This window comes from Rhodococcus sp. P-2 (genome assembly GCF_016598535.1).
GTDB lineage: Bacteria > Actinomycetota > Actinomycetes > Mycobacteriales > Mycobacteriaceae > Rhodococcus_F > Rhodococcus_F baikonurensis.
Genome location: NZ_CP066779.1, coordinates 288,357 through 346,027 on the forward strand (window position 1 = coordinate 288,357; position 57,671 = coordinate 346,027).

Annotated in this window: 57 protein-coding genes and 1 pseudogene (2 of these 58 cut by a window edge); 14 read left to right on the forward strand and 44 right to left on the reverse strand. The window is 63.2% G+C overall.

All coding sequences use genetic code 11. From position 1 onward, the window contains the following. The 5 genes from I7X09_RS01350 to I7X09_RS01370 all read right to left on the reverse strand — a co-directional run. Positions 1-172, reverse strand: the 5' end (the start) of a protein-coding gene (locus I7X09_RS01350) for an alcohol dehydrogenase catalytic domain-containing protein (RefSeq protein ID WP_200315203.1). The gene continues 971 nt to the left of window position 1, outside the view; the window shows 172 of its 1,143 coding nt (coding positions 1-172); it begins with the start codon at positions 170-172; its stop codon lies off the left edge, out of view. Between the two features lie 28 nt (positions 173-200). Then, complete coding sequence (locus I7X09_RS01355) at positions 201-1,559, reverse strand: M16 family metallopeptidase (RefSeq protein WP_003942169.1); 1,359 nt, start codon at positions 1,557-1,559, stop codon at positions 201-203. A gap of 134 nt (positions 1,560-1,693) precedes the next feature. Next, entirely contained in the window at positions 1,694-3,964 is a 2,271-nt protein-coding gene (locus I7X09_RS01360; RefSeq protein ID WP_003942275.1) for a polyribonucleotide nucleotidyltransferase, read from the reverse strand. A 431-nt stretch (positions 3,965-4,395) separates the two neighbouring features. Beyond that, positions 4,396-4,665, reverse strand: coding sequence for a 30S ribosomal protein S15 (gene rpsO, locus I7X09_RS01365; RefSeq protein WP_007735061.1), 270 nt, complete (start codon positions 4,663-4,665; stop codon positions 4,396-4,398). Positions 4,666-4,846: 181 nt separating this feature from the next. Further along, on the reverse strand, positions 4,847-5,827 hold the full coding sequence (locus I7X09_RS01370; RefSeq protein ID WP_095970749.1) for a bifunctional riboflavin kinase/FAD synthetase: 981 nt from the start codon (positions 5,825-5,827) through the stop codon (positions 4,847-4,849). A gap of 117 nt (positions 5,828-5,944) precedes the next feature. Between I7X09_RS01370 and I7X09_RS01375 the strand changes: the two genes are divergently transcribed. After that, the gene (locus tag I7X09_RS01375) at positions 5,945-6,691 is read left to right on the forward strand and encodes a metal-dependent transcriptional regulator (protein ID WP_095970650.1); all 747 of its coding nucleotides are present in this window, start codon (positions 5,945-5,947) and stop codon (positions 6,689-6,691) included. Between the two features lie 10 nt (positions 6,692-6,701). Here I7X09_RS01375 and I7X09_RS01380 read toward each other — a convergent pair whose 3' ends face one another. From I7X09_RS01380 to rimP, 12 genes are all read right to left on the reverse strand, one after another. After that, the gene (locus tag I7X09_RS01380; protein WP_200315205.1) at positions 6,702-7,178 is read right to left on the reverse strand and encodes a GNAT family N-acetyltransferase; all 477 of its coding nucleotides are present in this window, start codon (positions 7,176-7,178) and stop codon (positions 6,702-6,704) included. After that, positions 7,175-8,095, reverse strand: a complete 921-nt coding sequence (gene truB / locus I7X09_RS01385; protein WP_200315207.1) for a tRNA pseudouridine(55) synthase TruB — start codon at positions 8,093-8,095, stop codon at positions 7,175-7,177. The genes I7X09_RS01380 and truB overlap by 4 nt, the downstream gene beginning before the upstream one ends. A 24-nt stretch (positions 8,096-8,119) precedes the next feature. Further along, the gene (locus I7X09_RS01390) at positions 8,120-8,779 is read right to left on the reverse strand and encodes a 4'-phosphopantetheinyl transferase family protein (protein WP_200315209.1); all 660 of its coding nucleotides are present in this window, start codon (positions 8,777-8,779) and stop codon (positions 8,120-8,122) included. Between the two features lie 13 nt (positions 8,780-8,792). Next, positions 8,793-9,716 (reverse strand): metallophosphoesterase family protein, encoded by a 924-nt coding sequence (locus I7X09_RS01395; RefSeq protein WP_003942180.1) that lies wholly within the window; start codon positions 9,714-9,716, stop codon positions 8,793-8,795. Beyond that, the gene (locus I7X09_RS01400; protein WP_234036767.1) at positions 9,701-11,104 is read right to left on the reverse strand and encodes an MATE family efflux transporter; all 1,404 of its coding nucleotides are present in this window, start codon (positions 11,102-11,104) and stop codon (positions 9,701-9,703) included. Before I7X09_RS01400 ends, I7X09_RS01395 begins: the two co-directional genes overlap by 16 nt. A 10-nt stretch (positions 11,105-11,114) precedes the next feature. Continuing rightward, the gene (locus tag I7X09_RS01405) at positions 11,115-12,107 is read right to left on the reverse strand and encodes a DHH family phosphoesterase (protein WP_095970656.1); all 993 of its coding nucleotides are present in this window, start codon (positions 12,105-12,107) and stop codon (positions 11,115-11,117) included. Positions 12,108-12,119: 12 nt separating this feature from the next. Further along, a complete protein-coding gene (rbfA, locus tag I7X09_RS01410) occupies positions 12,120-12,599 on the reverse strand; it encodes a 30S ribosome-binding factor RbfA (RefSeq protein WP_095970657.1) in 480 nt (159 codons plus the stop codon). A 943-nt stretch (positions 12,600-13,542) separates the two neighbouring features. Further along, positions 13,543-13,833, reverse strand: a complete 291-nt coding sequence (locus tag I7X09_RS01415; protein ID WP_003942205.1) for a DUF503 domain-containing protein — start codon at positions 13,831-13,833, stop codon at positions 13,543-13,545. A 113-nt stretch (positions 13,834-13,946) separates the two neighbouring features. Then, on the reverse strand, positions 13,947-16,883 hold the full coding sequence (gene infB / locus I7X09_RS01420) for a translation initiation factor IF-2 (RefSeq protein ID WP_095970658.1): 2,937 nt from the start codon (positions 16,881-16,883) through the stop codon (positions 13,947-13,949). 108 nt (positions 16,884-16,991) lie between these two features. Continuing rightward, positions 16,992-17,342 carry a YlxR family protein gene (locus I7X09_RS01425; protein WP_095970750.1) on the reverse strand — a complete coding sequence of 117 codons (351 nt, stop codon included), beginning with the start codon at positions 17,340-17,342 and terminating at the stop codon, positions 16,992-16,994. Between the two features lie 44 nt (positions 17,343-17,386). Beyond that, entirely contained in the window at positions 17,387-18,418 is a 1,032-nt protein-coding gene (gene nusA / locus I7X09_RS01430; protein ID WP_003942738.1) for a transcription termination factor NusA, read from the reverse strand. After that, complete coding sequence (gene rimP, locus I7X09_RS01435; RefSeq protein WP_200315213.1) at positions 18,415-19,035, reverse strand: ribosome maturation factor RimP; 621 nt, start codon at positions 19,033-19,035, stop codon at positions 18,415-18,417. The genes nusA and rimP overlap by 4 nt, the downstream gene beginning before the upstream one ends. A gap of 271 nt (positions 19,036-19,306) precedes the next feature. Here rimP and I7X09_RS01440 point away from each other — a divergent pair, with 271 nt between their 5' ends. Both I7X09_RS01440 and I7X09_RS01445 read left to right on the forward strand, forming a co-directional pair. Beyond that, the gene (locus tag I7X09_RS01440) at positions 19,307-19,759 is read left to right on the forward strand and encodes a hypothetical protein (protein ID WP_200317608.1); all 453 of its coding nucleotides are present in this window, start codon (positions 19,307-19,309) and stop codon (positions 19,757-19,759) included. Next, positions 19,756-20,211, forward strand: coding sequence for a ferritin-like domain-containing protein (locus tag I7X09_RS01445; protein ID WP_124566248.1), 456 nt, complete (start codon positions 19,756-19,758; stop codon positions 20,209-20,211). The genes I7X09_RS01440 and I7X09_RS01445 overlap by 4 nt, the downstream gene beginning before the upstream one ends. Positions 20,212-20,265: 54 nt before the next feature. Here I7X09_RS01445 and I7X09_RS01450 read toward each other — a convergent pair whose 3' ends face one another. Then, on the reverse strand, positions 20,266-21,690 hold the full coding sequence (locus I7X09_RS01450; protein WP_124566249.1) for an MFS transporter: 1,425 nt from the start codon (positions 21,688-21,690) through the stop codon (positions 20,266-20,268). A gap of 83 nt (positions 21,691-21,773) precedes the next feature. Between I7X09_RS01450 and I7X09_RS01455 the strand changes: the two genes are divergently transcribed. From I7X09_RS01455 to I7X09_RS01465, 3 genes are all read left to right on the forward strand, one after another. Further along, positions 21,774-22,409 (forward strand): TetR/AcrR family transcriptional regulator, encoded by a 636-nt coding sequence (locus I7X09_RS01455; RefSeq protein ID WP_021333000.1) that lies wholly within the window; start codon positions 21,774-21,776, stop codon positions 22,407-22,409. Between the two features lie 93 nt (positions 22,410-22,502). Beyond that, a complete protein-coding gene (locus I7X09_RS01460) occupies positions 22,503-23,000 on the forward strand; it encodes a nuclear transport factor 2 family protein (protein WP_200315215.1) in 498 nt (165 codons plus the stop codon). Then, entirely contained in the window at positions 22,997-23,830 is an 834-nt protein-coding gene (locus I7X09_RS01465; protein ID WP_200315217.1) for an SDR family NAD(P)-dependent oxidoreductase, read from the forward strand. Before I7X09_RS01460 ends, I7X09_RS01465 begins: the two co-directional genes overlap by 4 nt. On the opposite strand, the gene I7X09_RS01470 is transcribed toward I7X09_RS01465, so the two are convergent. Further along, positions 23,792-24,790 carry a DMT family transporter gene (locus I7X09_RS01470; protein WP_200317609.1) on the reverse strand — a complete coding sequence of 333 codons (999 nt, stop codon included), beginning with the start codon at positions 24,788-24,790 and terminating at the stop codon, positions 23,792-23,794. The genes I7X09_RS01465 and I7X09_RS01470 overlap by 39 nt on opposite strands. Before the next feature lie 50 nt (positions 24,791-24,840). Continuing rightward, positions 24,841-26,136 (reverse strand): MFS transporter, encoded by a 1,296-nt coding sequence (locus I7X09_RS01475; RefSeq protein WP_234036768.1) that lies wholly within the window; start codon positions 26,134-26,136, stop codon positions 24,841-24,843. Positions 26,137-26,294: 158 nt separating this feature from the next. Between I7X09_RS01475 and I7X09_RS01480 the strand changes: the two genes are divergently transcribed. Beyond that, positions 26,295-26,720, forward strand: coding sequence for a pyridoxamine 5'-phosphate oxidase family protein (locus I7X09_RS01480; protein WP_095970664.1), 426 nt, complete (start codon positions 26,295-26,297; stop codon positions 26,718-26,720). 76 nt (positions 26,721-26,796) lie between these two features. Here the strand turns inward: I7X09_RS01480 and I7X09_RS01485 are convergent, their stop codons facing one another. From I7X09_RS01485 to I7X09_RS01505, 5 genes are all read right to left on the reverse strand, one after another. After that, complete coding sequence (locus I7X09_RS01485; RefSeq protein WP_200315219.1) at positions 26,797-27,576, reverse strand: nuclear transport factor 2 family protein; 780 nt, start codon at positions 27,574-27,576, stop codon at positions 26,797-26,799. After that, positions 27,573-29,303: an acyl-CoA dehydrogenase family protein gene (locus tag I7X09_RS01490; RefSeq protein ID WP_200315221.1), complete on the reverse strand. Its 1,731-nt coding sequence runs from the start codon at positions 29,301-29,303 to the stop codon at positions 27,573-27,575. The genes I7X09_RS01485 and I7X09_RS01490 overlap by 4 nt, the downstream gene beginning before the upstream one ends. A gap of 58 nt (positions 29,304-29,361) precedes the next feature. Next, complete coding sequence (locus I7X09_RS01495; protein WP_200317613.1) at positions 29,362-30,021, reverse strand: rhomboid-like protein; 660 nt, start codon at positions 30,019-30,021, stop codon at positions 29,362-29,364. Positions 30,022-30,043: 22 nt separating this feature from the next. Continuing rightward, complete coding sequence (locus tag I7X09_RS01500; RefSeq protein WP_095970668.1) at positions 30,044-30,715, reverse strand: O-methyltransferase; 672 nt, start codon at positions 30,713-30,715, stop codon at positions 30,044-30,046. A 79-nt stretch (positions 30,716-30,794) separates the two neighbouring features. Next, entirely contained in the window at positions 30,795-32,540 is a 1,746-nt protein-coding gene (locus I7X09_RS01505) for a proline--tRNA ligase (protein WP_095970669.1), read from the reverse strand. A 55-nt stretch (positions 32,541-32,595) separates the two neighbouring features. Here I7X09_RS01505 and yaaA point away from each other — a divergent pair, with 55 nt between their 5' ends. Beyond that, positions 32,596-33,339 (forward strand): peroxide stress protein YaaA, encoded by a 744-nt coding sequence (gene yaaA, locus I7X09_RS01510; RefSeq protein WP_007735009.1) that lies wholly within the window; start codon positions 32,596-32,598, stop codon positions 33,337-33,339. A 12-nt stretch (positions 33,340-33,351) separates the two neighbouring features. Here yaaA and I7X09_RS01515 read toward each other — a convergent pair whose 3' ends face one another. The 10 genes from I7X09_RS01515 to mqo form a co-directional block, all read right to left on the reverse strand. After that, complete coding sequence (locus I7X09_RS01515) at positions 33,352-34,860, reverse strand: protein adenylyltransferase SelO (RefSeq protein ID WP_200315223.1); 1,509 nt, start codon at positions 34,858-34,860, stop codon at positions 33,352-33,354. A gap of 35 nt (positions 34,861-34,895) precedes the next feature. Then, complete coding sequence (locus tag I7X09_RS01520; RefSeq protein ID WP_200315225.1) at positions 34,896-35,324, reverse strand: CBS domain-containing protein; 429 nt, start codon at positions 35,322-35,324, stop codon at positions 34,896-34,898. A gap of 80 nt (positions 35,325-35,404) precedes the next feature. Further along, on the reverse strand, positions 35,405-36,871 hold the full coding sequence (locus tag I7X09_RS01525) for an MFS transporter (protein ID WP_200315227.1): 1,467 nt from the start codon (positions 36,869-36,871) through the stop codon (positions 35,405-35,407). Positions 36,872-36,930: 59 nt separating this feature from the next. Continuing rightward, positions 36,931-38,157 (reverse strand): uroporphyrinogen-III C-methyltransferase, encoded by a 1,227-nt coding sequence (gene cobA, locus I7X09_RS01530; protein ID WP_007735001.1) that lies wholly within the window; start codon positions 38,155-38,157, stop codon positions 36,931-36,933. After that, entirely contained in the window at positions 38,154-38,567 is a 414-nt protein-coding gene (locus I7X09_RS01535) for a cobalamin biosynthesis protein (RefSeq protein WP_124566261.1), read from the reverse strand. Before I7X09_RS01535 ends, cobA begins: the two co-directional genes overlap by 4 nt. Then, complete coding sequence (locus I7X09_RS01540; RefSeq protein ID WP_124566262.1) at positions 38,551-39,927, reverse strand: cobyrinate a,c-diamide synthase; 1,377 nt, start codon at positions 39,925-39,927, stop codon at positions 38,551-38,553. The genes I7X09_RS01535 and I7X09_RS01540 overlap by 17 nt, the downstream gene beginning before the upstream one ends. Continuing rightward, entirely contained in the window at positions 39,921-40,535 is a 615-nt protein-coding gene (cobO, locus tag I7X09_RS01545; RefSeq protein ID WP_019748043.1) for a cob(I)yrinic acid a,c-diamide adenosyltransferase, read from the reverse strand. The genes I7X09_RS01540 and cobO overlap by 7 nt, the downstream gene beginning before the upstream one ends. Positions 40,536-40,556: 21 nt before the next feature. Continuing rightward, positions 40,557-42,521, reverse strand: coding sequence for a magnesium chelatase subunit D family protein (locus tag I7X09_RS01550; protein WP_234036769.1), 1,965 nt, complete (start codon positions 42,519-42,521; stop codon positions 40,557-40,559). 224 nt (positions 42,522-42,745) lie between these two features. After that, the gene (locus I7X09_RS01555) at positions 42,746-43,222 is read right to left on the reverse strand and encodes a GNAT family N-acetyltransferase (protein WP_003942808.1); all 477 of its coding nucleotides are present in this window, start codon (positions 43,220-43,222) and stop codon (positions 42,746-42,748) included. A gap of 11 nt (positions 43,223-43,233) precedes the next feature. After that, positions 43,234-44,712: a malate dehydrogenase (quinone) gene (mqo, locus tag I7X09_RS01560; RefSeq protein WP_234036990.1), complete on the reverse strand. Its 1,479-nt coding sequence runs from the start codon at positions 44,710-44,712 to the stop codon at positions 43,234-43,236. Between the two features lie 206 nt (positions 44,713-44,918). On the opposite strand from mqo, the gene I7X09_RS01565 reads away from it, so the two are divergent. Together I7X09_RS01565 and mtr are read left to right on the forward strand one after the other, a co-directional pair. Next, positions 44,919-45,968, forward strand: coding sequence for an alpha/beta hydrolase (locus I7X09_RS01565; protein WP_200315231.1), 1,050 nt, complete (start codon positions 44,919-44,921; stop codon positions 45,966-45,968). Further along, on the forward strand, positions 45,965-47,341 hold the full coding sequence (mtr, locus tag I7X09_RS01570) for a mycothione reductase (protein ID WP_020969385.1): 1,377 nt from the start codon (positions 45,965-45,967) through the stop codon (positions 47,339-47,341). The genes I7X09_RS01565 and mtr overlap by 4 nt, the downstream gene beginning before the upstream one ends. Positions 47,342-47,419: 78 nt before the next feature. Here mtr and I7X09_RS01575 read toward each other — a convergent pair whose 3' ends face one another. Continuing rightward, positions 47,420-47,965, reverse strand: a complete 546-nt coding sequence (locus I7X09_RS01575) for an alpha/beta fold hydrolase (protein WP_200315233.1) — start codon at positions 47,963-47,965, stop codon at positions 47,420-47,422. 243 nt (positions 47,966-48,208) lie between these two features. Then, on the reverse strand, positions 48,209-48,910 hold the full coding sequence (locus tag I7X09_RS01580; protein WP_234036770.1) for a TetR/AcrR family transcriptional regulator: 702 nt from the start codon (positions 48,908-48,910) through the stop codon (positions 48,209-48,211). 26 nt (positions 48,911-48,936) lie between these two features. Between I7X09_RS01580 and I7X09_RS01585 the strand changes: the two genes are divergently transcribed. Next, positions 48,937-50,082: a hypothetical protein gene (locus I7X09_RS01585; RefSeq protein ID WP_200315235.1), complete on the forward strand. Its 1,146-nt coding sequence runs from the start codon at positions 48,937-48,939 to the stop codon at positions 50,080-50,082. Beyond that, the gene (locus tag I7X09_RS01590) at positions 50,075-51,106 is read left to right on the forward strand and encodes a phosphotransferase family protein (RefSeq protein ID WP_200315237.1); all 1,032 of its coding nucleotides are present in this window, start codon (positions 50,075-50,077) and stop codon (positions 51,104-51,106) included. Before I7X09_RS01585 ends, I7X09_RS01590 begins: the two co-directional genes overlap by 8 nt. Before the next feature lie 33 nt (positions 51,107-51,139). Here I7X09_RS01590 and I7X09_RS01595 read toward each other — a convergent pair. The 3 genes and pseudogenes from I7X09_RS01595 to I7X09_RS01605 all read right to left on the reverse strand — a co-directional run bounded on the left by I7X09_RS01595 (position 51,140) and on the right by I7X09_RS01605 (position 53,070). Beyond that, positions 51,140-51,945: pseudogene (locus I7X09_RS01595) on the reverse strand (enoyl-CoA hydratase/isomerase family protein). Continuing rightward, entirely contained in the window at positions 51,942-52,562 is a 621-nt protein-coding gene (locus tag I7X09_RS01600; protein WP_200315239.1) for a TetR/AcrR family transcriptional regulator, read from the reverse strand. The pseudogene I7X09_RS01595 and the gene I7X09_RS01600 overlap by 4 nt, the downstream one beginning before the upstream one ends. Before the next feature lie 46 nt (positions 52,563-52,608). Next, positions 52,609-53,070, reverse strand: coding sequence for a PPOX class F420-dependent oxidoreductase (locus I7X09_RS01605; protein ID WP_200315241.1), 462 nt, complete (start codon positions 53,068-53,070; stop codon positions 52,609-52,611). Between the two features lie 121 nt (positions 53,071-53,191). Between I7X09_RS01605 and I7X09_RS01610 the strand changes: the two genes are divergently transcribed. Further along, positions 53,192-54,061: a PhzF family phenazine biosynthesis protein gene (locus I7X09_RS01610; protein ID WP_234036771.1), complete on the forward strand. Its 870-nt coding sequence runs from the start codon at positions 53,192-53,194 to the stop codon at positions 54,059-54,061. A gap of 88 nt (positions 54,062-54,149) precedes the next feature. Further along, a complete protein-coding gene (locus tag I7X09_RS01615) occupies positions 54,150-54,575 on the forward strand; it encodes a DUF6069 family protein (RefSeq protein ID WP_200315245.1) in 426 nt (141 codons plus the stop codon). Here I7X09_RS01615 and I7X09_RS01620 read toward each other — a convergent pair. The 4 genes from I7X09_RS01620 to map form a co-directional block, all read right to left on the reverse strand. Beyond that, a complete protein-coding gene (locus I7X09_RS01620) occupies positions 54,572-55,405 on the reverse strand; it encodes a GAF and ANTAR domain-containing protein (protein WP_200315247.1) in 834 nt (277 codons plus the stop codon). The genes I7X09_RS01615 and I7X09_RS01620 overlap by 4 nt on opposite strands. Before the next feature lie 76 nt (positions 55,406-55,481). After that, complete coding sequence (locus tag I7X09_RS01625) at positions 55,482-56,051, reverse strand: RNA polymerase sigma factor (RefSeq protein ID WP_021333021.1); 570 nt, start codon at positions 56,049-56,051, stop codon at positions 55,482-55,484. 84 nt (positions 56,052-56,135) lie between these two features. Then, the gene (locus tag I7X09_RS01630) at positions 56,136-57,647 is read right to left on the reverse strand and encodes a cobyric acid synthase (protein ID WP_200315249.1); all 1,512 of its coding nucleotides are present in this window, start codon (positions 57,645-57,647) and stop codon (positions 56,136-56,138) included. A gap of 8 nt (positions 57,648-57,655) precedes the next feature. Further along, a protein-coding gene (map, locus tag I7X09_RS01635; RefSeq protein ID WP_095970687.1) for a type I methionyl aminopeptidase crosses the window boundary here: on the reverse strand, positions 57,656-57,671 show its final stretch. It continues 842 nt past the right edge of the window; only the last 16 of its 858 coding nucleotides appear in the window; its start codon lies beyond the right edge, outside the window; its stop codon occupies positions 57,656-57,658.

Genomic DNA, 57,671 nt, shown 5'->3' on the forward strand with positions numbered 1-57,671 from the left:
TCCCGTCGACGACGGAGAGGTCGGAGTGACAAAGCCCCGCAACTTCGATCTTGACGAGGATCTCACCCGGACCCGGGGATTCGAGATCGAGTTCCGAAATCGAAATCGGAGTCGACTCCGCAAAGGGACGCTCCCGGCCGATCTCTTCGAGCACTGCACCACGGATCTTCAACTGCACACCCCGATTTCGATAGTTCGAACTACTTACCCACGATCCCGCGTACCGACGCGGGGAGGTCACGAACCCGCTTGTACGGGCCGACGACGGCGGCCGCAAACGGCCTCGTCAAGAGCACCTGCGCCACCTCGAGCACCTCTTCGGAGGTGACTGCGTCGATGGTCGCGAGTGTCTGCGCGACACTGCGATGGTTGCCGTAGTTCAGTTCACTGCGACCGATACGGTTCATACGTGAGCCCGAATCTTCCAGTGCCAGAACCAATCCGCCGCGTAGCGATCCCTTGGCGCGGGCGATCTCGGCATCGGTGATTCCGTCCGTCGCAACGTTTGCGAGTACCTCGCGGATCACTGTGGCAACCTCACCGAGGTTCTCCGGCTGACAACCGGCATATACGGAGAACGCTCCGGTGTCCGCGAAGGTGTCGACGCCGGAATAGACGGAGTACGCAAGCCCACGCTTCTCCCGAATCTCTTGGAAGAGACGAGAACTCAGCCCGCCGCCCACTGCGGCGTTGAGAACCGACAGCGCCCAGCGATGACCCTCGTGCCGGCCGAAGGCGCGTACTCCCAGCGCAAGATGGACCTGCTCGCTGTCGCGGTGGGTCAAGCTCAGTTCAGGCATCGTGCGCAATCGCAAAGTGCCCTCGCGCCGCGGCGCCGGCTTGACTCCACGCTCGAGGTGCCCGGCGAATGCGCGGCGAGCGAGCGTCACAACCTGCTTGTGGTCGACGTTGCCCGCTACGGCCAGCACCATCCGCTGCGGCGTGTAACGCCGAACATGGAAGGAATGCAACTGATTGCGCGACATCGACTCGATCGATTCGACGCTGCCGATGATCGGACGACCGACGGGATGATCACCGAACAACGCGGTCAGAAACGCGTCGCCGAGCAGGTCTTCCGGATCGTCGTCGCGCATCGCGATCTCTTCGAGCACTACTTGGCGCTCGACATCGACGTCCGCAGTTCTGCAACGCCCGCGCAGTACGACGTCGGCAACGAGGTCCACCGCCATGGGAAGGTCGTCGTCGATCACGTGCGCGTAGAAACAGGTGTGTTCCTTCGACGTGAATGCATTGAGTTCGCCGCCCACACCATCCATGACCTGCGCGATGTCCAATGCAGTCCGTGACGGCGTCGACTTGAACAGCAGGTGCTCGAGAAAGTGCGCGGCCCCGGCCACACTCGGCTGCTCGTCTCGGGAGCCGACCCCGACCCACACACCGACGGAGGCAGAACGCACACCGGGAATGAACTCGGTGACGACGCGCAGGCCGCCGGGAAGGACCGTGCGCTGCACTCCGGATTCGGGAGTCGCATCGATCGGCGATTTCAGCACAGCGCTGCGGCTGCGCGTGGTGTTGGGAGTGGTCTTTGCCATGAAAAGGTTCAGCAGTCCTCGGTGCAAGTGTTGTAACAGGTACGTACAGGCTCGTGTCTACGTGTCTACAGACAGTACAGATGCGGCCCCGCACGGAAATCCGCGCGGGGCCGCATCAGAGTACGAAGTGAGATCTACTCGGAAGCAGCCTCGTCGGCGGCCGGAGCGGCAGCCTCGTCGTTGCCCTCTTCGACCGGGATCAGCGAGATCTTGCCACGTGCATCGATGTCGGCGATCTCGACGCGGATCTTGGATCCGACGTTGACCACGTCTTCGACCTTGGCGATGCGCTTACCGCTGCCCAGCTTCGAGATGTGCACCAGTCCGTCGCGTCCCGGCAGGAGCGAAACGAAGGCACCGAAGGCGGTGGTCTTGACGACCGTGCCCAGGAACCGCTCGCCGACCTTGGGGAGCTGCGGGTTGGCAATGGCGTTGATCATGTCGATCGCGGCCTGTGCAGACGGTCCATCGGTGGCGCCGACGAACACGGTGCCGTCGTCTTCGATGGAGATGTTGGCACCGGTCTGCTCGGTGATGGAGTTGATCATCTTGCCCTTGGGGCCGATGACCTCACCGATCTTGTCGACGGGGACCTTGATGGCCGTCACGCGGGGAGCGAACGGGCTCATCTCGTCCGGGGTGTCGATGGCTTCCGCCATGACCTCGAGGATCGTGGTCCGTGCATCCTTCGCCTGCGAGAGTGCACCGGCGAGAACCTGCGACGGGATGCCGTCGAGCTTCGTGTCCAGCTGCAGGGCCGTGACGAAGTCCTTGGTACCTGCGACCTTGAAGTCCATGTCACCGAAGGCGTCTTCGGCGCCGAGGATGTCGGTCAGAGCGACGTAGCGGGTTTCACCGTCGACCTGGTCGGAGACCAGGCCCATGGCGATACCGGCAACCGGAGCACGCAGCGGCACACCGGCGTTGAGCAGTGCGAGCGTGGAAGCACACACCGAGCCCATCGAGGTGGAACCGTTGGAGCTCAGAGCCTCGGAGACCTGGCGAATCGCGTACGGGAACTCTTCGACGCTGGGCAGAACCGGCATGAGAGCGCGCTCGGCAAGTGCACCGTGACCGATTTCGCGACGCTTCGGCGAACCGACGCGACCCGTCTCACCGGTGGAGTACGGCGGGAAGTTGTAATGATGCATGTAGCGCTTGGTGGTCTCGGGGCCGAGCGAGTCGACCTGCTGAGCCATCTTGACCATGTCGAGAGTGGTGACACCCAGGATCTGGGTCTCGCCGCGCTCGAACAGCGCGGAGCCGTGTGCGCGCGGGATGATCGCGACCTCGGCGGACAGCGAACGGATGTCCGTGACGCCGCGACCGTCGATGCGGAACTGATCGCGCAGGATGCGCTGGCGAACCAGCTTCTTGGTGAGCGAGCGGAACGCAGCTCCCAGTTCCTTCTCGCGGCCCTCGAAGTTCGGTGCAACCTGCTCGAGAACCTCGACCTTGACCTCGTCGGTCTTGTCGTCGCGTTCCTGCTTGCCGGCGATTGTCAGTGCGGCATTGAGCTTTTCGGACGCAGCAGCCTCGACGGCAGCAAATACGTCGTCCTGGTACGCCGGGAAGACCGGGTAGTCACCCGTGGGCTTTGCAGCCTTGGATGCCAGCGCTGCCTGTGCGGCACACAGGCGTGCGATGAACGGCTTGGCGGCCTCGAGGCCCTCGGCGACGATGGCCTCGGTCGGTGCCTGAGCGCCGTCGGCGATCTTCGCGATGACGTTGTCGGTGGCCTCGGCCTCGACCATCATGATCGCGACGTCGGCGTTGTCACCGCTACCGGAGACGACGCGGCCGGCGACGACCATGTCGAAGACGGCGTTCTCGAGCTGATCGACCGTCGGGAATGCAACCCACTGGCCGGTCTTGTTCTCGTCCGAGACGATGAGTGCAACGCGCACGCCACCGACGGGTCCGGAGAACGGCAGGCCCGCGATCTGCGTCGACGCGGAAGCGGCGTTGATAGCCACGACGTCGTACAGATCCTGCGGGTTGAGGCTCATGACCGTGACGACGACCTGGATCTCGTTACGGAGACCGTCGACGAACGACGGGCGCAGCGGCCGGTCGATGAGGCGGCAGGTCAGGATCGCGTCGGTGGAGGGGCGTCCCTCACGACGGAAGAACGAGCCGGGGATGCGGCCCGCCGCGTACATACGCTCTTCGACGTCCACCGTCAGGGGGAAGAAGTCGAAGTGCTCCTTGGGGTGCTTGCTGGCGCTCGTGGCGGACAGCAGCATGGTCTCGTCGTCCAGGTAAGCGACGACGGCGCCGGCGGCCTGCTGAGCAAGGCGTCCGGTCTCGAAACGGATGGTGCGGGTACCGAAGGACCCGTTGTCGATCACGGCGGTGGATTCGAACACGCCTTCGTCGACCTCTACTACGGAATTCTCTGTCATTACTTTTCTCTTCACTTCCCTCTCGTCTTCGCCGTACCCGCGCGGGCGTTTCCACCCTCCTGGTGGAAACTGCGCACCGAGGGACGTCCCCCTCTTGAATTGCAGACGCTCCTTGCGATGCGAGCGATTTCTGCTTCGGGACGTCACGACGTTCGGGCGGCCGTCGATCGAAGTCCGCCGGAGCTTTCGGGCACTCGCCCGGTCCGGAGAACCACTACCGACAACCGACACCACGTTCTCTGGTGCATACGGTGTGCTGACTGCGCACTGCACAAAGACAACTGTGCATAGCGCCGACAGCGGAAACTGCCTTGCGGCAGCTAACGCCGAAAGCCAGCGAAGCCCAGTATATGCGTGGCTTCGCCGGCTATCGGAGTGTTCGGCAAGCCGAAGCCTGCCGTGTTGCTTTCGATCAGCGTCGTGAGAAAAATCTAGCGACGCAGGCCGAGACGCTCGATGAGCGTGCGGTAGCGAGCGACGTCAGTCTTTGCCACGTACTTCAGCAGACGACGACGACGACCGACCATCAAGAGCAGTCCACGACGTGAGTGGTGGTCATGCTTGTGGGTCTTGAGGTGCTCGGTGAGATCGGTGATGCGCTTGGTGAGCATTGCCACCTGAGCTTCAGGCGATCCCGTGTCGGTCTCGTGCAAGCCGTACTCGCCGAGAACGGCCTTCTTTTCTTCCGTGGTCAATGCCACTTGATTCACTCCTGTGATGACGTTTGCGTGAAAGGAACGAGATCGGGCGCGGCCACCGCAAACCGCAGCACGCACCGAGAGAAGATCCTACCAGCAGCAATGAGGCACTTTCGCCCGCCTGCAGCGAATGTGGCCGCCGCCACTAGCGCAGGACGAACTCAGCCAACGCTGCGCTCTGCGCTCAACCAACGCTGCGCTCTGCATCCTCGCTCAGGATTTCGCGTGCGCGGTCGACATCCCGGTTCATCGCCGCGATGAGCGACTCGATCGAGTCGAACTTTTCCATCCCGCGAATCCTCGAAACGAGGTCTACCGCGACGTGTTGGCCGTACAGGTCGGCTTCGGTGTCGAGAACGTAAGCCTCGACGGTCCGGGTCCGTCCGGAGAAGGTCGGATTGGTACCGACAGACACGGCGGCTTGGTATCGACGTCCGGGAACGACAGTTCCGAGTTCCTCGCCGGCACCGAGCACCGTGAACCACGCTGCGTACACACCGTCCGCCGGAATGGCCGAAAACATCGGCGGCGCAACGTTGGCCGTCGGGAATCCCAACTCACGTCCGCGCTTGTCACCGTGCACGACTACACCTTCGACACGATGTGGACGGCCGAGAGCTTCGGTAGCCGCTTCCATGTCACCTGCGTCGACGCACGAGCGGATGTAGGTCGACGAGAACGTCACCGCATGCTCGGCGAGCAGCTGGACGCCGTCGACGGCGAAGCCGAAGCGAGCGCCCATCTCACGGAGAAGATCGACGTTGCCGAGAGCCTTCTTGCCGAAGGTGAAGTTGTCCCCCACCACCACCTCGGCGACATGCAGACGTTCGACGAGAATTTCGTGGACGTAGCGCTCCGGCGTCAGCTTCATGAAATCAGCGGTGAACGGCATCACGCAGAACACGTCGATGCCCAAATCCTGAGCCAGTTCCGCACGCCGTTGGAGCGTCGTCAACTGGGCCGGATGACTACCCGGCCGCACAACCTCCATGGGATGCGGGTCGAACGTCATCAACACGCTCGGAACACCGCGTTTGCGGGCAGCAGTTACCGCTCTCGCTATCAATTGGGCATGCCCACGATGCACACCGTCGAACACACCGATAGTGAGCACACAACGACCCCAATCGGCCGGAACTTCGTCGAGACCACGCCATCTCAGCACGATTGGCAGCCTACGGGTCCACTGGCGGCGGGTCACGTCGGGACCCGCCCATCGAATCACCGCTGTGCTGCCGCTCACGTACGGAAGTTCCGGATTTCGTAGCCTAAGCTAAGCGTTGTGGCAGCTCACAAGACCGGAACCTCGGAAGCATCATCGACGCCGGATGGCGACAGCACTTCGGCGCACGACGCGGCAATCGACACGCTCGCACTCTCGTCGGTGGCTCAGGACTACCTCAAGGTCATCTGGACGATCCAGGAGTGGTCTCACGAGCGGGTATCCACCAAGCTCCTGTCCGAGAAGATGAACGTCTCGGCCTCGACGGTGTCGGAGGCGATCCGCAAACTCTCGGACCAGGGTCTGGTCGATCACGCTCGCTACGGCTCCATCGCGCTGACGGACAGTGGCCGCGCCGCGGCTGTGTCCATGGTCCGGCGCCACCGGTTGATCGAGACCTATCTGGTTCAGGAACTCGGGTACGGCTGGGACGAGGTCCACGACGAAGCCGAAGTCCTCGAACATGCCGTTTCGGATTTGATGATCTCCCGGATGGACGCCAAACTCGGCTTCCCCGAACGCGACCCGCACGGGGACCCCATTCCCGCCACGGATGGTTCGGTACCGACTCCCCCGGCCCGCCAGCTCAGCGACTTCGCCAACGGCGAACGGGGCCGCGTTGCCCGGATCTCCGATTCCGATCCCGAAATGCTCCGGTACTTCGATTCCGTCGGCGTCAGTCTCGATGTCGAGATCACTGTCGAGGAGCGCCGCGATTTCGCCGGGACCGTGTCCGTTCGACTCGGTGACAGTCCCAACACCATCGACCTGGGAAGCCCAGTCGCTCAAGCAATTTGGCTCGTGTAGTCACAGTCGTTCAGAGCGGCAGCCGGTACCGTCGTTCCACGGGCCGGACGCCGTCTGCCCGCGTCCAGTCGGCAAGTCTCTCGTCGACGTACACCCAGCCTCGACGCTCGTACAGCGCGATCGCCGGAAGAGCGTCGGCGACGACGTCGAGCTCCAGTCCCAACCGACGGTCGACGGCAAAATCCGTCACGGCGTCGAGTAGCGCACCACTGACGCCGCTTCCGCGTGAACCGGGATGAACGAACAGTCGCGACACGGCTATCGTGCCCGCAGTCGTGGGCGCACTTCCGAGCGAGCTGTCGAGGGCGACATGACCGACAACACGGCCGTGACTCTCACCGACCCACGCCTTCACCAGAGTTGGCGAACTGAGCCAACGTCCTGGGATCTGCGGCCATGTGTCCGGATACCCGTCGCGCTCGTGAACCTGCGCCAGCGCATCGACGCAACCGTCGAGGTCGCTTTCGACACGCTGGCGGACGATCATCCGCGTAGCGTCGCCGGCCGCACGACCATCACCGAACTGGCGCGTCGTCCCTTCTCCTGCAAGAGCGCGATCGTGTGACCCGTGGGATCGATGGCCGCACAGATCCCCTTCATCCCGATCGGCTCGAGCCAACGACCCTGACTGATCGCCTCAGCTTCCTCCGCCGTGATCTGTCGATGTGGAAAGGCCGTCTGCGCTGCCTGATCGATGTCGAGGCTCACACCCGGCTCTTCTGCGAGATCTTCAAGTGTGCGCGCGTGTTCGAGAGTGAACGGCCCGACGCGAGTGCGGCGCAATGCCGTCAAATGACCACCGACGCCCAACTCACGACCGAGATCGCGCGCCAACGAACGGATGTACGTTCCGGACGAGCACTCCACCTCGACGTCCAGATCGACGAAGCCTCCCGGGACATCTCGCCGAGCCAGAACGTCGAAAGTCGACACCGTCACCGGGCGCGGCGCCAACTCGACGGTTTCTCCCGCGCGCACCAGAGCATGCGCGCGCTGACCGTCGACTTTGATGGCGCTCACGCTTGCCGGGATCTGCTTGATGTCTCCGGTCAACGTCGCCACGATCGCGGCGATCTCCTCGTCCGTCACCCCCGAGGCATCTGCAGATGTCAGGACCTCGCCCTCGGCGTCGTCCGTATCCGTCGCTGCGCCGAGTCGAATGGTCGCCGAGTACGCCTTGGTGGTCAGTGCCAGGAGACCGAGTAACTTGGTCGCACGCTCGACGCCGAGAACGAGAACACCGGTCGCCATGGGATCGAGCGTTCCGGCGTGTCCCACCTTGCGGGTGTTCAACAACTTGCGGCATCGCGCGACCACGTCGTGGCTGGTGATACCCGCCTCTTTGTCGACGATCAGGATTCCGGCGCCGACAAGACCGGAGGAAGGCTTTTCACGAGCTGACACGTGTGTCGATTCTGCCAGTCGCGCTCACTGCACCGAAATTGCCGTCAGGATGAGCCCGTCCGACACCAACCACCTGCCGTCGAAAGAGGTGAGCGGCGGACCGGACGTCGCCTCACCGGGGACGAGCAGACGCGAAGTGAAGGTCCCGGAAGTTTCCGACTCCGCCTCGAAGGTGATGTGGGCGTCCTCGAACCCCAACCATCGGCCGGTGAGCGGGAACCACGCCTTGTAGGTGGCTTCCTTCGCGCAGAAGAGCACTCGATCCCAGTGCACCGGACCGCCGGTTGCCTGAGCGCCCAGCCACGTTCGTTCCGCTTCGATGCTGACCGCGGGCAATACCCCGTCCGGCAGTGGACCGTGTGGTTCGGCGTCGATCCCGAGTGAGCGGACCTGCATGGAGTACGCCAGCACAGCGCCGCGGTAGCCGTCGCAATGGGCGAGGCTCCCGACCACTCCCTGCGGCCACAGCGGGGCGCCACGCTCGCCGCGCATGACTGCGGCAGACGGAACACCGAGCTTGCCCATCGCCTGACGCGCGAGATGCCGAGTAGTCACGAATTCGCGACGACGCTTCTCGACGGCACGGCCGATCAACGCCTCCTCGCTGGGGTGCGGAACCAGACCGGGCGGATCGACGAAGGCCTCGGCCGTCGCGACTCCACCGGGAAGAATCTGTTCGATCACGTAGCGATACCTCTCAGCGTCCGGCGCGCATGCGCTCGACTTCGGCTTCCTGCTCCGGCGTGACCTTGAAGTGGCCACCCCACTTGTTGAGCGTTCCCGGCGGGTACTCCGGAACGGGAAGAATCTGACGTAACAGCTTCTCCGGCAGTCCGCGCCGACGCCATTCGCGCGGGTATCCGAGTGAAACTTCCTCGAAGCGGACGCCGTCGTAGTAGGTGGTTCGAGGAATGTGCAGGTGCCCGTACACCGAGCACACCGCGTTGTACTTGACGTGCCAGTCGGCGGTCGCGGTGGTTCCGCACCACAATGCGAACTCCGGATACATGAGCACGTCAGTCGGCTGCCGGACCATCGGGAAATGGTTCACGAGAACGGTTTTCGTGCCTTCGGGAAGTGCGTCCAGCCGTGCCTGGGTGTACTCGATCCTCGCGCGGCACCACGCGTCGCGCGTCGCATACGGCTGAGGTGAAAGTAGGAACTCGTCGGTGGCGACGACGTTCTTGTCCCGCGCGATCTCGAGTCCGTGTTCCTTGTCCCGCGCACCTTCCGGCAGGAAGGAGTAGTCGTAGAGAAGGAACATCGGGACGACCGTGACCGGACCCTCGTCTCCCTCCCACACCGGGAACGGGTCCTCGGGTGTGATGACGTCGAGTTCGCGGCACATGTTAACCAGGTACTCGTACCGCGGCGCTCCGTGAATCTGAACCGGGTCCTTGGCGGTCGTCCACAGTTCATGGTTCCCCGGAATCCAGATGACTTTTGCGAATCTGCTTCGCAGGAGCTTCAAAGCCCACCGGATGTCGTCCGTCTTCTCCGAGACGTCACCGGCGAGGATGAGCCAGTCGTCAGGCGAATCCGGAAACAGCTCTTCCGTCATCGGCTTGTTGCCGTTGTGACCGACGTGAATGTCGCTCACCGCCATCAACTTTGCTGCCACGATCCCTCTGCTTCCTCAGTTGAACTTCCGCGCCTCGCCGTCGCCGGACCTGTCACGGCCCACTTGCCGGAAAACGCGCGCCACGACACCGCGACCATCCGAAGTACTACGAACACGGTAAGCCCTGCCCAAATTCCGGCCAGCCCCCAGTCGTAGGCGAGGGAGAGCCAGATCGCGGGCAGAAACCCGAGAACTGCGCAGAGCATGGTCGCGTTGCGTAGGAACACCACGTCGCCGGCACCGAGCAGAACACCGTCGAGGGCGAACACAATTCCCGCGACCGGCATGATCGCGACGAAGAACCACCACGCGATCGACATTTGACCGAGCACCTCGGCGTCGGACGTGAAGAGACCGGGGATCACGGAGTGGCCGGCGGCGAAGAAGATCGCGAGCACCACGGCGAAAACCGTCGACCACGCGGTGATCCGCCAGGTCATCCTCTTCGCCGCGGCTGCGTACCCACCGCCGAGTGCTGCTCCGATGAGCGTCTGAGCTGCGATCGCCAAGGAATCGAGAAGGAGCGAAACCAGGTTCCACAGTTGGAGGACCACTTGATGTGCACCGACGACAGCTGCACCGAACCTCGACGCCACCGCGGCCGCCGAGACGAAACAAGCTTGGAACGCGAGGCTGCGCAGAATCAGGTCACGGCCCATCAGCATCTGCGCCCGCATGATCGCAAAATGTGGTCGAGCCGAGACCGGTTCACGAAAGAGCGCCCAGGCGAACAGAACACCCGAGACACTCTGGCCCACCAGATTCGCGACAGCCGATCCTTCGAGTTCCATTCGGGGAGCACCGAGCAATCCGTGCACCAGAATCGGGCACAACACCGCAGAAATACCCAGGCCGACAAGGACGAACCGCAGCGGTCGCACCGTGTTCTGAACGCCGCGCATCCAGCCGTTTCCAGCCAGGGCTACCAGGATGAGCGGAACACCCAATACCGCTATCCGAAGCCAACTTTCCGCAGCCGCGGCGATGTCGGGAGTACCGGCCACTGCCGACGTCAACGGGCCCGCGATCACCTGCACGATCACTACCAAGGCCAAGCCGATCGCGGCTGCCAGCCAGGTCGCCTGAACGCCCTCGCCCACCGCGTCGCGCTCGCGGCCCGCTCCGTGCAGCCGCGCGGCGCGCGCCGTCGTGCCGTACGACAAGAAGGTCAGCTGCGTACTCACCAACGACAGGATCAGACCACCGACCGCCAACCCGGCCAGCGGAAGCGCCCCGAGTCGGCCGACCACGGCGATGTCGAACAACAGATAGAGGGGTTCAGCCGCCAGCACCCCGAGTGCCGGAAACGCCAGGGAAAAGATTCGTCGTCCAGTGACGTCGAACTCAGCTGCCGAAGATCTCGCCGAGGTGGCGGCAGACTCGCTCAATGCCGCGGATTCAGCCGAGTGCCGCGACGAGCGCGGCAACAATCTCGTCGCTGGACGTGGTCGACGTGTATCCGGCCGACAGCCGATGCCCGCCGCCACCGAGACTTTCAGCGACCGCCGACACGTCGATCGCCGACTTTGCACGCAACGAGATCGACCAGCTTCCGGAAACCGACTCTTTGAGTACAGCGGCAACTTCGGCTTCCGAAGTGGTTCGCACGATATCGACGACGCTCTCGATCTCCTCGGAGCGAAGATCGCCGATGTCACTGCGTCGAATCACTGCGTACACCAGTCCACGGCCGGCGGCGGCGTCCGGAATCAACACTGCGGACCCGAGTACCGAACCCAGCATCGGCAACCACCCGAACGGATGGGTGTCGAGCAGCTTTCGCGCAATCGCGTCGCCGTCGATGCCCGTCGCCAGCAAACGCGCCGCGAGCACATGTGGAAGCGGACCTCCCCACCGGAAGGAGCCGGTGTCGGTGACCAGTCCGGCATAGAGACAGTGCGCGATATCGCGATCGATCGCGACTCCCCACGCATCGAAGAATCGTGCGATGAGTGCCGTCGTCGAAGCCGCGGTTTCGTCGACCACGTTGATGGTTCCGAACTCCGAATTGGAGCGATGGTGATCGAGAACGATCGTGCGACGTGCGCCGGTGAGTCGACTCGCCAACTCACCGAGCCGCCCCTCGCTCCCGACGTCCACGGTCACCAGCACATCGACGTTTTCCCGAACGTCGATGGGAGCCACGAGCAGGTGCACACCGGGGAAATCACGCATCGACTCGGGCAGCGCCGACGGCCGGCTGAACGCGACCTGAACCGAAACTCCCCGACGCTCGAGGACGAGGCCGAGTGCAAGTCCACTACCGATCGTGTCCGCATCCGGCTGCACGTGGCAGAGAATCGTCACCGAGTGTGCTGCTTCGAGCACCTCGGCCACCTGAGCGAATTTCGCCGCGCAGGGGTCGACGTCCGAAAGTGCGGTGATCGTCATTCTCGGTGCGCGTCAGTCGGCTTCACGAACATCTGGAGACGCCGCGTCTTCGTCCGCAGCCACTCGCGGTTCCTTGTACGGATCTGCATCTCCGGCGGGCTGTGCGTTCTCACGAGCCTTGGCGACCTCGTCGTCGGCGGCCTTGGCCCGGGCCAACAGCTCTTCCATATGACGCGCGGTGTCGGGAACGGTATCGGCGACGAAGGTCAGAGTGGGAGTGAACCGGACTCCGGTTCCGGCGCCGACCTTCGAGCGCAGAACACCCTTGGCCTTCTCCAGACCCGCAGCGGCAGCTTCCACGTCGGGCGCGGAATCGACCTTCTCACCCATGACGGTGTAGTACACCGTCGCGTCGTGCAGATCATTGGTGACCTTGGTGTCCGTGATGGTGACGAATGCGAGCCGCGGATCCTTGATCTCGTGATCGATCGCCGTCGCGACGATGGTTCCGATACGCTTTGCCAGCTTGCGTGCCCGGGCTGGATCTACCATGACTGTCAGTCTCCTCTACCTGGCCACTCGAATCGAGGTGACTCGATCGATCAAAGTTCTGGTTAACAAGAATTATTACCGACAACAGTCTCGTCCATCGGCTACCCGGCAACCAAATCACCATCCACCCGCGCCTGCCGGACCCACAGCACAGACCGATCGGCCTTTTGTTGGTAACGTCCGGTCGATGACGCGATCAAGAATCACCGCATCGATAATTTCCGGAGGACTCGTTGCGACTGCACTACTTTGCTCGCCGGCAATCGCGTCGGCCGACCACAGCGAGTTCACACCGCTTCCATTGACATATTCGTTGGGAAGGAACAACACCCTTCCTTGTAGCGGACAACTCACGGGCTACGTCCAAACCCCGCACGACCGTCCAGGCATTGCAGTCGTTTCAGTCTCCTGGACTTCCTTTTTCGACAGCCCGTGTTCGATCACCGCCTATGTCAATTATTCGAACCGCGACACTCACACCGGTGGAACCAGAGCAATCGACTTGACGCACATCTCTGACGGATCCGGTTCGCTGCGGGGTGAATCGAGCCGCCAGATATCCATTGAGGTCGGGTCGGGCAACGCGGGCCTCAATCTGACCAGCGAATCGCTCACATCAACCTTGATCGATCCGGGCGCGTCTACCGTGCGCTTCGTAGTGGCATGAAGTAGTGCGCCGCCTACAGGGAGGTCCTCGCCAAGAGCGCCCCGCGAATCACGCGCTTCTGGACCGGATCTGCCCGACGCAGGCGCGGACCGGGTGAAAGCGCTGACCGCTCCTGTAAAGATCGGCGTTGCACAGAGTGGAACCGAGATTGCGCGGAAGATACGCGACGCGGCCGACACAGTCGCACTTGGTCCCGTAGACGCCTAATCCCTTGCCAACCAACTCGTTTCGGTACGCCGTCTCGAGGAGCGGCTCACCGACACCGACCAGTGACACTCAGTCTTCCGGGCCGAAGATTCGCCTTCGCACAGCCAGCAACTGAATCTCCGGACGCTCGGCCACCGCCCGCTCACAATGATCGAGAACATCGTGCAGGTGATCGACGGACGAACTGACCACACCGACGCCCACGAGCGCTCGACGCAGGCGTCCCTGCTCCCCCGCCTCCGCTGCACTCACACCGAATCGACGGAGTTCCGTCAGGATCGGCGACAACATCGAACGCTTTTCCTTGAGTGAGTGGACATCACCGAAAAGGATGTCGAACTCCAGTGCCCCTACAAACATTTTCCCCCTAGACAGAGCCGAATGGACCCTTCCGGACTTGTATGTTCAAGTCCGGAAGAGTCCATGTCAGCTAGTACTCACGTGCGTCCGCCCCAACGCCCGTGTCGACATAATCAGTCGCGCGGCTTCTCGCGAAGCTCGTAGCACTCGAGAACGTCACCGATCTTGATATCGGAGTAGGTGACGGTCAAACCACATTCGTAGCCTTCGCGAACCTCGGTAGCGTCTTCCTTCTCCCGTTTGAGCGAGGAGATGGTGACCGTCTCGGCGATGACCTTGCTGTCGCGGATGAGACGTGCCTTGGCGTTGCGACGGATGCTGCCCGAGGTGACCAAGCAACCGGCAATGTTGCCGATCTTGGACGAACGGAACATGGCGCGAATCTCTGCCTTGCCCAGCTCGACCTCTTCGTACACCGGCTTGAGCAGGCCCTTGAGTGCCTTCTCGACCTCGTCGATGGCCTGGTAGATCACCGAGTAGTAGCGAATGTCGACGCCCTCGCGGTTCGCCAGCTCCGTTGCCTTGCCTTCGGCGCGGACGTTGAAGCCGATGATGATCGCGTTGGACGCAGCAGCCAGGTTGACGTTGGTTTCCGTGATGCCACCGACACCGCGGTCGATGACGCGCAACTGCACCTCGTCGTCGATCGGAATGCCGAGGAGAGCCTCTTCGAGAGCCTCCACGGTTCCCGAGTTGTCACCCTTGAGAATCAAGTTCAGCTGCGAATGTTCCTTCAGAGCTGCATCGAGATCGTCGAGGCTGATGCGCTTACGACTCTTCGCTGCAAGCGCGTTGCGCTTACGTGCGTTGCGACGGTCCGCGATCTGGCGAGCGATACGGTCCTCGTCGACCACGAGCAGGTTGTCGCCTGCACCGGGGACCGACGTGAAGCCGATGACCTGGACCGGACGTGAAGGCAGTGCCTCGTGGACGTCCTGACCGTGCTCGTCCACCATGCGGCGGACGCGGCCGTAAGCATCGCCGGCAACGATCGAGTCGCCGACCCGCAGCGTTCCGCGCTGAATGAGCACGGTAGCGACGGGGCCGCGGCCACGGTCGAGGTGCGCCTCGATGGCAACACCCTGAGCGTCCATGTCCGGGTTGGCGCGCAGATCCAGGGAAGCATCGGCCGTCAACAGCACTGCTTCGAGCAGTGCGTCGATGTTGAGACCCTGCTTCGCCGAGATGTCGACGAACATGGTGTCTCCGCCGTATTCCTCGGCCACCAGTCCGTACTCGGTGAGCTGCTGCCGGATCTTGTCCGGGTTCGCGCCTTCCTTGTCGATCTTGTTCACCGCGACCACGATCGGCACGTCGGCCGCCTGGGCGTGGTTGATCGCTTCCACCGTCTGCGGCATGACGCCGTCGTCGGCTGCGACGACAAGGATCGCGAGGTCGGTGGCCTTGGCACCACGAGCACGCATGGCCGTGAAGGCCTCGTGACCCGGGGTGTCGATGAACGTCACGAGACGCTCGTTGCCCTCGAGCTCGGTCAGCACCTGGTAGGCACCGATGTGCTGCGTGATGCCGCCGGCTTCGCCCTCACGGACATTCGCCTTACGGATCACGTCGAGCAGACGGGTCTTACCGTGGTCGACGTGGCCCATGACGGTGACCACAGGCGGACGGGACTCGAGGTCCTCTTCTCCGCCGGCGTCCTCGCCGTAGGTGAGGTCGAAGCTGTCGAGCAGCTCGCGATCCTCGTCCTCCGGGCTGACGACCTGCACGACGTAGTTCATTTCGCCGCCGAGCAGCTCCAGCGTCTCGTCGTTGACCGACTGAGTTGCCGTGACCATCTCACCGAGGTTGAACAACGCCTGCACGAGTGCTGCGGGGTTCGCATCGATCTTGTCCGCGAAGTCCGACAGCGATGCGCCGCGAGCGAGACGGATGGTCTCGCCGTTGCCGCGTGGCAGCCTGACGCCGCCGACTGCGGGAGCCTGCATGCTTTCGTACTCGGCGCGCTTCGCCCGCTTCGACTTACGTCCACGGCGAACTGCTCCACCGGGACGACCGAATGCACCTGCCGCTGCGCCGCGCTGACCGGGACGGCCACCGCCGCCGGGACGACCGCGGAATCCACCGGCCGGAGCTGCTCCACCGGGAGCACCTGCACCAGCACCGGCGCCGGGAGCGCCGCCGCCGCGGTATCCACCGCCGCCGCCACCCGGACGACCACCGGGAGCGCCACCGGGACGACCCGGACGTCCGCCGCCACCTGGCGCGGGACGAGCGGAACGAGCAGGCATTGCACCCGGGTTCGGGCGAGGAGGCATGGAGCCGGGGCTCGGGCGAGGTCCGCCCTGACCTGCAGGCGGACGAGGTCCACCCTGGCCGGGAGCCGGACGGGGACCGCCCTGACCCGGAGCCGGACGAGGTCCACCCTGGCCGGGAGCCGGACGGGGACCGCCCTGACCCGGAGCCGGACGAGAACCGCCCTGGCCTGCACCCGGACGCGGTGCGCCGGGAGCGGGACGAGGTGCCGGACGCTCGGCGGGAGCCGAGGAGTACGGGTTGTTACCGACGCGAGGTGCCTTCGGTCCCGGACGCGGTCCGCCGGGCTTTGCGCCGGTGGACGGTGCTGCCGGAGCCGCGGGGGCTGCCGGAGCCGACGCTGCGGGCGCAGCCGGAGCCGGACGTGCCGGCTGTGCTGGTTTCGGAGCGTTGAACGTCGGGGTGGGGACCGGCGCCGACGGTGCTGCCGGAGCAGCAGCTGCGGGGGCTGCCGGTGCCGGAGCTGCGGGAGCCGCCGGTGCGGGTGCGGCCGGCTTGGGGCCGGGACGCGGGGCACCGGGCTTTGCAGCTGACGGCGACGGTGCGCCTGGCTTTGCCGCGGGCCGAGCCGCCGGAGCGGCTGCGCCGGTCTCGGACTTGGTTTCTGCTCCGCCTGCCGACGGGAATGACTCCCGCAGACGACGGGCGACGGGCGCCTCCACTGTGGATGACGCGGACTTCACGAACTCGCCTTGCTCCTTGAGCGTTGCGAGTAGTTCCTTGCTGGTGACACCGAGTTCTTTAGCCAACTCGTGCACGCGGGCCTTGCCTGCCACTGCTCTCCTCACTGATGAGGTCGAGCAGGAGGCATCCCACAGATGTGGGTCCCGCACGACCTCGGGTTATCGCCGATGGACGTTCATCGTTGGTGCTTCACGGTGTGCTCATGAGTGCTTGTGCCTGTTCTTCTCGAGAGGTACTGCTTTTGTGTGAACTGCGTCGACCAGCTGGTCGACAGCGGACGTGTCCAGATTTCCGGACACTCGCAGTGCTCTGCTGAATGCTCGGCGCCGCTCTGCCAGGCTCAGACAACTCGGATCCAGGTGCAGCCATGCACCTCGACCGGGGAGTCTTCGCGATACGTCGGGGATCAGCGGGGAACCCTCCGGCCCCTGCTCACCAACCACGACCCTCAACAGATCGACAGCCGACCCTTGTTCCCTGCACCCCACGCACGTTCTGACCGGCGAACCGGGTTTCACGCGCGCAGAATCCGAGGACTCACGTCGAACCATTGTCCACTCTACCGCCGAACCGTCTCGATCACTGCATTCCACCGTTATCCGTTGGACGTGGCGGGCCGGTCGGACGCGTCACCAACGGGTGCCGCATCGCTACGAATGTCGATACGCCAACCCGTCAACCGCGCAGCCAGACGGGCATTTTGACCCTCTTTTCCGATGGCCAACGAAAGCTGGAAATCGGGCACGATGACACGGGCTGCACGAGCTTCGGGATCGACGACAGTGACGGAGACCACTTTCGACGGGGAAAGTGCGTTGCCCACAAACGTCGCGGGATCTTCGTCGAAGTCGATGATGTCGATCTTCTCCCCCGCGAGTTCACTCATGACGTTGCGGACGCGCTGACCCATCGGGCCGATGCATGCACCCTTTGCGTTGAGCCCCTGCACGCGTGAGGCAACGGCGATCTTGGAACGATGTCCCGCTTCGCGCGCGACGTTGATGATCTCGACACTGCCGTCCGCGATCTCCGGAACCTCGAGTGCGAACAATTTGCGAACCAGGTTCGGGTGAGTCCGCGAGAGGGTGATCTGCGGGCCACGGGCGCCGCGAGCAACTCCGACGACGTAGCACTTGATGCGCTCACCGTGCTCGTAATTCTCGCCGGGAACCTGTTCTGCAGGCGGCAACAATCCTTCTGCGCCATTGGATTCGCTGCCGATGCGCACAACGACCATCCCGCGAGAGTTTGCACGCGTGTCACGCTGAATGACACCGCCGACGATTTCACCCTCATGGGTGGAGAACTCACCGAAACTGCGCTCGTGCTCGGCGTCGCGCAAACGCTGCAGAATGACCTGGCGTGCGGTGGTAGCCGCAATGCGTCCGAATCCTTCGGGAGTGTCGTCCCACTCCTCACCGATCATGTTGCCGTCGGCATCGGTGTCGTGCGCCATTACTCGCACCGAACCGGTCTTGATGTTGACATCGATCCGAGCGTTCTGCTTGTGCCCCTCGGTGTGGCGGTACGCCGTCAGCAGCGCGGTCTGGATCGTGGCAATCACAGTTTCGATCGAAACGCCCTTTTCGGCTTCGATCGCTCGCAACGCTGCAATGTCGATATTCACTTGTCGAACCCTTCTTCGTTTTCTACGTCTTCTAATTCTGCTTCGTCGTCTTCGACACTGTCCACGCCCGAGTCATCGGTGAGGTCAACCGCATCCGAGGGAACTGCACGCCCCTCCGGGATGCCGCCCGCGAGTTCCAACTCCGCCTCACTGGGCTTCGAGAACTCCACCTGAACTACGGCCTTCTGAACGTCGTCCAGAGCAATCTCGCGCACGGTCAGCCCGCCGCGGCCACCGATGACAACCGCCACGGAATCGTCGTTCAACGTTCCGACACGGCCCACCACGGTCTCGCCGGCCAGATCGATACGCGCTTTACGTCCGCGGGCCCGACGCCAGTGACGCTCGAGCGTCAGCGGGCGATCGATTCCCGGAGAGGTCACCTCGAGGGTGTACGGCGTTTCACCGATTTCCTCGAGGCTGTCGAAAAGTTCCGAAACGAGTCTGCTGATCTCTGCGGCGGCATCGAGTTCGATCCCGGCATCGCTGTCGACCATGATGCGCACCGCGCTGTGCTTGCCCGCACTGGTCACGACAACGTCCTCGACGTCGTAACCCTGGGCGTGCACGAGTTCGGAGATCAGCTCGATCACCCTCTCCCTGGATGGCACCGGCATCTCGCGAACTCCTCATTTCAGTTGTCGTCGATTGTCCGACTTGTGTCGACTGTCGGCGTGGGCGGCTGCGAGCATGAAAAGACACCAGGTGCCACATGCTGCAAGCATCCAAGAGTACCGCTCATTGCGCGTCTCCGTGACCAGAGTGCCCGACGCACGTCACACTTGAACACGACGCGCGGATTCGAACGATCGGCCGACCACCTGGCACGATGGACTGGTGCTGACGCCCATGACTACTACCCCACTCTCTCGGCGGAGTGCGCTCAAGATGACGGGAACCGCAGCAGCGTTGGGCGCTGCAGCCTTCTCGTTGTCCGCCTGCACCGACGACGGCACAGCGGAGGCGGCTGCAGAAGTCGACCAGCTGACGGCCCAGGCCGAGCGAGCTCGCGCCGACGCTGCCGCCGCAACCGCCGCGATCGCACTCGCACCGGACAAGTCGGCATCACTGACCACGATCAGCGCCGAACGCACAGCGCATGCACTCGAACTCGACGCCGAGATTGCACGAGCAGCGGGCGGCGCCGCCGCTACGACCACAGCACCCCCCTCGACCTCGGTCGCAAACGCTCCTACCGGCGTCGAATCCTTGAGTACCTCGCTGGCTGATTCGGCGCGCAGTGCCGCGGATCTCGCTCGAACGATGTCCGGCTATCGCGCGGGCCTGCTCGGTTCGATCAGCGCGTCGTGCTCGACTCAGGTTGCGGTGTTGCTTCCGTGATCACTTCGCACACCCGTCGATCCGAGAGTTCCGCCTTGCTGACCGCGATCGAATCAGAGAATGCCGCGATCTTCGCTTACGGAGTGGTTGCCGCGTTTTCGAATCCTGCCCGTGTCAACGAAGTTGCCACACATACGGCCGCGCACCGCGCGCGACGTGATGCGCTGGTTGCCCTGTCGACCGACGCGGGCGAGACCCCACCGACAGCCGCGGCAGCCTACGAGATTCCGTTCCCGGTGACGGACGCCGTTACCGCGGCACAACTGGCAGCGCAGATCGAATCCGACACCGCCGTGACCTACCGGGCATTCGTCGAACAGGTCGATACCGACCAACTCCGCACGTTCGGAATCGACGGCCTCACCGATGCGGCAATCCGCGGCGCCGGATGGCGGTCCGCGCTGGGAACGGCTCCGGCCACCTCAGCCTTCCCGGGGGACCCGACTTCATAACTGCTGTGCGCCTTTATTAACCGCCGGGGGTTGATAAAGGCGCACAGCAGTAGCTCAGGCCTTTCGATGCGAGGGCACGAACCACGCCGCGACCACGGCCACCAGCACGAAGCAACCGCCGACGCGCAGCGCGGGTGTCAGGGCGTCGCCGTAGCCAAGCGGGGTGAGCGCACCACCGGCGGCAAGGAAGACCGCTGTGAGAACCGCGATTCCCAGTGCGACACCGATCTCGCGAAGCGTCGAGTTGGTCGAACTGGCCGTTCCGTGATCAGGCTCGTCCATATCGACGAGGACAGCGGTGGAACTCGGCGCGAAGGTCAGGCCCATGCCGATACCCGCCATCAGTAGAGCCGGAACCAGCGAACCGTACGTCACGTCGGGACCGATCAACGCGGCCAACCAGAACAATGCTCCGGCCTGGAGCAGCAGACCGGTCAGCAGAAGTGAACGGAGCCCGACCTTCGGCGCCAGAAAACCGGCGAGAGGCGCGAAGATCATCGGTGCCGCCGTCCACGGAAGCGTCCGCAGGCCTGCTTGGAACGGGCTGTAGCCCATCACGATCTGGAGGTACTGAGACAGCAGGAACACCGCTCCGAAGATTCCGATCGAGAAGGTCAAGCCGATGACGTTCGCCATCGAGAAACTGCGTGAGCGGAACAGACGTAGGGGCATCACCGGATGTGACGTCTTCATCTCGCGAAGAACGAAGAGCGCCAAGGCGACTGCGGAACCGACCAACGACGCAACCACTCCGAACGATCCCCAGCCGTCGTCGTTGCCGTGAACGATTCCCCACACCGCCAGAAACACACCCAGCCCGGCGAGTGCGACACCGGGAAGGTCGAGAGGTTGTGTGCGACCGGTCGATTCACGCAACGCATACAACGCAAGAGGAACAGCAACGATCGCCACCGGCACGTTGATCCAGAAGATCCCCTGCCACGAGAACCCGTCGACTACCGCTCCACCGACCACGGGACCCATCGCGATTCCCAGGCCGGAGACACCACCCCACACGCCGATTGCCATGGCGCGCTTGGCTTCCGGTACCGCTGCGACGAGGAGGGTCAGCGAGAGGGGCATGATCGCGGCAGCACCGGCGCCCTGGAAGGCTCGGGCCGCAATCAGCAAGCCCGGGGTTGTGGACAGCGCCGAAGCGATCGATGCCGCCGTGAACAGCCCGATTCCGAACACGAACATACGGCGGCGACCCCACCGATCGCCGAGCGTCGTCGCCGAAAGCATCAGCGTCGCAAAGCAGAGCGTGTACGCATTCATGAACCACTGGAGTTGCCCGACGGACGCGTTCAGTTCCTTCTCGATCACCGGCAGCGCGCTCGTCATGACGAGGTTGTCGAGGGTGGCCATGAACATGGGCAGAGAGGCAGCAACCATCGCGATCGCGATCGGAACCTTACGTCCTCCACTGCTTTCCGACCCGGATGCGGCGTCCGATCCGGACTTCGTCAAAACGGTCATCGCGATTCCTCGAATGAAGGTGCCTTAAGGCATTGAATGATTACTTAAGTCGAAACTAAGCTATCCGGTGATAACGTGTCAACATGTCGATCGGTGCAGCTGAACCACGTACCCGCAGGATGAGCGCACCGGAACGTCGCGCACTGGTCCTTGCCGCGGCAACGCGAGCGTTCGCAAAGGGCGGATATTCCGGCACCAGCACGGACGCCGTGGCCAAGGAAGCCGGCGTCTCGCAGCCGTACGTCGTGCGCATGTTCGGAACCAAGGCCGATTTGTTCCACGCGGTGTTCACGCGCGCGCTCGACGAAATCGTCCGCACCTTCAACGACAAATTGGACACCGTCACAATCGATCCGAGCAATCCGCAGTTCTGGGCCGAACTCGGATCCGCCTACGGCGAGCTGGTTCTCGACCGGGATCTACTGCTTGTCATGTTGCACGGCTTCGCAACCAGCACCGACGACGTCGCCGCGGTGTCCCGGAACGCCATGTCCGGCATCTACACCTTGCTGCGTGAGCGGACCGGTTGCACGCCCGAGCAAGCGCGCTTGTTCATCGCGAACGGCATGCTGATCAACAATCTGCTCGCGATGATGGCACCCGAGCACGCCGAAGAAGATCCGGCCCTCGGCGAACTGTGGGGCAGCGTCTTCAGCGACTCGACTGCAATCACTCTCACCGGCGACGAATCCTCGAGCGAAACCGACACCGTTTCCTGACCGGTCACTGGGAAAAACTACACACATGTGACTGAGGACACCCTACAGTCGATCCGACATGTCTCCGGGAAACCCAGACGAAAAGGACCGACGGTGGATCTCGCACAACGCCTCGACGCGCTCGAACAGATCGAGGAAATCAAGAAGCTCAAACATGGCTACTGGCGAGCCTGTGACGCCAAGGATCCGGTTCGGTTCCGCAGCAGCTTCATCCGTTCAGGAGCATCGATCGACTACGGCCGCCTCGGCTCGTTCGACGACGCCGGGCCGATGGCGGACATCTTCGAGAAGATCGCTCTTCGGAAGATCGACGGCCGGTACGCGGTCCTCGACATGCATCACGGATTGCATCCCGACATCGCACTGACCTCGGAGACGTCGGCGGTGGGGCGATGGACCCTGCAGTTCCGCCAGATCGACACTGTCGGGCGCACCGAGAAGTTGATGACCGGCGAATACGACGACAAATACGTGATCGAGGACGGTGTGTGGAAAATGAGTCAATGCCATTTCACGGAGACGTGGTCGATTACGACCCCCCTGTCCCCGGACGCTGATATCGCCGAGGGTTCGTTGGGTGGGCTGCGATGACGACGAACGGAAAAGTTGCGCTCGTAACCGGAGCCAGCCGGAGCGTCGGCAAGGGCATTGCCCTCGCCCTGGGAAGCGACGGCTGGACGGTGTACGTGACGGCGAGAGGAACCGTCGGCGCCGACAGCCCCCTCGATCGCACCGCAGCGGAGATCACCGAACGCGGTGGTCACGGCATTGCCGTGCAGTGCGATCACGCCGACGATCAACAGATCGTCGACCTGTTTGCACGTATCGCCGAGGAACAGTCCGGCCGCCTCGATCTTCTGGTCAACAACGTCTGGGCCAATCCGGCGGGCTATGCAGGCTTCGCCGATCCGTTCTGGAAGAGGCCGATCGACGATTGGGATTCGCTGATCGGGATCGGCCTGCGCGCTCACTACGTTGCTTCGGTGGAAGCGGCGAAGTTGATGGTTCCCCGAGGCAGTGGAGTGATCGGCAACATCTCGTCGTTCGGGACCCGCGGGTACCTGCACTCTGTGCTGTACGGGATGTCGAAGGCAGGCCTGGACAAGATGGCCGCGGACATGGCTGTCGAATTGAAGGGAACCGGCGTCACCGCACTTTCCTTCTGGCTCGGGTTGATCCGCAACGAGCGGATGGAGGCGAGTGGGATCGAGAGCTTCGAAGGCTTCTCACTGGCCGAGGCCGAAACCCCGGAGTTCGTCGGCCAAGTCATCACTGCATTGGCCAACGATCCGGAAGTGAACGCGCGAAGCGGTCACACACTGATCACGGCGGAGACAGCCGTCGAGTACGGAATCACCGACGCCAACGGGAAACAACCTGCGTCACACCGCAGTGCCTTCGGTGGCGGCCCGCTTTTCTGAATCATCGGTGGCAGTAGACGCGTCGCGTGCCGGCACAGCACGCGGCGCTGCCACTCGGGCCTTCAGGGCAAGCCAGGCACACCCGATGACGACGACGCCGCCGGCCACGATCGAGGGTGACAACGCCTCACCGAGTATGAGCGCCGACCAGGCAATGCTGAGCACCGGTTGAACCAACTGTGTTTGGCTCACTGTGGAAATGGGGCCGATCGCCAGACCTCGGTACCAGGGAAAGAATCCGAGAAACATACTCACGCATCCCAGGTACGCAAACGAAAGCCACGAGTTGATATCGGCAGAGACCGGAGCCTGTGCCATGGACGCAACCGTCAACGCAATCGTGACCGGCAGTCCGAGAATCAATGCCCAGGCAATCGTCTGCCACGACCCGATCTCGCGGGCCAGCAACGCACCTTCCGAATATGCCAGCGCTGCACAGACAACCGCGGCGAACAGAAGAAGATCAGCGAGATGGAACGAGCCGAGTCCGCCGTTGGCGACGGCCACGAATCCGACGACGGACACCGCACCGGCGGCGCTCGCCCACCAGAATCCCTTACTGGGACGCTCTTTTCCTCGAACGACGGCAAATACCGCAGTCGCCGCGGGAAGCAACCCAATCACGACTGCCGCGTGACTCGCCGGCGAGGTCTGCAATGCAAACGTGGTGAACAGTGAAAACCCCAGTACTGCACCAACGGTCACGAGTGCGATGCGCAACCATTGCCGAAGTGTCGGAAGCGTCGCGCGAGTAACCGACAGCATCACAATCGCAAGGGCTCCGGCGACGACGGCGCGGCCCGCACCGACGAACAGTGGGTCGAGATCCTCGACGGCGACCCGCGTGAGCGGAACGGTGAACGAGAACGCCAGCACTCCGAGCAATCCCCACAACAAACCGGATCGTGACGATGCCACCGGTAGCGGTGCCTGTGACGCAACGATAGCGCTACTCTTCATACTCATGTTCAACGATAGCAGTAGCGCGCCAAGCTACGAAACTGACATTTTCAGATGCGCACCCGCGTGCAGGAGATCGACACTGCACCGAGCAGTCCGACGATTGCGAAAGCGTAGAAGCCCCACGGCACGGCGTACCCCGCACCCAGGAGAACTCCACCCAGAATCGGGCCACAGATGGCACCGACCCGGCCGACGCCTGCCGACCATCCGAGCGCTGTCGCGCGAATCCGAGGTGGATGATTGGCGCTGGTGAAGGCGTAGACCAATACCTGCGCACTGAACACGAAACATCCGGCGAGGAAGACCATCACGTAGATCCCGAACGACACCTTCACGCTCAGTAGCGCCAGGAACAACGCCGCTCCGGCAAACCACACGATGGCTGCGGTACGCGGGCCGATCTTGTTCGCCACACCCCCGGCGATCAACAGTCCGACGACGGCTCCGGCATTGAGGATCAGAAGGAACGTCAACGACGCTCCGAGGTTGTATCCGGCCTCGCGCATGATTGTCGGAAGCCACGTGTTCAATCCGTAGACGAGCAGCAAGCCCATGAAACTGGTGATCCAGATGGCGATGCTGTTACGCAGGAACTTCGAAGAGAACAGTGCGCGAACGGGATTGGCAGCTTCGGCGCGCCCAGCTTCGGACGTAGGCGCAGCCTCGAGTTCGACGCCGTAGCGGGCAGCGATTTCCTCGGCCTCGGCACGCTTTCCGTGAGCGAGAAGGTATGACGGGGATTCCGGCAGATACCGCAACATGAGTGGAATGAGGACGACGGCAGGAAGTGCGCCGACAACGAACATCGCTCGCCAACCGAAAGGCTCGATCACGACGAGCGCCAGCGCGGCGGTGGCAACGGCGCCCACGTGATAGCCGGTCATCAGCATGGTCGACGCAGATCCCCCGCCTTGCTTCTTCGAGAATTCGTTGACCAGAGCCAATGCCGTCGGCAGGGCGCCACCCAGTCCCACACCGGCGAGGAAGCGCAGCAGTCCGAAGATGAACGGATTGGGCGCAACTGCGCACAACAGAGTCAGAATCGAGAATGCGGCAACGGCGTACAGCAGCGCGCGGCGTCGACCGATGACGTCGGTGAGAGTGCCGATGACGAGGGCGCCGATGGTCATGCCGATGAGCCCGAAGGTCGAGATCATCGTGATCGTGCCGGTACTCAATCCCCACGCGTCGTAGTCGAGAAGCGAAGGAATGACAGCGCCGAGTACGACCAGGTCGAATCCGTCCAGAAGCACAGCGATCCAACACAAAGGCGCCACCCACATTGCGGCACGCGCCCCACGCGAACCGGTAATTGAACTCGACTGCGTATGCGGTGCGGTCATCGGATCCTCGACATTCACTGCTTGGGGGCGTTCGCGACCGGTTCGGATCCAGTAGTTCAGATCGAAAATGTTCGCATTGCGAACGCATGTTCATAATTAGCACATCGATTGTGTACGGAGTCACAACGCCGTGTCAAACGTCGCGGTAATCTCGAGGAATGGCACTCTCCGAAAATGAGCGTGAACAGTTTCTGGCCGAACCCCACATCGGGGCGCTGTCCGTAGCGGACGGCGCCGAACGCGGTCCCTTGACCGTCCCGATCTGGTACCTGTACTCGCCCGGTGGCAAACCATGGATCCTCACGGGCAAGGATTCACGAAAGGCACGACTCATCGAGTCGGCCGGACATTTCTCGTTGATGGCCGAAAGGCTCGATCCGACAATCCGTTACGTCAGCGTCAGCGGATCCGTCGACAAGATCGTTCCGGGCACCGACGAGATGCTGGTCGAAGTCTCGCGGCGTTATTTGACCCCGGACAAGGTCGACGGGTATCTCGAATTCGCGCGATCGCAGTTGGGTGAGCAGGTAGCGATCTACATGAATCCGCAGCACTGGCTGTCTGCGGATCTCGGGGCGATCTGACACTTCACCGAAAAGCGAAGACTCGGCGCGCCGGAGTGGCGCGCCGAGCCTGTCCTGCATTCGAGTGTTCTCGGTATCAGCTTTCGGTGAAGAAGCGCACCCGATTGAGGCGATGACCGCTCGCCTCGAAGCCGAACAGTGCGATGGCCGGTTCTCCGCACACGACTACGCTCGCCGTCACAGTGCGACCGGCAACCAGCATCTTGCTCTTCGTCACGCCGGTGAGCAGAGCGTTGACATCAGCATTGGACAACGGCGTGCCCGCCGGAAGCTCGACGGGCACCGGCGGCGTTCGACCGACAGCGGCCGCCTCGAGGAACCGCGAAGCTGCCTTCTTGCCTGTGTCTCCGACGCCGAAGATGCCGCGCGAGAATCCGAGCGCTCCCCCGATCCCCTGGTTCGAGAGCAACTGCGGAGTCAGTTTCGCGGCCGCCTTCACCCCGGCAACGCCGGCGGTAGCGAGCTGGCTCAGCATCGTCGCCAATTCCCAATGCGCATAGAGGGTTCCGATCCGCAACGAATCCGGCTCCCCCACCAAGTCGTAGCGCAAATGCATCGGCACGTCGAGGACGACTCCAGTCGACATCTCGGTAGCGAGGCTCAAATCACGCCACACCGTGCGGCCGCACACGATGTCTCGCTCGACATGGAAGGTGATCGAGTTGGGGGCGATGAACGTGTCGTAGAAACTCTCGATCGCCGCCTGACCGTTGTGCGGACGTGAACCTACCGGGTCGTTGATCTGGCCCTCTTCGGCAAACAGGGCAACCCAGGTCGAGCGGTCATGCGCGCCGACGGCTTTCGGGGATCCCTCCACGACGGCCATCAACTGCTCGCGCGTCACCGGGGCCGTCATGCGCGCATCTCGTATGCACCGTCGTACGCCTTGACCTGCTGCCACACCCGGTCGAAGCGTTCACTGTCGACGACAGGCTTCCGCACCGCGGCCAAGGCCCACTTCTGCTGCTCCGGCGTCGACGACGGCTTTCCGTGCAGTGCGATCGCGTATCCCGAGAAGTCGCGGATCTGGAAGTCGAAGATCTGATCGACGACGTCGGCGTCGAGCCCGCCGATCTCGGCCTGCTCGAGAATCAGATGGCCGTAGACAACGAGGGAGAACAGGTGCCCCACGTTGAGCATGAAGTCGAGATCCTTTTGCTGCTGCGCGTCCGGCGCTGCCGCAGTGAGCAATTCGGTGAGCGCGATAGCCTGCTCGTAGAAACGAGCGACGTTCGGAATCGACGAGTGCTTCTCGTAGACGGGCTTCCACTCGTGGAACTGAATCTTCGCAGCGCCGCGGGTAGGCCCCTGATTCCAGAAGAACTCGTCATCGGCGGCGTCGTCACGAGTAACGATCTCCGGGAACTGCGCCGAATTGAACAGATAGTTCGGCAAGAACTTGAGGATCAGGCCGACGTTGACGTGGACGGTGCCCTCGAGTTTGGGCAGCGTGCCGATCATCTGCGCTGCCTCACGGAAGTACGTGGACTTCTCGTAGCCCTTGGCTGCGATCACGTCGTGGAGCAAGCCGACGACCTTCTCACCTTCCGAGGTGACCTTGGCCTTGGTCATGGGGTTGAACAGCAGATAGCGACGGTCTTCGAGGCTGGCGCTGCGGAAGTAGTCGACCGCCCGGGCACTGAACTGTTTCATCGCGATGAGACGTGAGTACGCGTCGACGAATGCGGCGCGAACGTGGGCGAAGTCCGTGACCGGATTGCCGTAGAGAATTCGATTCTGCGCGTGAGTGATTGCCTCGAAGAACGCATGTTCGGTGATCCCGATGGAGCCGGTGCAGAGGTTGAACTTTCCGACGTTGACCGTGTTGAGCGCGGCCTCGAATGCGGCGACGCCGGCGTGCAGAATGTCTTCCTCACGGACCGGGTAGTCGTCGAGGCGGAAATTGCTGACGTACATCTGGCCGCGCAGGACGTTGTCCACGAGTTGATAATTCGGATGTGCGCTGTCGGCGACGAAGAACACGTAGCCTTCGGGACCCTCGACGTCGGTACGACGCCCGAACACCGACACCATCCCGGCTACGTTGCCGTTCCCGATGTAGTACTTCTCGCCGCTCGCACGGAAGGCGACATCACCGTCGGCGGGAGTGAGAAGCATGTCGGTGGAGTACACGTCGGCGCCGTGGTCGCGCTCGGACAGTCCGAACGCCATGACTCCACCATCGGCGAGTTCCTGTGCTGCACGCTTCTTCGCTGCGTCGTTGTCACTCATCCAGATCGGTCCGAGTCCGAGGATCGTGACCTGCCACGCGTACCAGTACGCCAGCCCGTAGAAACCGAAGATCTCACTCAGAGCTGCGTTGCGGGCACCGTCCCAACGACGGTTCTCGTCACCGTCGGCGAACGCCGCCGGAGTCTGGAACGTGGCGAACAACTTCTCCTTGCCGACGAACTCGAGAAAGTCGGAAACCCACACTGCGTCGAGGTCGTCCTGAAGCAGTTGCTTCTTGCCGCGGTTCTCGAACCATTCGATCGTGGCTCGCAGCAAACGGCGGGTCTCAGGATCGAACTGAGCGGGGTCGTAAGTATGGGGGTTGAAGAGCAATCCATCGGTGCCAGACACGTCATTACCTTTCGTCGATGACGCTAAACTACCAGCGGGTAACTTTCCGCGGTGCGATTCATGGAAGACCTGCGATTCTTCGCGAATGCCACAGGTCCATAGGATTCCACGTGCCGGCCCGAGCACGGGTGATCGGGTAGCACGCCAACCCGAGCAACAACGCAGACATGTGGCCGATTGCGGTGAAATTGGTGGCGAAAATCAGAGGTACACCGTAGAAGAGCAACAAGCCCGCGAGATAGACGTACCGCCACGGATCGACGATGCGGTACAACAGAATCCCCATGATGCCGGCCAGACCGTAGCTCACGCCCACGTCGAGAGTGTTGACCGCCGACTCCGCCACGTAGCCGTGCCGAATACCTTCGTACAGAACACCTTCGCTGATGTACGTGGCTCCGACATGGGCGATGACGACAACACACAGCCACCGCCACGTCCCGAGCCAACGCTCAGCCGTGGCATGAAAGATGGTGAACAGAACCAGGTATCCCAACCACCCGCCACCTTCGAGCCAGAAGGCACTCGAGAACAGGACTCGTAGCGGGTCTTCGGCCAGGTGATGCAGATTGGTCGAGCGCTTGCCGAGAAAACGCTCCTCGACATTGTCAGGCAGATGCCGCAGGAACAGTGTGGTGAACAGCAGGGCAAGCAACCAGACGTATGTACCGGGAGCACTGCGCACCCATCGCCATGCCGCCTTTGCTGCCCCCAGCATCCTCACCGCTTCGAGTCTGCGCTCACTCGTTCACTACTGCAACGGCAAACCCGTCCCATCCCTTCGAACCCACGGTTTGAATGGCGGTGCCGTCGAGTTTCGGCTCGGCCGCGATCATCTCCAACACCGCTCGACTCGCTTTGACGCGCTCGTCGTCGATATCCGGGTTGGACACATGTCCCCCACGCACCACGTTGTCCACGATGATGACGGTTCCGGGATGCGAAAGGGCCAACGCCCACCGCACGTACTCGGTGTTGTTCTCCTTGTCGGCGTCGATGAAGACCAAGTCGAAAGGACCCAACTCTTCCTTCGCGATCGACGGGAGGCTGTCGAGCGCGGCCCCGACGCGGATGTCGACACGGTCAGCCAAGCCGGCGCGCTCGATATTCGCCCGAGCGACATCCGCATGGGTGGGATCGAATTCCAGCGTGATGACCTGGCCCGAGGGGCCGACCGCGCGAGCGAGCCAGATCGTGCTGTACCCGCCCAGCGTTCCGATCTCGAGAACATTGCGCGCCAAGCACATTCGCGCCAGAAGATTGAGGAGCTTGCCCTGGTTCGGCGCCACGTCGATGGGCGGGAGACCGGCCTCGGCATTGGCGGCGAGTGCCGCGTCGAGAACCGGATCTTCACCTACCAGCGTGGAAACGAGATAGCCGTCGACTTCTGCCCAATCCGGTTCGCGTTCCATAGCCACGATTGTGGCAGAAAAGAAGGGCCGCCGCAGATACCTCGAAAGGTGGCTGCGGCGGCCCTGACAGCTGATCGAATCAGCCGCGAACTGCGCTGATGATCTCCTCGATCGCCGAGTCCGCGTCGATCTCACGGCTCTCGCCAGTGAAGCGGTCGCGAATTTCGACCTTGCCGTCTGCCCAACCACGGCCGACGACAACGATCAGTGGAACGCCGATCAGCTCGGAGTCCTTGAACTTCACGCCCGGCGATGCCTTGCGGTCGTCGAGGATCACTTCGAGTCCCGCGCGGTCGAGCTGCGCGGCGAGGCCTTCTGCACCTTCACGAGCGGTCTCGTCCTTGTTCGCGATGACGAGGTAGACGTCGGCCGGTGAAACCTCGGCCGGCCAGCGCAGGCCCTTCTCGTCGTGATGCTGCTCGGCGATGACCGCCACCAGGCGCGAGACGCCCACGCCGTACGAGCCCATGGTCGGACGGACGGGCTTGCCGTTCTCGGCGAGAACGTCGACGGTGAAGACGTCGGTGTACTTACGGCCGAGCTGGAAGACGTGCCCGATCTCGATACCGCGAGCCGAGACCAGCGTGCCGGCTCCGTCCGGAGAGGCGTCGCCGTCACGAACCTCGGCGGCTTCGATGGTTCCGTCAGGGGTGAAGTCGCGACCGGCAACGAGGCCGACCACGTGCTTGCCGTCTTCGTCGGCGCCGGTGATCCAGCTCGTGCCGTCGACGACGCGCGGATCGACAAGGTAGCGAACGCCGTTGGCCTGCAGAGCCTTCGGGCCGATGTAGCCCTTGGCCAGGAACGGGTTGTTCTTGAAGTCGGTCTCGGTGATCATCACGAACTCGGCCGGCTCCAGCGAAGCTTCGAGGCGCTTTTCGTCGACCTCACGGTCGCCGGGGATGCCGATACCGAGCAGTTCCCACTCGCCGCCGGGCAGGCGGGTCTTGACCATGATGTTCTTGAGAGTGTCGGCGGCGGTGATCGTGCGGCCGAGGTCGGCACCGTTCGCCCAGTCCACGAGGGTGTCGATGGTGGGTGTGTTCTCGGTGTCGTACACCTTCGCTTCGGGCAGCCCGTCGAACGGAATCGAGTCGGGAACAACCGTCTTGACGGCCTCGACGTTGGCGGCGTAGCCCGACTCGAGGCAGCGGACGTAGGTGTCTTCGCCGATCTCGCTCTCGGCGAGGAACTCTTCGGAAGCGCTACCGCCCATCGCACCGGAGGTGGCCGAGACGATGACGTATTTGACGCCCAGACGCGTGAAGATCTTCTCGTAGGCACCGCGGTGCGCCTGGTACGACTCCGTCAGACCTTCGTCGCTGAGGTCGAAGGAGTACGAATCCTTCATGAGGAACTCGCGACCACGCAGAATGCCCGCACGCGGACGCTCTTCGTCGCGGTACTTGGTCTGCACCTGGTACAGGGTGACCGGGAAGTCCTTGTACGAGTTGTACTCACCCTTGACCGTCAGAGCAAAGAGCTCCTCGTGCGTCGGGCCGAGCATGTAGTCGTTGCCCTTACGGTCCTTGAGTCGGAACAGGTTGGGGCCGTACTCGGTCCAGCGGTTCGACGCTTCGTAGGGATCGCGCGGGAGTAGTGCAGGCAGCAGGATTTCCTGCCCGCCAATGGCATTCATCTCTTCGCGAACGACACGCTCTACCTCGCGCAGCACCCGCAATCCCAGCGGCAACCACGAGTAGACGCCTGGCGCGATACGACGCACGTAGCCGGCACGAACCAGCAGTTTGTGGCTGGCAACTTCGGCGTCCGAGGGATCGTCACGCAGGGTACGCAGGAACAGGTGGGACAGACGGGTAATCACGAGGTGTAAGGATAGTCGCCGCAGTAGGCGGAGCGGGCCTCGGTACGGTTACAGCGTGCTAGTACTGCTGCCTCCCTCAGAAACCAAGTCCGACGGCGGCAAGGATGCGCCCCTCGATCTGGCTGAACTGTCGATGCCCCAGTTGACCGAAACGCGCGAATTGCTGGTTCAGACGCTGGTCGATCTGGCCGCTGACGTCGAGGCGTCGTGCGAAGCGCTCGGCCTTGGTCCGACGCAAGCAGACGAAGTGGAGCGCAACGCCAAGCTGTGGGTGTCCGCGACACGGCCCGCGCTGCAGCGCTACACCGGAGTGCTCTTCGATGCCCTCGACGCGAAGTCGTTCACCCGTGCCCAGAAGGCCAAGGCTCTCGATCGGATCGCGATCGGTTCCGCTCTTTTCGGTGCTGTCCGCGCGGGAGATCTGATCCCCGCCTACCGCCTTTCCGGCGGGTCCAAGCTGCCGGGGATGGGCACGCTCCGCTCACTGTGGAAGCCGGAACTGCCGAAGGCGCTGGCCGCCGAAGCCGACGGGCTGGTGATCGATCTGCGATCGGGTACCTACCAAGACCTCGGACCGGTTCCGGACGCACTGATCGCCACCGTGCTCACCGAAAAGCCGGACGGCACCCGGACGGTGGTCAGTCACTTCAACAAGCACCACAAGGGCCTGCTCGCCCGTGCGCTGGTGGTCTCGCGTGCCGAACCGACCGATATCAAGGGGGTTGCGCGGGTGGCGTCGAAGGCAGGCCTGCGGGTGGAAATCGCGTCGGAGCGTGAATTGATCATCCTGACGGATTGATGGCTTCGGCTGTCAAGTGCCGCAGAAGGTTTGGAACGTCTCACTGAAGGACTGCGGGGCCGCCTCGGTGTAGTCGGACCAATCGTCGCGTCGGTCGAACGGGTGCGTGACCACCTCCAACAGCGTCTCGAATGGAACGAGGTCGCCGTCGGTCGCGGCGCGCAACGCAACGTCGAGCTGATGATTACGCGGAATGTACAGCGGGTTGACGCGATCCATGGCGCCGGCGGTCTCCGCGGACCCGCGCCCCTGTTCCGTCAGAGCGCCCTGCCACCGCTGCAACCAGGGCGCGATGTGGTCTCGTGGCACGAGGTTGTCGAGGGGCGCCGAATCTCCGCGCAGTTCGTCCGCGAGAGCGCGGAAACTGCCCGTCCAATCAGCACCGTGTTCCGCCAACAATGTCAGGAGATCGTCGACGAGCGTCCGATCGACGATCGCTTGGGCCAAACCGAGCTTTGCCGCCATACCGGCCGCATAGTGGTTCTGATAACGCTCGTCGAAGGTCTCGAGAACCGCGGACACCGCGGAAATTGATTCGTCGGGTGTGGAATCGATCAGCGTCAACAGTGTTTCCGCCAAACGCGCCAGATTCCACTTCAGTACAGCGGGCTGATTGCCGAATGCATAGCGGCCGCCGCGGTCGATCGAGCTGAACACTGCCGCCGGATCGAATGCGTCGAGGAAGGCGCACGGACCGTAGTCGATGGTCTCCCCCGAAATTGTCGTGTTGTCGGTATTCATGACCCCGTGTACGAAACCGACGAGCATCCACCTCGCCGCCAGTGACGCCTGCGCCTCGACCACCGCTTCGAAGAACCTCAGGTACCGATTGTGTGTACCCGTCGCCGACAGTTCGGTCAGCTCCGGGTAATGGCGGGCGACCGCGAAGTCGGCGAGCGACTGCAAGACCTCACCCTGCCGGGCCGCGAACTCGAAGGTCCCCACTCGAATATGGCTCGACGCAACCCGGGCAAGCACAGCACCGGGTTCCGCGCCGTTGCGGCGAACGTGGCGACCCGTCGCCACCACCGACAGCGCGCGCGTGGTGGGGATGCCGAGGGCGTACATCGCCTCGCTGACCAGATATTCGCGCAGCATCGGCCCTACGACTGCATACCCGTCGCCGCCCCGAGAGAACGGCGTGGGCCCGGAGCCCTTCAGATGCAAGTCAACTCGCTGCCCGTCATTGGTGACGAGTTCGCCGAGTAACAACGCCCGACCGTCCCCGAGTATTGGTGCGTATCCACCGAACTGATGGCCCGCATACGCCATCGCCACCGGTGTGGCCCCGACCGGCACCGTCGACCCGGACATGACGCCGACCCCGTCCGCGCTTTGCAGCACCGTCACGTCCAATCCCAACGACGCGGCCAGCTGCTCGTTCACCACGAGCAACTGCGGGTCAGGCGCGGCAGCACCCTGCCACAGCACGGTCAGAGCGCCCAGCTCGTCGGCGAAAGTGCTCTCGAGGCCGGCCACGATGGTGACCGCGCCTGCTGTGGATTCCTGGATTGCAGCCATCACACGAGAGTAGTCACCGTGAGACGACCTATCGATCAGCCCTGATCGATGTACGACTCGAGTTGATCGCGCTCACTCTTGAGCTCGTCGATGCGACTCTTCACCACGTCCCCGATACTCACGATGCCGAGAAGGCTGCCGTCCTCGATGACCGGCAGATGGCGGATACGACGCTCGGTCATGATCGCGGCAATGCTGTCCACCGCATCTGCCGGAACGCACGTGTACATCAGCGCGGTCATGACCTCGGAAACCTGGATGTCCAGGAGATCCGGGCCGCGTTCGTGCAGGCGTCGAACGACATCGCGTTCGGAGATGATCCCGACCACCGCGTCGTCGTCGACCACGACCATGGCCCCGATGTTGTGGCGGGCGAGATCGCACAGCAACCCGTTGACCGTCGTGTGGGCGCCAATGGTGACGATGCTGTTGCCCTTGTTTCGCAATATGTCCGCGATCCGCATCACGGCACCCCGATCCGTCGAGACTCTCGGCACGTCCTGCAACGATCGTATCGGCTGGCGAAGCGGATAAACAGGGCTGATCAGGCGATTCCCTGAGCTGCCTTCTCCGCCGCTTGTGCCTGGGCTACCTGGGCAGGAGTGAATTTGATGAACAGCGCGGAGATCGCAGCCAGCGCCGCGAAAATCGCACAGCCGAAGAGCGCAAAGACATAACCCTCGCTCAGCGCTGACAGCTGCGCGGGAGTCATGTCTGCAGCGACCCCGCTCACACCGCCGAGCGAGAGGGTTCGAGACGTCGCCATCGCGCCCACTATCGCCAGTCCCACTGGACCGAAAAGAACCTGAGCAACCTGTGCAATTGCGGTCAGCGGACCGATGTCCTGTGGGCCGACACCAGCAATAGCGCACAGTGGGAGCGGAACGACGGCCAAACCCACACCGAAGCCGATTCCCACGACGAGGACAAACAAGTTGCCCATGTAGGTGGTCGTCTCGTCCAAGGTCGACCCGTACAAGAGTCCCACGAACGTCAGCAGCGAACCCGTCACGATCAGCCATCGTGCCTGTACGCGAACTGCAAGTTTGGACGCGACGAATGCTGCCGCTCCCAGCCCGAATGCAAAGGGCACGAAGGCGAGACCTGCGTGGAGCGGGCTGTATCCGAGGATGTCCTGAACGAAGAGCGCCACGAACGGCGCCAACGAAAACATCACGGCGCCGATCAACGCGAGTGAAATGAACGTGAAGACACGGTTCTTGTTCTTGAAGAGGCTGAACGGCAACAGTGGATTCTCGGCGCGCCGTTCTACCAGGAGGAAGACGACGAACAACGCGACTCCACCGACGAGAGCACCCAAAACCGCAGGACTGGTCCAACCCATCTCGGGACCTTCGGTGAATCCGAAGACGATTCCGGTGCAGCCCAATGTGGCAAGAATTGCCCCTGGCACATCCAACTTCAGTCGCTCGGCTCCAGTCTCGACCAGGGCCTTGAATGCAAACCCGATGATCATCAGTCCGATGGGGACGTTGATCAGAAAGATCCACCGCCATGACACCTCGGTGAGTGCACCGCCGATGATCAAGCCCGTCACCGAACCGATTCCGGTCATGGCTGCAAAGATCGCGATGGCCTGGTTCCTGACGGGGCCGGGAGCAAACGTCGTCGCCACGAGAGCCAACGCCGTAGGCGAGGCGATCGCTGCACCGACGCCTTGGACAGATCTGGCCGCCACCAGCATCGCTTCGTTGGTGGCCAAGCCACATGCCAGCGAAGCGAGCGTGAACAAGATGACTCCGCTGAGGAACACCTTCTTGCGCCCGAAGGTGTCACCCAACCGGCCGCCCAGAAGCATCAGTCCACCGAAGGTCAATGCGTACGAAGTGATGACCCAGTTCCGACCGGAGTCGCTGAGATCGAGATCCTCCTGGATCCGGGCCAAGGCCAACGACGCCACCGTCCCGTCGAGCACCATCATCAACTGCATACCGCTCAAGACGATGATCGCCAGCCCGAATGCCCGTGTCGCCACGGGGTACTTCGTCATGGTGTTTTCGGACCCAGCAGCGTTTTCGGATCTCAGGGAATCAGACACAAGACTTCACGTTACCCAGCGTCGACAGAAAAGCCCGCGACCGGCCCGATCACGATGATCGCCGGAGGCTTGATCTCCTCGTCCTTGACACGCTGAGCAACGGTCGCCAGATCGGCCCGAAGTTCACGCTGAGTTCGCAACGTGCCCTCTTGGATCACGGTGACGGGCGTGGTTGCGGGGCGTCCACCGTCAACGAGCGCCTTCGCGAATTGATCGATGCGCTCGACCGCCATGAGCAGCACGATCGTGCCGCGCAACTTGGCCAGCGCCGACCAGTCGACCAGCGAATCCGGATGGTCCGGAGCCACGTGCCCACTGACGACGACGAACTCGTGGGTGACGCCGCGGTGGGTGACCGGGATGCCTGCGGCCGACGGGACCGAGATCGCGCTCGTGATTCCGGGCACTACGGTCACCGGAACGCCGGCAGCGGCACACGCTTCGAGTTCTTCGTATCCCCGCCCGAAGACGTACGGGTCCCCGCCCTTGAGGCGGACCACGAACTTGCCTGCCTTTGCGTTGTCGATCAGTGCGGCGTTGATGGCCTCCTGAGCCATGGCACGGCCGTACGGAATCTTCGCGGCGTCGATCACCTCGACGTCCGGACCGAGTTCGGCGAGCAACTCCGGCGGAGCCAATCGGTCGGCCACGACGACGTCGGCCCGGGCGAGCAACCGGCGTCCTCGCACGGTGATCAGGTCGGGGTCACCCGGGCCACCACCGACGAGGGCAACACCCGCAGCAGCAGGCTCGGCCGTATCGGCGAGGACGCCCGACTGAAGACCTTCGACGACGGCGGTGCGCACGGCTGCCGAACGACGGTGATCGCCGCCGGCCAGAATTCCGATGCTCATACCGTCGTACTCGGCGCTGGCGGGAGTCACCGCCGTGCCGTGCTTCGCGTTGTCGGCGCGCACGCAGAAGATGTGGCGACGCTCCGCTTCGGCGACAATCGCCGCATTGGTTTCGGGCTCGTCGGTCGAGGCGATGGCGTACCACGCACCTTCGAGGTCACCGTCGGCGTACGGACGCTCTTCCACAGTGATCTGTCCGGCCGTGGCCATACCTTCCACCGCCGGGGTGAATGCGCGGCTGATGACGTGAACACGGGCACCGGAGGCGACCAGCAGTCCGAGTCGGCGCTGAGCCACAGTGCCGCCACCGAACACGACCACGCGTCGATCGGTCAGGTTGAGGCCGACCAAGTAGTTGGTCTCGTCTGCGGTGGACTCGCTCACTCGCACTCCGTTTCGTCGTCAGAATTGTTCAAGCTGGAGGGAACTTTACGGGCCGCGGCTACGGTCACTCCATCCCTGGCAGTCTTGGTCACTACGAGCCGGCCACCCCCGGAGGCGAGGATTGCCGCCGCTTCCGCGACGCTTGCCGTCCCGATCGCGTGTTCGACGCGAGTCGACGGTGACGGAACCCGAACTCGCCCAAGTACGTCCGAGTCGAAACTCGCAATCGGGACGTTCAGCTCATCGGCCGCTGCCAACAGAGCCGAAGACGCCGCCTTTCCGGTCACAGTGGCGAGGACCACGATCCTCTCTTGCCCCCGCAGCACGGCGTTCACCGCAGCGACGATGTCCTTCGCGGTGGCACTCGTCGTGAATCCAACACCTATACAGAGGTCATCCCCGAGCGGCATCGACGAACTTCGCGATCGATTGGGGCTGCCCCACCGGATGAGTGTGCAGATACGACGCGTGGACGCCGCCGCGAACAAATCCTTCGCGGACACTGCCGCCGTCCCACGGCCGCCATCCCCACGCGCCGGCACAACCGTCCGCGTCTGTCGAGACGAGAGACGTTCGGTGGAACTCGTGACCGGTGACACGGGAGCCCGCGTCGAAGAGGCTGGAGTCGCTGATCGCCACTGCCTCGCGGTAGCCGAGGGTCAGGCGTTTTCCGAACGTCGCGTCCACCCCGACAACACCGGACATGCTGTGACCGTCCAGGCTGCGCGCGAGGTAGAGCAGTCCGGCACATTCCGCATGGATCGGTGCACCGCCGTCCGCCAGGTCACGAACCTGCTGCAGCAGAACGGTATTGGCCGCAAGGTCCACCGCGTGTTCTTCCGGGAAGCCACCGGGAAGGACCAGAGCGGCAGTTCCCGCGGGAAGCTCGTCGTGCAACGGATCGAACACCTGCACGTCCGCGCCGGCAGCGGTCAGCAGCTCCCGATGCTCGGCGTAGCCGAAGGTGAAGGCAGGTCCACCAGCCATGGCGACCACCGGCCGAGATTCGGCGTGCCCGCCGATTTCGGCAACCGGATCCCATGCAGCAGAGCTGACGTTCGAGGCGGCCAGCGCGCGAACAGCACCCAGATCGACGTGCGAGGCAATCAGGTCGGACATCGCGTCCACCGCGGCCACGGCGGCCGCGCCGTGCTCGGCCGCCGGAATCAGACCGAGGTGCCGAGACGGAACTTCGAGTTCCGGCAACCGCGGTACCACTCCGAGCACCGCGACGCCGACCTTGTCGCACGCATGACGTAACACCTGCTCGTGACGAGCGCTCCCGACGCGGTTGAGGATGACGCCGCCGATGCGCACACCTGCGTCGTACGTCGCGAAGCCGTGCAGTACGGCGGCCAGACTCTGACTGTGTCCACGGGCGTCGATGACGAGAACCACCGGCGCACCGAGGATTGATGCGACCTGCGCCGTCGATCCTTCGGCCGACGGCTGCGAGTTGGCCTCGTCGATCTTGCCGTCGAACAAGCCCATGACACCTTCGACCACCGCGATGTCGCAGCCGCCTGTTCCGTGCCGGTAGAGCGGGCCGATGCGATCGGGACCCACCAGGACAGTGTCGAGGTTGCGTCCAGGTCGACCCGCGGCGAGCCCGTGATATCCGGGATCGATGTAGTCAGGCCCCACTTTGAAAGGCGCGACGCTGCTGCCCGAGCGCCGGAGCGCACCGATCAATCCCGTTGCCACCGTGGTCTTTCCGCTACCCGAGGCAGGTGCGGCAATCACCACGGCCGGGGTGGAAGAACTCACCATTCGATACCCCGTTGACCCTTTCGGCCGGCATCCATGGGGTGCTTGATCTTGGTCATCTCGGTCACGAGGTCGGCGGCGTCGATCAGCGCCTGCGGGGCGTCGCGTCCCGTGATGACTACATGCTGGTTGCCCGGACGATCGCGCAGTGTCTGCACGACCTCGTCGACGTCGACCCAACCCCACTTGAGTGGGTAGGTGAACTCGTCGAGGACATAGAATCGATGTTCCTCGCCCGCAAGCCTTCTCGCGATCTCCTGCCAACCCTCAGCGGCAGCAGCGGCATGGTCTTCTTCGCTACCGGCCTTGCGTGTCCACGACCAGCCCTCGCCCATCTTGTGCCACTGCACCGGCCCACCGACACCGGTTTCGTCATGCAGGTTTCCGAGGGCGCGGAATGCGGCTTCCTCACCGACCTTCCACTTGGCGCTCTTCACGAATTGGAAGACGCCGATGTCGAAGCCCTGGTTCCAGGCGCGCAGCGCCATGCCGAAAGCGGCAGTGGACTTGCCCTTTCCAGGGCCGGTGTGTACGGCGAGCACCGGTGCGTTGCGACGCTGACGCGTGGTCAGACCGTCGTCGGGAACTGTCTCGGGAACACCCTTAGGCATCGTGAACTCCTGAGCTGGGATCTAGGCTGCGGCGCGGACGACACCCGCGACCTGCTGCGCTGACAATTCGGCAAGGCGGACGTAACCGCCACGTAGTTCTCGGGCCAACTCGGCTGCCAACCCCAGACGCACGAGGCCGGTCTCGCAATCGACGACGATGGACGCGACAGACGCGTCGGCAAGAAGGTGCGCGGCGACACGGGCGCGATGCAGCGCATCCTTGCCGCCGGTAGCCCGGCCGTCCGTGAGCGTGACGACGAGGGCTCGACGCTGCGGATCACGAAGACGCTCCCGCAGAACCACCTCACGGGCACGCAGGAAGCCCTCCGCGAGTGGCGATTTGCCGCCGGTACGCATGGACTGCAGACGACGAACAGCGATGTCCACCGACGACGTCGGCGGCAGTACGAGCTCGGCCTCGCGACCACGGACCGTGATGACGGCGACCTTGTCGCGGCGCTGATAAGCGTCGCGCAGCAGCGACACAACCGCACCGGTGACCGCTGAGAGCCGATCGCGTGCCGCCATCGACCCCGAGGCGTCCACAACGAAGACGATCAGATTGCCTTCTCGCCCTTCACGAATCGCGCCACGCAGATCGGCAGGTGCCAGCCGTAAGCGTCCTGCGGTACGACCGCGCGCAACTTGGGACTCGGCTGCGGCGAAGACCGTGCTCGTCAGATGCAATCCGTGGCCACGTTCCCGCGTGGACCGCACGACCCGTCCGCGGGACGACATGGACCGCGAGCGGCGTCCCGGTGCACCTTCGCCGACGCCAGGAACCTCGAGGAGCTTGGCCTTGAATTCGCCGGCCGGAGGTGCCGAAGGTCGATCGGTGGCGCGTACTCCCCCACCAGGTCCGTCAGGGCCTTCCGGGCCGTCGTCGTCCGGACCCTCGTCGTCCGGACCGCCGTCTTCGGGGCCACCCTCTTCCGGGCCAAGGTCTTCGTCAGGGCCACGGTCTTCGGGACTCTCGGGAGGTTCGGGCTCTCCGTCGCGCGCGTCGTCCTCGACCTGAGACTGGGCGTCCTGATCGGCCTGCTCGAGTGCATCGTCCAACTGCTGCTGGTCCAAGCCCGGCTCGTCGAACGGATCACGGCGGCGGCGATGCGGCAGCGTCAGTTCCGCCGCTACCCGCACGTCCTCCGCAGTGACCTCAGTGTCGCCTCGCCACGCGGCGTGGGCGGTCGCGGTGCGCGCGAGCACCAAGTCTGCGCGCATTCCGTCGACGTCGAACGACGCACACAGCGAGGCGATACGTCGCAGCTCCCGATTGCTCAGCTCGACCGAATCCAGCTTCTCACGCGCCGTGAGGATTTCGGCTGCCAACTCGTGATCGGCTGATTCGTACCGAGCGACAAATGCCTCGGGGTCACGCTCGTAGTCGAGGCGGCGACGCACCACTTCCATGCGCACGTCGACGTCGCGGGAAGCTGCGACGTCGACAGCCAGACCGAATCGGTCCAACAACTGCGGACGTAGTTCTCCCTCTTCGGGATTCATCGTGCCGACGAGTACGAACTTGGCCGGGTGCGAATGGGAGATGCCGTCACGCTCGATGTGGACCCGGCCCATCGCCGCGGCGTCGAGAAGCACGTCGACCAGGTGGTCGTGAAGCAGATTCACCTCGTCGACGTACAGAACACCCTGGTGAGCGGCGGCAAGCAGGCCCGGTTGGAAAGCGCGCTCACCGTCACGGAGAACTTTCTCGAGGTCGATCGAGCCGATAACTCGGTCTTCGGTGGCGCCGACGGGCAGTTCCACCAAGCGGGCCGGTCGCATCGTTCCGGCGTCGTCGACCGCGGGCAGCAGCGCAGTCAGCGCGCGCACGACCGTCGACTTGGCAGTTCCCTTCTCACCGCGGACCAGGACTCCACCGATCCCCGGATGCACCGCACACAGGATCAGCGCCAATCGCAATTGATCCTGGCCGACCACAGCACTGAACGGGAAGCCCGCCACTGGTCGATCTTCTTCACTTCGCACGTCGATATCCCTCCACCTCTCGGTTTCCTCGCCGAGAATTTGGCTGCACTCGAATGTCGCGGCAACCTGGCTGAGATCTCCCGGTCAATCGGTAGAGGAGAGATCTTTCACAGTGGCGGGACCGCGCCTGGATCGAACAGGACTTCCCCGCGAGCATTCGGTATCGAAAAAACCCTAGTCGGCTCACTTTCCCATGAGCCGACCAGGGTCAAATCTCCGACGAACTAGCTGACAGCCACGAAAGGCTCTCCCCCACCACGACGCATCGGGGTGTGCGGGATGCCGTCTTCGATGAACTCTTCGCCGTCGGCCTTGAACCCGTGCTTGGCGTACATCTCGACCAGGTAGGTCTGGGCGTTGATCCGACACGGCGCTTCGCCGACCTCGGCCAGCGCAGCCTGCAGCAGTCGGGTCGTATGCCCCTGTCCACGAGCCTGACGCGACGTGCAGAGACGTCCGATTCGGAAGCTCTTGTTTCCGTCGTCGTGCTCTTCGAGCAGACGGAGTGTGCACACCACCTGGCCGTCCTGCTCGAGCCAGAAGTGGCGGGTTTCCGTCAGCAGGTCCCGCCCGTCCAACTCGGGATACGGGCAGGCCTGCTCGACGACAAAGACCTCCACTCGAAGCTTCAACAACTCGTAGAAGGTCTTGTTGTCGAGGTCGAGTGCCCATGAACGCTTCAAAGCTGCTGTTGCCGTCATGGGTTGGACTATCACACAGTCGCGGCGGTATCCGCGACCGGAGCCGATTGGGAAGCACCGGCAGAATCGAGTTCGAGAACCTTCGAGGACCAATCCCAGACCTGGTTGAACAGGCCTTCGTTGTCAGTGAGTTTGACGCCGATGGACGGAACCATCTCGCGAAGCTTGCCCTTCCAACCCTGGAACTCGGTCGGGAAGCAGCGCTCGAGCACGTCCAGCATCGCCGGAACGGCCGTCGACGCACCGGGCGAAGCACCGAGCAGGCCGGCGATGGAACCGTCCTCAGCGGCGACCACAGCGGTGCCGAATTCGAGAACACCACCCTTGCCCTTGGCCCGGCGGATCACCTGGACACGCTGGCCGGCGGTGATGAGTTCCCAGTCCTGCGCCTGCGCCTTGGGCGCGAATTCACGCAGATCCCAGATGCGACCGGCTTCGTTCTTGGCGAGCTCGCTGACCAGGTACTTGACCAGGCCGAGCTCGCTGACACCGACGCCGAGCATCGAGAGGATGTTGTTCGGCTTGACCGAGCCGGGCAGGTCCGTGACGCGACCCTGCTTGAGGAACTTCGGCGACCAACCGGCGTACGGGCCGAACAGCAGACCCGGCTTGTTGCCGATGACACGGGTGTCGAGGTGAGGCACCGACATGGGCGGGGCGCCGACAGCAGCCTTGCCGTAGACCTTGGCGCTGTGCTGGTCGATGAGTTCGGGGTTGGTGCAGCGCAGGAAAGCGCCGCTGACCGGGAAGCCGCCGAAGCCCTTGGCTTCCTTGATGCCCGACTTCTGCAGCAGGTGCAGGGCGCCGCCACCGGCACCGACGAACACGAAGCGCGAGCGAACGGTGCGCTTTTCACCGGTACGACGGTTGGTGACCTTGACGGTCCAGGACTTGTCCGAGTTCTGGGTCAGGTTGGTGACCTCGTGGCCGAAGTACATCTTGCCGCCGGTCTTACCGATGTAGCCGATGAGCTGCTTGGTGAGCGCTCCGAAATCGACGTCGGTGCCGTCTTGGCTCCAGTTCAGGGCGATGGGATCCGAGAAGTCGCGTCCCTTGGCCATGAGTGGCAAACGCTTGCTGAACTCGGCCGGATCGTCGATGTATTCCATGCCGCGGAAGAGCGTGTGGCCGGCAAGTGCGTCGTAGCGAGCACGCAAGTACTTGGCGTTGGCCTCACCGTGAACGAAGCTCACGTGTGCGATGGGGTTGATGAATTCCTTGGGCTGAGTCAGGACGCCCTGCTCGACCGCGTGTGCCCAGAACTGGCGGGACACCTGGAACTGCTCGTTGACGTTGACGGCCTTCTTGATGTCGACCGTGCCGTCCGAGTTCTCCGGGGTGTAATTGAGCTCACACAGGGCGGAGTGACCGGTTCCCGCGTTGTTCCAGGGGTCGCTGCTCTCGGCTGCGACGGCATCGAGCCGCTCGAAGGTCGAGATCGACCAATCGGGCTGCAGCTGGCGCAGCAATGCGCCCAGCGTGGCGCTCATGATGCCTGCGCCCACGAGCACTACATCCGTCTTCGTCTCTACCGCGTTCTGATTCGACACTGGAGAATCGACTTCCTTGTCATTAGCCGTGCGCGCATCCGCCTGCTGTGTTACGCCGAATAGGTTACCCGTGCGTACTCGCGCGGTTCACCACCCCCAATTGTGCTCTACAACGCGCACCCGAAACGACGATTAGATTGTGATTTGTGACTACTTGGGTTCCAGACGTCCTCGGTGACGGATATCAGCAGCTGACGATCCCCCTCGGAACGGATCCGGACGGCGAAGGCGAGGTGGACGCAACACTGGTCCGCTACCAACCGCAGAAGGAGGCGGTGAAGACACGTCGTGCCGTCTTGTACGTGCACGGCTTCACCGACTACTTCTTCCAGAAGCACCTGGCCGAGCATTTCGCCGAACAGGGTTACGCGTTCTTCGCACTCGATCTGCGTAAGTGCGGGCGCTCCCTCAAGCCGGGGCACACAGCTCATTACGTCTCCGACCTTGCGCTCTACGACGCCGAACTGAACGAAGCGCTGCGCATCGTCCGCAGCGAGACCGAGGGCAGCGAGGTGTTGCTCATGGCGCACTCCACCGGCGGTCTGATCGTTCCGCTCTGGCTGAACCGTTTGCAGCGCAAGCCCGGTGGCAGCGCCGGAGCCGGAATCTGCGGGCTGGTCCTCAACAGCCCGTGGTTCGACCTTCAGGGGCCTTCGGTAGTTCGCAACGTCGGCACTACAGCGATCGACGCCCTCGGACGAGTGTCGGCAAAGACCGTGATCCCGGGAACGGGACTACCGACTTACGGTTCCAGTCTTCATGTTTCGGCCAACGGCGTCTGGGATTACAACCTCGATTGGAAGCCACTGGCCGGCTGCCCCGTCACCTTCGGGTGGATGCGCGCGGTTCGAGCGGGTCACGCGAAACTTCACCGCGGCCTCGACATCGGAGTGCCTGCGCTGATCCTGCGCTCGAAGAAGTCGCAGTTCGCGAAGGCGTACAACCCGAGCGTCGACCTCGCCGATTCCGTTCTCGACGTCAAGCAGATCGCACGCTGGGCGGGGTGCCTCGGCGATCGCACCACTATCGTCCCGATCGACGGCGCCCGCCACGACGTGTTCCTTTCCACCGAGAAGCCCTTGGCCACAGCCTTTTCCGAACTCGATCTGTGGTTGGAGTGGCTCGACGGCCACCTCACCCCGGCCGCGGAAAGTTCGGCAAGCACAGCAAGCAACACACAGGAGATCGCGCAGTGACGCACTACGACCTTGCAATCATCGGCAGCGGATCCGGAAACTCGCTGCCCGACGAGCGGTTCGACGGCAAGAAGATCGCAATCCTCGAAGAGGGCACCTTCGGCGGAACGTGCCTCAATGTCGGGTGCATTCCGACCAAGATGTTCGTCTACGCCGCCGAGGTGGCACGCACCATCACCACTGCCGAGAAGTACGGGGTCGACGCCACGCTCGACGGCGTCCGTTGGTCCGACATCGTCAAGCGCGTCTTCGGCCGCATCGATCCCATTTCTGCAGGTGGAGAGCGGTACCGCAGCGAAGACAGCCCCAACACCACCGTCTATCGCGGCCACGCCACGTTCACCGGCGACAAGACGATCGACACCGGAACCGGCGAGACCATCACCGCTGACCAGGTGGTCATCGCAGCCGGTTCACGTCCGATCATCCCGGAAGAGATCGCGTCGAGTGGTGTGAAGTACTACACCAACGAAGACATCATGCGACTGCCGGAACTCCCTGAACACCTCGTGATCGTAGGCTCCGGATTCATTGCCACCGAGTTCGCACACGTGTTCTCCGCGTTGGGTTCTCGCGTTTCGATCATCGGTCGCAGCCAGAGACTGCTGCGGCACCTCGACGACGAGATCTCCGAGCGCTTCACCGAGTTGGCCGAACAGAAGTGGGACGTCCATCTGGGCTCCCCCCTCACGTCGGTACGCGGCGACGGCGACAACATTGCCGTCGAACTGGCAAACGGCACAGTCGTTTCCGGTGATGTCCTCCTCGTCGCGGTGGGTCGGCAGCCCAACGGCGATCTACTCGGCCTCGACAAGGCCGGAGTCGAACTCGACGACAAGGGCTCGATCGTGGTCGACGAATACCAACGCACCACCGCCGAGGGTGTCTTCGCGCTCGGTGACGTCTCCTCGCCCTACCAACTCAAGCACGTCGCCAATCACGAAGCGCGAGTCGTTCAGCACAACCTGCTCCAGGACGCGTGGAAGGACACGTCCGGGCTTCGCAGCACCGATCACCGCTTCGTACCCGCTGCAGTGTTCACCGACCCTCAGATCGCCGATGTCGGAATGACCGAGAAGCAGGCTCGCGACGCCGGACTCGACATCACGGTCAAGGTGCAGGCATACGGCGACGTCGCGTACGGCTGGGCGATGGAAGATCAGGAGGGCATCTGCAAGGTGATCGCCGAGCGCGGCACCGGACGCATCCTCGGAGCCCACGTCATGGGTACGCAGGCCCCGACCGTCATCCAGCCGCTCATCCAGGCGATGAGCTTCGGTTTGTCAGCTCAGGACATGGCCCGCGGCCAGTACTGGATCCACCCGGCCCTGGCCGAAGTCGTCGAGAATGCACTGCTCGGCCTCGACATCTGACCACGACCAACCCGCATGACGCCGACAAGGCGGGCACTCCACATAGTGGGAGTGCCCGCCTTGTCGTAGGTCAGAGTGTCACCAGGGGCTGGTACGCAGCACGATCTCGGTTGCGAGTTCGGCCGGTGCCGACTTCACGACGTCGTCGACACCCGGAAGTTCCGTCACGCGAAAGTCGGAGTACACGAAACGACCACTGGCGTCGGCGATGGCCCGTCCTCCACTGCCCACGACGACGGTGGTCGGAACCTCGACCGGCGGAACGCCGGCAAGATCGCTCGCCGACGGGTGACCACGGTCCACGGCGATCAAACTCGCGAAGCGGCCGAACTGACGTGCAGCCAACAGCCACGCGAGATCGGCACCCTCCCGGTGACCGACCAGATTCACCCAGGCGATGTTCAACTCGTCCAGCAGTACCACTGCCGAGGTCTCGTCGAGATTCTCGATCGATTCCACCGCGACGGTCCGCAGATCCGAATGATGCAGTCGCTCACACACATCGTCGTACAAGTCGACGGGGTCGCCCTTGCCGGGAAGCAGGAGTACCGCATGCTTGCTGACCGGCCCGTCGATCCGAACGGTGCACGAACCACTGCCCACCGCTACTCGAGTCAATTCCATGTCTGGAAACGGTACGCGATCCACACTGTGGAGGACCCTGGAGTCGACAGAAGTATGACCACTCATACATTCACACCACCGCTGCGAGCCCGATTTGTTCGCTCTGTACCCCCTCGTTACCCCCTCCCTTCCGAGCGAAAGTGGCTTTCGGCGCATCTGAGGCGACCGATGTACCGTTCGCTCGGGTGGGGGTGGGCCGAAGCCCCGGTCGACTGACCAGGCGAACAGCCTCGGTTCAGCTGGTCATCGACGTGCCTCGGCACCGGCGGCCGTGAGAAGCAGAACCAGTGCGTCCGCAGTACGCGTACAGAACGCGTCACCGTCGGCGAGGCCACTCGTGAGGCCCCGCACGATGGTGGTTGCAACGAGAATGTCGAAGGCCACATCGGCGGTCGACACGATTTCCGCGTCGGCCCGCTCGGGAAATTCGACACGCACGCGCTCGGCGAGCGCGAGCCGGGCCGGGTCTTCCGATCTCCGAACCAGTTGTTCGTAGGCGCCGTCTTCTTGATGGTAGGCCGACAGCAGGCCGGGAATCGCTGCGCGCGTTGCCGGTTCGGCAACTCTCGCGAGGAACCATCTCGTCCAGGCCTGCATGTCGTCACGCAAATTCGACGTGGTCACCGGTAGCGCCGCATCCTGCATTCCGAAGACCGCATCCTCGATGATGGATTCCTTGGTCGCCCAGCGCCGATAAATTGCGGCAGTGCCCAGTTCGGCCCTTCGCGCGATGGCTGTGATCGTGGTCTTCTGGTAACCCTGCTCCGCCAGCAACTCGCGGGCGGCGGTGAGGATGGCGTCGTCCACCTGCGGATCTCGAGGGCGCCCCACTCCGACGGTGCCGATACGTCGATCCTTGCGTTGGTCCACAACTGCGGACAGTACCCGACCGGTTTCGCCGAAAACCATTACGTTGCGTAGCGCTCCGTAATAGATTGTGGACATCCACCCCGTTGACAGAAGGACCTACCGTGATCACACCGCACGACGAACTACTCATTCATCAACTCCCGACGACACTCGACCACGTCTCGCAAAGTGACCTGCGCTGGACCGAACGCATCGTGATGTACGGCTTCGACAAAACGGGCGAGGTCAGCATCATGACGGGGCTGGCCAAATACCCGAACCGCAACGTCCTCGACGCCTACGCGATGGTGACGCGCAAGGGTGAGGAAGCCCGCGTGGTGCGCCTGTCCACCGAGTTGAACCCTCAGACCGGAGGACTGGCAGCGTGGAGTGTGGGGCCGTACACCTATGAAATCGTCGAACCACTCCGCCAGGTACGTTCCACGGTCGACGCAAACGAACACGGATTGAGCCTGCAACTCGACTTCCACGGCGACTTCCCGGTGTACGAGCAGGCGGCAGCGTTCCATCGCACGCGCGGCCGCGTTCGCGAAGACGCCCGACGCTTCTACCAGAACGGCACCATCACGGGTTGGATCGAAATCGACGGCACCCGCATCGACATCGATCCCGACAACTGGTGGTTCGGCCGCGATCACTCGTGGGGCGTACGACACGGCGGTGGCGGCGGCAGTCTGTCCGAGGGCGCGAACCTGCAGCCGTCCGAGGTTCCGAACGGAGTCCTCTATTACATGGGGATATTCCAATTCGACGACGAGGTAGTGCATTTCGCGCAGCGCGAAACCAGCACCGGCGCGCGCTGGCAGTTCGAGGGCGAGGTGCTCTTCCCGATCGGTTCCGGCAAGGACGCGCTACCGATCATCGACGTCGAACACGACCTGAAATTCCGTGACGACATGCGGGTGGTCGAATCCGGCACTTTCACCGTGCACCGAGCGGACCGGACCACCGACGTGATCGAGGTGAATCCAGTGTGCGATTTCTGGCCCGGACTGGCCGGTTACGACGAGTACCGGGGGTACGCCTCCGGCATGTACCGCGGCAAGGACTTCAGCGACAGTTTCACTGTCGACATCACGAACCTCGACGAGATAAGGCAGGTGAGCATGCTCAGCGAGACGCTGTGCGAGGTCCGCATGGGAAACAAAGTCGGATACGGACTCGTGGAAATGGTCTTCATGGGCGTCAATCCCCGCTACGGGTACACCGATTGGAGCAACACGCGGACAGGGACGAACAATGACTGACCGAACAGCCGCCGAAGACATCGCGTCCACCCTTGAACCACTTGTCCGGGAGCATATTTCGGGTGCTCGGGATGCCAAGATCGTCAACTTCAAGCGCACCGAACGCGGATTCTCGACGGAGACATACCTGTTCGAATTGGACGGTGCCACCGGCGAGGCGAGCGGTTTCGTTTTCCGGCGTCCACCAGAAGTTTCGCTGTTCCCCGACTACGATCTCCGCCGCCAGTTCCTCGTGACACAAAGGCTCGCGAAGTCCGACCTCGCAGTCCCCCACGTTCGGTGGATCGACAGCGGTGACAACCCACTCGGCAGCCCCTACTACGTCATGGACCGAATCGGTAATGCCGAGGCGCCCAGCGACTTTCCGTCATATCACAGCGCCGGAACCTACTTCGACGCCGACGAGGAAGGCCGAGCGAAGATGTGGTGGGGATGCGTAGAGACGATTGCGCAGATCCATCGTTTGGACCCGGACAAGCTCGAACTCGGATTCCTCTCCTACCCCAAGTTCGGCACCCATCCGGTCGAACAGGCGGTGAACTACCTCGACTGGGCCGTTCGTTGGGCATCGCCGGACCTACCGCCGATATTCGACAAAGCACTGGCCTGGCTGAGGGAGAACATCTACCAACCCGAACACGTGACACTGTGCTGGGGCGATGCCCGGATGTCGAACATCCTCTACGGCCCGGACCAGTCGATCGCCGGGGTTCTCGATTGGGAGATGGCCTACCTCGGCGATCACGAGGCAGACCTCGCCTGGCTGTTGTTTCTCGATTGGGCGTGTAGCGAATTCGAGGGACACACACCTTTGCCAGGCACTCCCAGCCGAGAAGAGACCATTGCCCGCTACGAGGAACTGACCGGCTGGAGGGTCGAGAACCTTGTGTTCAACGAGGTAGTCGCTGCGGTTCTGCTTGCTGTTCCGCTCCTGCGCCTGTCCACGCATCTCCAACTCGGCGAACATACGGATATCACTGCGTTCTGCAAACATCGTCTCGAACAGTTGCTGCGAGAGCATTAGTCGTCCGCGAGTGAGTATCCGCGGACTGCCGAGTCATTCCGACGGGATTTCCTGCCACTCGTCGGAAAGATTCGAAACCCATCGAGGTGTGCGCCGTTCCATGAAGGCTCGAACCCCTTCCACCGCGTCGGGTTTCCCATGACGCGTAGATGCAAGTCGGTTTCCATAGCCGCTACTGTCTCTGGTCGATAGCTGCTGCTCTGGCTTTGCCAGAGCAGTTGCTTCGAGAGTGCCACGGACATCGGGGCAGTGTTCGTCGCAATGTCTCGGGCGATCTCCAACGCCGCCGGGAGCACTTCGTCGGCGGGCAGACAGCGGCTACCCAATCCGAGTCCGATTGCCTCGGTTCCGTCGAACGTCCTCCCAGTCAAAAGGATGTCGGCGGCCACAGCCATTCCGGCGATGCGCGGAATCGTCCAATGCGCCATCGCATCCGGCAATACACCGAGGCGAACCTGCGGTATTGCATACTTGGCGTCTGCTGCAAAGATTCTGATATCGGCCTGCATCGCGATGGTGAGGCCGATTCCGATCGCATGTCCGTTCACCGCTGCGATGACCGGCTTTCGCAACTCGAACGCCGGCGGATCCACCGGTGATGACGAAAACTGCTCACCGTCAGGTGAATCGAAGGTGCCGGCGCCGTCGCCAAGATCTGCACCCGCGCAGAATGCTGGTGGCGCACCGGTCAGCACGATCACGCGAACGGAATCGTCTTCGTCGAGCTTTCGGTACGCCTGTCCCAATGCCCGACCCATATGCTTGTTGAAGGCATTGCGTTTGCCAGGCCTGTCGAGGGTCACGACGGCAACGCCGCCGTCCACCGAAACCGAGATCATTGACCCACCGCTTCCGTCCCGACGACGTCGGCCGGATGCGCAGCCAGGACGTACAGAGATCGTGCGAGGGCATCTACAAAGCCGTCCTGACCCTCGAGCCCACGGGTCAGCCCCTGCATTGTCGTCGTTCCGGCCAGCAGATCGAACAAGAACATCGCGTCTGCACCTGCCGGGATCTCACCACGCCTCACCGCGTCGTCCAGCAGATCCTGAAACGCTGCACGAACCGGCGCACCGATAGCCAACAGACGTTGTCGCGCCTCCGCCGTCCGCGAATCGGCAAGCAGGCCAGGAACTCCGGCCCGCGCCGCGGGTCGGGCAGCGCGGACCAGGAAGATGTGCACCCACGTCGTCAGATCCACCCGCAAATCACCGGTCGACCGAGGCAGCGGATGTCCGCCGGGACCATGCACCGCTTCTTCGATCAGGGCTTCCCGTGACGACCAGCGACGGTAGATGGCCGGCGTATTGACACCGGCAGTCCTGGCAATCGCCGAAATGGTCGTCTGCTGATACCCGACTTCGGCCAGCAGTGTGCGAGCTGCAAGCAGCACAGCCTCGTCCTTGTCTGGGTCGCGTGGTCGTCCGATACGGGCGGGAGACTCGGTCTTCGCCATTACATGTTAACTCGTAACGTTATCTCCCTACCTGAACCAACGCAGTTCAGGTACCGGACGGTTTGGGGAGCCTCGTCATTCCGTAGACGTGATCAGCGCGCACCGTGAGGATCTGTCGACGCTCCACAACCATTGCTTCGCGGTACTCCTCCCAATCGGGATGCTCCTGGCCGCTGATGTCCCGGTACAGCTCGACCAGTGCGTCAGACACTTCGTCGTGAGGATCGGCCGCGACGGGTGTCACCACGGCAAGTCCTTCGATCACGGCGTAGCTCCAGAAGTCGGGCGCGCTGACGTGGAGGGAAACCCGCGGATCGCGGATCGCATTTTTACTCTTGGCGCGATCGGCTGTGATGGACACCGAAGCAGTCTTCGACTCGACTTCCCAGCGGTAAATGATGTTGGACAACTGTGGGCGGCCGTCACGCTTGACGGTTGCCAGCACGCCTTGTTTTCCCTGGGCCACGAGTGCGAACAACGCTTCGGCGGTGTCTGTGTCATTGCTCATATCTGCACCAACGACGCCGTGCGGCCGGTTTGTTCCGGAGGCAGTCCAGTTCGAAGATCGCGGACCGCAATCGCGCGATGTCTCTTCCCCCGATGGACGACAGCGGACAAAGATGGTCGACATGGCAATTTCTCACGACATTCTCCGGCTGACTGCGTTCAGCTCGGATCCGGCCGGCGGCAATCCGGCCGGCGTACTGCTCGACGCCCGTGGGCTGGACGACTCCGAATTACAATCTGTTGCAGCTGAAGTCGGGTATGCAGAGACGGCGTTCCTCATCGAACCGGAACTCGGCGGCAATCCGCGTCACAGCCGGATCCGCTACTTCTCCCCTATCGCCGAAGTACCGTTCTGCGGCCATGCCACTATCGCGACGGCCATCGCGCTCACCGAGAGAGACGGCGCCGGCACCTTCACATTCGAGACGCCGATCGGACCGGTATCGATCGACACGGCGACCGACGCGGACGGCAGATCCACCGCCACCTTCACCAGCGTCGAACCGTCGGTCTCGCCGATCGATCACGCGGTGTTGACGGCACTGCTCGGGCTCATCGGCATCGATTCGTCCGCGCTGGACGTACGGTATCCCGCAATGCTCTCGTATGCCGGCAACACTCACCCGATCGTCGCACTACAAGAGCAGGCAGCTTTCGACGAGTTCACATTCGATCCCGAAGCGATGCGAACCCTGATGGACGCCCAGGGTTGGGCCGGCACGGTGACAATCCTGCATCCCCTCGACGACTCCACATTCGAAGCCCGAAATCTGTTTCCGGTGGGAAACATCGTCGAGGATCCCGCAACCGGGTCCGCAGCGGCGTCGACCGGCGGTTACCTGCGCAAACTCGAACCCGCGGCCACTCCGCGGCGGATCACCATCCACCAGGGCCGACACGTCGGGCGTCCCAGCGTGCTCGAGGTCGACATCCCGGTCGACGGCGGTATCGCGGTCACCGGCACCGCAGTGCCCGTCGTCGACGGGCAGTAGTCAACCTCAGCGATGAGTTTCTCCCCGCCGGCGGGTCTATTCACCAGAGCGACGTCACAAGACCATCGCATCGAGCCGGGAGAACACTATGTCTGCAATCGCGTCAACCGCACACAACCTCCACGTCACCAAGCCACGTGCCGTACTCGGCGCCACGGTAATTGCTCTCGTCGTCAATCTGATCCTGTGGTTGATCGGCCTCGCATTGGGCGGATCCTTCGAGATGACAGATCAGGGAAAGCTGGCCGGCGTCGCACCCGGCGGGGTCATCACATTGACGGTCGTGCCGCTGTTGGTCGGTTTGTCGGTCGCAATGTTGATCTCACTGAAGTGGGAGCCGATTGTCCGCATCGCCCAGGTCGTGGGTGCAGTCGTTGCGCTCGGCACCATCGCTTTGACCATTGCCGCAGACTTCGACGCCGCCAGCACGGTCATGCTCGCGCTGATGCACGTGGTTGTCGCCGCGGGCGTCGTCGTCGCGCTCGAGGCTGTACGTCGGTCCCCCTCGAACTAGACAGCGGTAGGCGGCGCCGAATACGTCTCGACGATCTCGGCTGCCACGTCGCGCAACCGGGTATTCGTCGTCTGAGACTGCTTGCGCAGCATGTGAAATGCGGTGTCGGCGTCGATCCGATGGATGGCCATCAGCATGCCTTTGGCCTGTTCGATCGGCGCCCGGGTCTCGAGCGCACGTTGCAAGGCATCAGCCACCGCCTTGGCGGACTTGAAACGAGAGAAGTCGCCGATCGCGCGTGAGACCGTTGTCGTGAGAATCTCCATGACGTCCGCGTCGACGCGATCGAAGGCCGCTGGGGCGCGTCCGTACAGGTTGAACGAACCGAGTCGCTGATCCGGCGTGAAGAGCGGCGCCGCGAGAAAGGACTTGATCCCTTCGTCCTTCGCCGCCGCCGCGAACCGCGGCCAGCGTTCCGCGCTGGTCTCGGCGTCGACGACAACGGTGTCACCGGTTCGAGCGGCGTGCAGACATGGTCCGTCGCCGGCGTCGTATTGCTCGATGTCGACACGCAGAGTCCGCGAATCGGTATGAACGGCGGTGTAGGTCTGCCCGGCCAGATCGATGGTGACGCCGATGCTGTCGGCGCCCTCGATGGCGTCGTTCGCGATTTCGACGGCGCGCTGGAGCAAAACCACGAGTTCGTCCTCGTCGCCGATACTTCCTCCGAGCGCTGCCAGCAACTCCCGGACCGCGCTTGCAGTCAGCCGAGTTTCCGCAGCCTCGACGGCGACGTCAGCACCCGTTGCCGTCGCATCGTCCGGCATTACCGACGGCACCGAATCCTCGGTTCTCGGGTCGAAGCCTCTGGGGTCGAAAGCGGTATCCACGACGAAGCATTCTTCCAGCTACCCGGGCCGTCAGGAGAGTGAGTTCGGTGACAGAACCCGGCAAACCGCCGAGTCGTCATCGCCATCGGTCGAGCGCGAGACCCAGATTCCGCCTCGCCCGAGTGTGTTGGCCACGAACCGCGTCCGGACTCAGTTCCAGGACAACTGCGATCTGTGGATACGTCATGCCCTCCACTTCCCGCAAGACCCAGGCGGCACGCTGACGCAGCGGTAGACGATCGAGTTCGGCTTCAAGAGCGTCGAGAAATGCTGTGCCGCAGACTTCCTCGCTCGGATCGCGCAATCGAGTATCGACTTCGTCCCGAAGTCCGTCCACATCGGCGGCGCAGGAGCCGACTTTTCGATGGACATCCGAGATCTTGCGAGAACAGATCGCGAACAACCAGGTCTTGATGCTCGAGCGCCGCTGAAACCCCGGAAGTTGGCGCCAGGCGGCAACGCAGGTTTCCTGGACGATGTCGTCGACGTCACTCTCACTGGTGACGAGTCGACGGGCAAATCGATACAAGTGCGGGCCGTATCGGCGAACGATGACGTCGAAGGCCGCATGATCGCCGAGCATTGCCGAGTCGACCAGCACCTCGTCACTGAAGTCGGTAAGCAAGCCGTCGAATTGATCTGTCACCGCGCACACTCCTACTAGGGAGCCGTCGCGGGAGTGAGGCCTGGCTATTCTACCGCGTCCACGTCGGCGCCCGCGGGAGTGCTCTCAGACTTCGAGTGCGGACGCGATGACGGGCAGCCCGATCGGCGCGCCTGCGTTGATCAGTTTCTCCACTGCATCCTGATCGAGGTGCTGCTCGACGAGATCAGCGAGGAGGTCGAGTTGTTGTTCTCGTACCGCGGCAACCGAGGTGTCGGGTGCAGCAACAAAGCCGGGAACCGCGATCTCACGCAGCAGGCTGCGCCGAAAGTCGTCACTTTCGAGGAGACCATGCCAGTGGGTTCCTCGAACAGACCCTCGCACACTGCCTTCCGGCACACCGCCCGCGTCCGCCAGCAATGGGCGGTCCCCGTTGCGCACGACGCGTCCGTGATGAATCTCGTACCCCGACACCGAGATACCGTCGGCGGAACCGGTTACCTGCGCCAGCACTTTGTCCGGAGCGAATTCGATGTCGAGGTCCAGCAGACCGAGTCCTGCGGTAGTCCCTGATCCTGATTCGACGTCATCGACGATGGAATTACCCAGCATCTGGTATCCGCCGCAGACTCCCAGTACGGCCTGCCCGCGACCTGCTCGGGCGATGATCTCGTCGGCCAGGCCGGTACGGCGCAGCCACTCGAGATCACTCACGGTGGACTTACTACCGGGGATCACGACCAAGTCTGCGTCGCGAATCCGCGACGGATCGGTCACCCACGAAACTGCCACGCCCGGTTCACATGCCACCGCCTCGACATCCGTCGAGTTGGAGATGCGCGGGAGCCGAACCGCAGCGACGGTGAGCCAGGCCGAGCCGACGGGTGGGCCAGGGCGCCCCACCGGGGCGTTGCCGGTGACGCCAAGCGAATCCTCGGCGTCGAGCCAAAGGTCGTCGGCAAACGGGATCACTCCGAGAGTGGGTCGACCGGTAAGGCTGTGCAGTTGTTCCAGTCCAGGTTCCAACAGTGCAACGTCACCGCGGAATTTGTTGATCACAAATCCCGCGATTAATGCCTGGTCGCTCGGCGAGAGCACAGCAACGGTCCCGAACAGATGGGCCAGGACGCCGCCGCGATCGATGTCACCGACGACGACGACCGGAATCTGCGCAGCCTCCGCCAACCCCATATTCGCGAGATCTGTTGCACGTAAATTGATTTCAGCCGGGGAACCCGCGCCTTCACAAATCACTACGTCGAACTCGGATCGAAGCGATTCGAGATCTTCGGCCACGACGGCGCGAAGCCACTGCCGATGCTGCATGTAATCGCGCGCACCCACCGTGGTCATCGCCTTGCCCCGAACGACCAGTTGCGAAGTGCGATCACTCCCCGGCTTGAGCAGCACCGGATTGAATCGAACACTCGGCTCCAGACCGCACGCTCGTGCTTGAAGAGCCTGCGCACGGCCGATCTCTCCGCCGTCGAGCGTGACCACGGAGTTGTTCGACATGTTCTGTGCCTTGAACGGCGCCACTCGGACGCCTCGACGCGCCAGCATGCGGCACAATCCGGCCACCAGAACGCTCTTGCCGGCGTCGGATGTCGTGCCGGCTACCAGCAGAGCGCCGCGCATCGCCGAACTCAAGGCAGGGTGAGA

Coding starts and splice junctions, on each gene's coding strand:
- I7X09_RS01450 (WP_124566249.1), bottom strand. CDS start 21,690: ATGACCGTTTTGACGAAGTCCGGATCGGACGCCGCATCCGGGTCGGAA.
- cobO (WP_019748043.1), bottom strand. CDS start 40,535: ATGCCTAAGGGTGTTCCCGAGACAGTTCCCGACGACGGTCTGACCACG.
- I7X09_RS01575 (WP_200315233.1), bottom strand. CDS start 47,965: ATGGAATTGACTCGAGTAGCGGTGGGCAGTGGTTCGTGCACCGTTCGG.
- I7X09_RS01535 (WP_124566261.1), bottom strand. CDS start 38,567: ATGCCGCTCGGGGATGACCTCTGTATAGGTGTTGGATTCACGACGAGT.
- I7X09_RS01425 (WP_095970750.1), bottom strand. CDS start 17,342: ATGGTTCGACGTGAGTCCTCGGATTCTGCGCGCGTGAAACCCGGTTCG.
- I7X09_RS01515 (WP_200315223.1), bottom strand. CDS start 34,860: ATGGCTGCAATCCAGGAATCCACAGCAGGCGCGGTCACCATCGTGGCC.
- I7X09_RS01405 (WP_095970656.1), bottom strand. CDS start 12,107: ATGACGATCACCGCACTTTCGGACGTCGACCCCTGCGCGGCGAAATTC.
- I7X09_RS01610 (WP_234036771.1), top strand. CDS start 53,192: ATGGCAATTTCTCACGACATTCTCCGGCTGACTGCGTTCAGCTCGGAT.
- I7X09_RS01475 (WP_234036768.1), bottom strand. CDS start 26,136: ATGACCGCACCGCATACGCAGTCGAGTTCAATTACCGGTTCGCGTGGG.
- I7X09_RS01470 (WP_200317609.1), bottom strand. CDS start 24,790: ATGAAGAGTAGCGCTATCGTTGCGTCACAGGCACCGCTACCGGTGGCA.
- I7X09_RS01355 (WP_003942169.1), bottom strand. CDS start 1,559: ATGGCAAAGACCACTCCCAACACCACGCGCAGCCGCAGCGCTGTGCTG.
- I7X09_RS01500 (WP_095970668.1), bottom strand. CDS start 30,715: ATGGAACGCGAACCGGATTGGGCAGAAGTCGACGGCTATCTCGTTTCC.
- rbfA (WP_095970657.1), bottom strand. CDS start 12,599: ATGGTAGATCCAGCCCGGGCACGCAAGCTGGCAAAGCGTATCGGAACC.
- rimP (WP_200315213.1), bottom strand. CDS start 19,035: ATGCCGGTGCCATCCAGGGAGAGGGTGATCGAGCTGATCTCCGAACTC.
- I7X09_RS01630 (WP_200315249.1), bottom strand. CDS start 57,647: ATGCGCGGCGCTCTGCTGGTAGCCGGCACGACATCCGACGCCGGCAAG.
- I7X09_RS01520 (WP_200315225.1), bottom strand. CDS start 35,324: ATGCGGATCGCGGACATATTGCGAAACAAGGGCAACAGCATCGTCACC.
- I7X09_RS01580 (WP_234036770.1), bottom strand. CDS start 48,910: ATGTCCACAATCTATTACGGAGCGCTACGCAACGTAATGGTTTTCGGC.
- I7X09_RS01495 (WP_200317613.1), bottom strand. CDS start 30,021: ATGCTGGGGGCAGCAAAGGCGGCATGGCGATGGGTGCGCAGTGCTCCC.
- I7X09_RS01615 (WP_200315245.1), top strand. CDS start 54,150: ATGTCTGCAATCGCGTCAACCGCACACAACCTCCACGTCACCAAGCCA.
- I7X09_RS01440 (WP_200317608.1), top strand. CDS start 19,307: ATGACGGGAACCGCAGCAGCGTTGGGCGCTGCAGCCTTCTCGTTGTCC.
- I7X09_RS01600 (WP_200315239.1), bottom strand. CDS start 52,562: ATGGCGAAGACCGAGTCTCCCGCCCGTATCGGACGACCACGCGACCCA.
- I7X09_RS01590 (WP_200315237.1), top strand. CDS start 50,075: ATGACTGACCGAACAGCCGCCGAAGACATCGCGTCCACCCTTGAACCA.
- I7X09_RS01465 (WP_200315217.1), top strand. CDS start 22,997: ATGACGACGAACGGAAAAGTTGCGCTCGTAACCGGAGCCAGCCGGAGC.
- I7X09_RS01415 (WP_003942205.1), bottom strand. CDS start 13,833: ATGTTTGTAGGGGCACTGGAGTTCGACATCCTTTTCGGTGATGTCCAC.
- I7X09_RS01480 (WP_095970664.1), top strand. CDS start 26,295: ATGGCACTCTCCGAAAATGAGCGTGAACAGTTTCTGGCCGAACCCCAC.
- I7X09_RS01380 (WP_200315205.1), bottom strand. CDS start 7,178: ATGATCGTCCGCCAGCGTGTCGAAAGCGACCTCGACGGTTGCGTCGAT.
- I7X09_RS01455 (WP_021333000.1), top strand. CDS start 21,774: ATGTCGATCGGTGCAGCTGAACCACGTACCCGCAGGATGAGCGCACCG.
- mqo (WP_234036990.1), bottom strand. CDS start 44,712: ATGAGCGCCACGCTGGGCGCATTGCTGCGCCAGCTGCAGCCCGATTGG.
- I7X09_RS01540 (WP_124566262.1), bottom strand. CDS start 39,927: ATGGTGAGTTCTTCCACCCCGGCCGTGGTGATTGCCGCACCTGCCTCG.
- I7X09_RS01555 (WP_003942808.1), bottom strand. CDS start 43,222: ATGACGGCAACAGCAGCTTTGAAGCGTTCATGGGCACTCGACCTCGAC.
- I7X09_RS01605 (WP_200315241.1), bottom strand. CDS start 53,070: ATGAGCAATGACACAGACACCGCCGAAGCGTTGTTCGCACTCGTGGCC.
- I7X09_RS01525 (WP_200315227.1), bottom strand. CDS start 36,871: ATGACGAAGTACCCCGTGGCGACACGGGCATTCGGGCTGGCGATCATC.
- I7X09_RS01485 (WP_200315219.1), bottom strand. CDS start 27,576: ATGACGGCCCCGGTGACGCGCGAGCAGTTGATGGCCGTCGTGGAGGGA.
- I7X09_RS01360 (WP_003942275.1), bottom strand. CDS start 3,964: ATGACAGAGAATTCCGTAGTAGAGGTCGACGAAGGCGTGTTCGAATCC.